The organism is Advenella mandrilli, assembly GCF_016595155.1.
In the GTDB taxonomy this organism is placed as follows: domain Bacteria; phylum Pseudomonadota; class Gammaproteobacteria; order Burkholderiales; family Burkholderiaceae_B; genus Advenella; species Advenella mandrilli.
Genome location: NZ_JAENGP010000013.1, coordinates 56,896 through 112,805, shown reverse-complemented (window position 1 = coordinate 112,805; position 55,910 = coordinate 56,896). Strand labels below are relative to the sequence as shown.

The following is a 55,910-nucleotide window of genomic DNA, read 5'->3' as shown; positions in this document are numbered from 1 at the left end:
TGGCGATCTTGCCTTCATGGACCAGGATGGCTATATCCGCATTAATGGCCGCAGCAAGGACATTGTTATTCGCGGTGCCGAAAACATTCCTGTTGTTGAAATTGAAAACCTGCTTTACCAGCACCCTGCCATCGCCTCGGTTGCCATTGTAGGCTTCCCCGATGAGCGCCTGGGCGAAAGGGCATGTGCCTTTGTAACCCTGAAAGAAGGTGCCCGCTTCTCTTTTGAAGAAATGATTCAATACCTGACTGAGAAAAAAGTGGCTAAACAGTATTTCCCCGAGAAACTGGAGATAAGAAGCGATTTACCCCGCACCCCCAGTGGCAAACTGCAAAAATTCATGCTTCGTGAGGAAGCCAAATCCTTCCAACTCGACTGATCTTTCATGCTGGGACACCCCGGTCATGGGCAAAGCGACAACTATGGACTGATTGATATGAAAGCAGCCCTGAACCGGTCTTTAAATGAAGGGCTCGCCTTTAGGCGAAAAATGCTTTATGCTAGTTTTGCACTGGAAGGTCGCAAGGAAAGCATGAATGCCTTTATTGAAAAACGACCGGCCAATTTCAATAATCGTTAATAAAAAACGGACTATGTCCGTTTTTTACCAATCAGGCATTTTATATACATGGACACGATTGAGCAATTACCCCAAAACACGGCTTTAGCGGCCATTACCAGCCGTAAAAGTATCCGAGGCTTTTTGCCAGATACCATTCCGGCCCAACTATTACACACCCTGCTACAAACCGCCTCACGTGCGCCCAGTGGCAGCAATATCCAGCCCTGGAAAGTACATGTCGTTTCGGGCCAGGCCCGCGATGCATTGTCAGCAGCCCTGCTTGATGCTTTCCATGCCAGCACGCCCAACCAATGCGAATACCAGTATTACCCCAAAGAATGGCGTGAACCCTACCTAGCCCGGCGTCGCGAAAACGGCTGGTCACTATACAATATTCTGGGTATCCAGAAAGGCGATAAAGCTGCCATGCAACGCCAGCATGCCCGCAACTTTGAGTTTTTTGATGCGCCCGTTGTCTTATTTGTTACGCTTGACAGTGACATGGAACAAGGCAGCTGGCTGGATACCGGCATGTTCATACAAAACATCATGATTGCCGCTCGCGCCCTGGGCCTGCACACTTGCCCGCAAGTCGCCCTGGTCAATTACCCGGCCATTGTCAAACAGCATCTGGCTATTTCGGCTGAACAAACCCTGGTCTGTGGCATTTCCCTTGGCTATGAAGATACGTCCAACCCGGCCAATAACCTGGTGACCACCCGGGTGCCACTGGAAGAATTCGTGACTTTTCACGAGTAGTTTCCAGGCAGGAAAACATAAAGGTTCAAGATCCCCCTGGCCTGATCATGGTAGTCTGGCAAAAACTTAAGGTACACTTTGGTTCCTTCTTTCTTCTCTCCTTAATGACCATGCCAACCACCTGGAGACCCTTTGCCTGGGTCGGTGCCGCGCTTTGTGCCGGTACCATGGGTACTGCCCTGGCAAGCCCACTCTATCCGTTTTATCAAGCCCTGTGGGATCTGCAGCCCAGCGAAATCACCTATATTTTCATCGCCTATATGATGGGTGTCCTGGTTACCCTTTTGTTTCTGGGCAAGGTAACCGCCCACTACGGCTTTTTACCCGTTCTAAAAGGGGGGATGGTTTTTTCCATTATTGGCCTGGGTATTTCCGCCCTGGCCATTTCCCCCTTCCTGCTTGGCCTGGGGCGGGTAACCATAGGCATTGCCTCGGGCATGATTAGCACGTCAGCCATACTTGGCATGAGCCAGGTTCTGCCGACCAGCCACAAATCCAGGGCAGGGCAAATTGCCTCTATGGTTAGTGTGGCTGGGTTTGGCTTGGGGCCGTTCATCAGTGGCTGGATTGCCCAGTTTTTACCCTATCCGCTGGTCACCCCCTACCTAACCGTCCTGGTGCCCAGCATTGTTATTCTTTATGGTTTACGATCTGTCAGGCAAGAAATACAAAGCAAACCGGGCCGCCCTTCTTTCCTGCCCAAACTTGAGATGCCGGCAGAGCCTGGCTCCAGGCCACTCTTCCTGATTATTTCCATGACTGCTTTTGCCGCGTTTGGCATATTCAGCCTTTATGGTTCACTGGCCCCCTCTTTTCTTGAAGAAATGATTCCCTGGAGCGGTCCTGCCGTTAGCGGAACAGCGATTGCTTCTGTCCTGTTCATTTCCGGCTGCACCCAATTCGTGCTCAGGTCCCTACCCCTGCACCAGACTTTATATCTGGGGATGCTGTTTCTGTTACTGACCTGTCTGGCATTGGGGCTAACTATAAGTACCCATTCCATCCTGTTATTTGTGGTTTCGGATATCCTGGCAGGACTGGCTCACGGTGCCACCCTGCTGGCTACGTTTGGCATTGTGGGGCAGCTCAGCACCCCTGAAAACCGGGGTCCTCTTTTTTCCACTTATTTATTTATTGGCTATTTGGGAACCATTATGCCCATTGTTTCGGTTGGACTATTGGCCGATGCTTTTGGTCTGCTATCGGCCGTTATTATCTTTTGTATTAGCATGGGCCTGCTGGCTCTGGGACTGATCGCATTTAAATTCAGGCAAGACCGGGCTGTTCCAAAATAAACAAGACTGAAAAATAAAAAACCTGCATTCAAGCCAAGCTGGCGAGCAGGTTTATGCTTTCCCTTTAAGATTCATCAGGCGATCAAAGAATAACCACCCGAAAAACATCACTGGGCATTGCCAACCGCCTCATTACCCGTGCTTTCATGGTTGACATGAACAGATTGGTTACTAACACTGGAGGAGCTGACCAGCTCTGATGTGCCGGTAATTAGGGGAAGATTGGTAATGGTTTGATGTTGGAGAAATAACAGGGTTTTATTACGATCATCGCAAGGACCCACGCAATTTATCCTGGCAGTTCTGTCTTCCAGCTTATCCTTTTCGAAGCTCTGGAATTTCAACTCACCATTATTGGTTTGAGTGTTTTTGAACCCTGTTTCCAGGGGGGCAGAATATTCAAAATTGGCAGCGACAACCGGTGTTGAAAAAAAACCAGTTCCCATGACAGCAAAAGTGGTGATAAAAATAAATGCTTTTTTCATGCTGCACCTCCGGAAGGTAAAAACAGGAAAGCCAATTTATTAACCCCAATGGCCATTTCGTATAGAATACACTTAAACAATTGAAAAATAAACTCTATTTTTGTTACTGGACTAATGAGGCTGCCATGGACATGATCCCCATTTATACAATGAAGTCCGAACCGGAGGCCGCAGTCATTTCTTCATTAATGACTGCCTATGATATTAATTTTATTATTTCAGGGCGTGGATTCAGCTCCATGTATCCTGGCGCGGTATCCACAAGCCTGAATGAACAGATCCTGATGGTTCAGGCTGACCAGGTTGAACTGGCCCAAACCCTGCTTGAACCCTTTTTAAACAATTAACCATACTTTATGGCCCTTACTTTATTGGCCAGGCCTGCCAATAAAGTAAAAGGTCAATCCACTTCGCTTTTGTCAATTTCCTTGGGTATGCCTATCGCCCGCTTAATCAGCCGCCAGGCAATCAGCCCAATACCCAAAAACAAGATGCCCAGAACAATGGCAATTAAAAAATAGCTGAAAATACTCATGTTTTCCCCGATGTCATTGGCTTGCACCCCATTGGCCAAGCAGCTCTTTTATTTGTTCCCTGTTACAGTCATTCCAAAGTGCCGCAGCAAGTAACAGGCGAGCCTTGCGGGGACACAACCACTGCCCCATTAAAACACCGTTTTGCTGCAGGTCTATTTCTGCCCCTTTATAACCATAAACCGCGTTGGTGGTACTGCCCGCAGCGGTTCTGGAACAGACCAGCACCGGTATCCGCCCGGCAGCCGCCACCAGCACATTGCGCATGGGTTCAGAGACATGGCCCGAGCCGAATCCGGCAATCACCACCCCTTGGTATGCGGCATGTTCAAGCGCCAGCAAAATAATATCAGGGTCATCGCTTATCGCATGTTCAAAGAGCAATACTTTCTTGTTGAAACTGGCCGGAATGGGCAGTTGCGGCTTGCGAACCGTTGGCCTGAAATATTGCACCCGGTTTTCAAGCACCACCCCCACTACACCAAATACCGGTGACTCAAAGGCGTTAACCCGGGTTGAATGGACTTTGCGTACATGCCGCGCCTCATGAATGTCATCATTCATGACAACCAGCACCCCCCTGTTGGCGGATGCCTGGCTGCAGGCAACCGCTACCGAAGCCAGCAAATTGGCAGCGCCATCAGCACCGGGCGCTTCTGGCGAGCGCATGGCTCCCATCAATACCAAGGGCTGGGTATGGCGCCAGAAAAGATCCAGAAAAAAGGCGGATTCTTCAAGTGTATCGGTACCCTGGGTAATAATGACACCAGCAGCCCCCTTTTCCACTTCTTTTTCGGCCCATGCCAGGCAATTGAAAAGATGCTCAAAACGGATAGAACCACTGGGCAGTTTTTCCAGGGTCTGCAGGCTAAGTTCTGCCATATTGGCAATACCCGGCACGGTTTGCGCCAGCTCCCGGGCACCCAGTGTGGCAGTGACCCCGCCAGACGGGCTGGCTGTCATGCTGATGGTGCCCCCCAAGGCGCCAATGGCGATCCGTTTCTTGCTCATTATTTTTCCTTGTTGGCCAATGCTTAAATAAGGCTGGCAATCGCCCTGCCAATTTCTGTGGTATTGGCCGACCCGCCCAGGTCACGGGATTTGGGCCCTTGCACCAGAATGGTTTCAATCGCAGCCATAATGGCATCATGGGCCTGTGCGCAGGCGGTATTCTGTTCGCTGAAAAAGTCTAACATCATGGCGCCGGACCAGATCATGGCAATCGGGTTGGCAATGTTCTGCCCGTAGATATCGGGGGCAGAACCGTGTACCGGTTCGAACAGGGACGGGAAGGTACGGTCTGGGTTCAGGTTAGCCGAAGGAGCCAGGCCAATCGTACCGGTACATGCCGGCCCCAGGTCGGACAGGATATCGCCAAACAGGTTAGAGGCCACCACCACATCAAAGCGGTCGGGCTGCAGCACAAAGCGGGCAGAAAGAATGTCGATATGCTGTTTATCCCATTGCACCTGTGGGTATTCTTGCGCCATTAAGGCCACCCGTTCATCCCAGTAAGGCATGCTAATTGAAATGCCATTGGATTTGGTGGCGGCCGTGAGTTTTTTACGTTCGCGCCTGGCCGCCAGTTCAAAGGCATATTTCAGAATGCGGTCTACGCCCTTGCGGGTAAAGACCGATTCCTGCAATACCAGTTCACGGTCGGTGCCTTCAAACATTTTTCCGCCTACCGACGAATATTCGCCTTCGGTGTTTTCACGTACGACCAGGAAATCAATATCGCCGGGCTGCCGGTTGGCCAGCGGGCATGGCACGCCAGGTAACAGCTTGACCGGACGCAAGTTAACGTACTGGTCAAAATCACGCCGGAACTTAAGCAAAGACCCCCACAGGGAAATATGGTCTGGCACGGTATCAGGCCAACCTACGGCACCAAAATAAATGGCATCAAACTGCTGCAGGGTTTCAAACCAGTCATCAGGCATCATTTTGCCGTGACGGGCGTAATAATCACAACTGGCCCATTCAAATTCTTCTATGTGCAAATCCAGCCCAAATTTTTCCTGTGCCGCTTTCAATACGCGCAAGCCCTCGGGCATGACCTCTTTACCAATACCATCTCCGGGAATGGCCGCAATTCTGATTTGTTTTGTCATTTTCATCCAGCAAAAAATAAATATTGTTATTAACTCAAACTATGCTTTGTTAAGGTAATATCTTAACCAGATATGTCCACCTTGCAAGCCGTGAATCCCATTCAGCCAAAAAAATGCAGGGAGAAAAGCTCCCAAAAAAAATCCTCCTGTTGCCGGCGTGTACCATCCGGCTACAGGAGGATCTGGTGAGTTTGCAAAAACGGACTCGTTTAAATTACTAATCGTTTATCGCTTATAACTTCTCGGTTTCGCCCGACGTGGGTTTCCAGGTCAGGAAATGTTTCTCGGTAAGGCTGACCATTAAATCCAGGATCAGCGCAAACACGGTTAACACAATAATGCCGGCCACCACCGTATTGATATCGAAGGTGCCTTCGGCCTGCAAAATAAGGTAACCCACCCCGCTGGCCGAACCCAGGTACTCACCCACCACAGCCCCCACAAAGGCCAGGCCTACCGACGCGTGCAGGCTTGAAAATACCCAACTGGTTGCCGAAGGCAAATAAACATGGCGCAGCAATTGCTTGCGGTTGGCACCCAGCATTTTTGCATTATCAAGCAATGTAGGGCTAACTTCTTTAATGCCCTGGTACACGTTAAAAAACACAATAAAAAACACCAGTGTCACGGCCAGCGCCACTTTTGACCAGATTCCCAGGCCAAACCACATGGCAAAAATAGGCGCCAGAATAACGCGGGGCATAGAGTTGAGTGCCGTCAGGAACGGATCAAGCACCAGGCTGGCGGTTTTAGACAGGCCTAGCCACAAGCCAAACAGCATCCCGAAAACCGTACCAATCACAAAAGCCAGTAGGGTTTCACTTAAGGTAACGCCCAAATGCCGGTAAATATTGCCATCGGCAATAAACCAGTCCCAGATGGTTTGTGCCACCCCAAATGGCCGGCCGAAGAAGAAAGCCACGTTGTCGTTAAGGGAAGCGAAATACCAAATACCCAGTATTGACGCCAGAATAATAAATTGCCACAACCGGAAGTTGCGCGTGTTAGGTTTAATTGAATTCCACATATCAGGACCGTTTCTGTTGATCATACCCTTTCAGGACTTCTTCGCGCAGGACATCCCAGATTGCCTTGTGCAGCTCGGTAAAGCGGGTATGGGAACGAACCTCGGCAACATCACGGGGCCGGGGCAAATCAATCTTGAACTCGCCAATAATATGCGTTCCCGGGCCTGCCGAAAGAATAACCACCCGGTCACTCATGGCTATCGCCTCATCCAGATCATGGGTAATGAACAAAACGGCCTTGCGCTGGCTCATCCAGATTTCCAGCACTTCGTTTTCCATGAGTTGGCGGGTCTGGATATCCAGGGCGGAAAACGGTTCATCCATCAGGATAATATCGGGGTCACGAATCATGGTTTGCGCCAGCATGGCCCGTTTGCGCATACCCCCCGACATTTGATGGGGGTACTTGTTAACGGCATGTGACAAACCCACCCGCTGCAGCCAATCCATGGCCCGGGAACGAGCCTGTTCTTTGGGAATATTGGCAAACTCAAGCCCGGCCATCACGTTCTCAATCGCACTGCGCCAGGGCATAAGTGCCTCGCCCTGGAACATGTACCCCGCCCGATGATTAATGCCTTGCAAGGGTTGGCCAAACACCTTGACCGTACCGGAAGACGGCTCCAGCAAACCGGCCCCTACATTAAGCAGGGTTGATTTGCCGCAACCGGTTGGGCCCACGACAGAGACAAACTCACCCGGTGCGATATGCAAGGTGGCGTCACGTAGCGCGGTATATTTTTCGTTTTTATTATCACGTGACACAAAGGTACACGTGATTTTATCCATTGATAATGCAGGTTCTGACATATTGATTTAAGCGTTTTAGGCTTTTTCAGCAAAATCGTTGGTCCAGCATTTGGACAAATCTATCGCCTCAGCGTTGAAGTTTTTAATGTAACTGGCCAATGCTTTAAGGGCCGTTTCAGGACCTTTCTCGTTCATCAGGCCATTGGGTGACAAACCCTCGAAACTTTTGGTCAAGGCCAGCTTGTACACCTCGGGATTACCTAACAGGTAATTTTCGGGAACCACCTTCATAACTTCATCGACCCCCACCTGCTGGATCCACTTGTCGGCTTTTACAATGGCATTGGCCAACGCCTGGGTCGTATTGGGATTTTCATCAATAAAGCGTTGTGACGCATACAGGCAGCCTGAAGGCATGGGGCCGCCAAAAATATCTTCGGTAACCTGCAGGCTGCGGGTATCGGCAATAATCTGGATATCCCCCGCAAAATCAAGAATACTTAGTACCGGGTCTACGTTACTGATGGCATCAATCTGCCCTGAACGCAAGGCAGTAACGGCACCAGCACCGGCACCGACACCAATAATAGACACATCGGAATCTTTCAAGCCATGTTGTTTCAGGAAAAAGCTAACCAGCATATTGGTGGACGAACCCGGCGCCGTGACACCGATTTTTTTGCCTTTCAGGTCTGCCGGCGACTGGTAATCGGGCATGTTCATTTTGGACACCGCCAGGCCAATCATGGGCGCACGCCCCTGCAGCACAAAAGAACGGTAAAACTGTTTCTTGGCCTGCAGGTTAATGGTGTGTTCGAACGCACCGGAGCAAACATCGGCACTGCCACCCACCACGGCCTGCAAGGCTTTTGAACCGCCGGCAAAGTCGGCGATTTTCACATTCAGGCCTTCGTCCTTGAAGTAGCCATTGATGTCAGCAATGGATAACGGCAGGTAATACACCAGCGCCTGGCCACCTACCGCGATTGAGACATCTGTTTTTTCCAGTTTTTTATCTTGGGCACGCACAAAAGCAGGGGCCATGGCGGCCAAACCGGAAATACCGGCCACTTTCATTAGATCACGACGGGAAATAGCCATTTTCAATCTCCTACATGGATTTTCTTATAAAACAATAGAAAAAATTTACCCATTTCGGGTAAAAATAATATCAATCTATTATAGCAGAGCACTTTCCTGTTCAAGTCGCGGCAATCGCGCCGTGGTTGAATCGGGTCATTACCTGGCTTTTTTATACGTAAATACCCAATTCTCCCAACTGTCAGCGGCCCTGCTTTCAGGCCGACTGGCTTTGCTTTTCTGCTACACCGGACAAGTTCCGGGCAATCGACGCAAAGTCATGCCCGGTGGGCGATTGATGCAGGCGCAGCCCAAACTCGGGAACCACGGCAAAAACATGATCAAAAATATCAGCCTGGATACTTTCATATTCAACCCACGCCACGGTATTGGTAAAGCAGTAAATTTCAATAGGCACACCATCTTCAGTGGGGGCCAACTGCCGGACCATGATGGTCATGTCTTTGCGGATATTGGCATGATTGCGCAAATACGTTTCCAAATAGGCCCTGAAAGTACCTATATTAGTTAACCGCCGGCCATTCAGGGCCGTGCTTAAGTCCCAGTTATGCTCCTGGTTGTGTTTTTCAACCTCCCGGCTTTTATCCAGAATATAGCTGGCCAACAAACGGCTTCTGGCCAGCTTTTTCATTTCTGTCTCACTGATAAAATTAATGCTGGTCACATCAATATTAACGGAACGCTTGATACGGCGCCCTCCCGATTCCGACATTGCCCGCCAGTTCTTGAACGAATCTGAAATAAGCGCATAAGTGGGTACCGTGGTGATCGTGTTGTCCCAGTTCTGGACCTTGACCGTTGTCAAGCCAACATCAATCACCGCGCCATCGGCATTATATTTGGGCATTTCCAGCCAGTCACCCAGCTTGAGCATATGGTTGGCCGACAACTGTATACCTGCCACCAAACCCAGAATGGGGTCTTTGAATACCAACATCAAGACCGCCGTCATGGCACCCAAACCACTAAGCAAAATAACCGGTGAACGGCCAATAAGCAGGGAAACAATGAAAATACCCACCGCAATGGAAGCGACCAGCTTGATGGTCTGGAAAATCCCGTTTAAAGGAAGCTGTGTGGCCACCTGCCTTTTATAACACCAGTCCAGCAGGATATTCAGCGTTGAAAACAAGGCGAGCAGTGCATAAATATATGTCCATATTTGCACGGCAATTAATATGCTATTCAGAAGCCTTCCCTGTAATAGCCATAAATTGGCCTGTATACCGACCAGGATCCCCTGAATAAAAAAGACTACGTGGCTGAGCAGACGAGAATGGCTTAATAGCTGTAAAAACAGATACGGGGATTTTTGCATATGCGCCCGCAAAAATCGTACCACCCCATAATGCAGGATGAAATGAATGATAACGGTTGTAATGAAAATCAAGCCCAGCGCAATCCAGGTGGCCTCGTTTTCCGTCACGTCATATTCCCAGGCTTTAAGCCAATAGGACAAGGGTTCCAGCATGTGTTGTTCCTGTTTGTTTACTTCGGAGATTAAAAAATAACGCCCCGATTAACGGGGCATGAACCTGAATATTATTAAACCATCTATAAGAAACAATATCAAACCTTAAGAACTTGTCCGTCGCTGGCCACCTTGACATTAGCCGGCAGGGAGGCGGGATTGTTAATGAGCCAGTTATCCATTTCATGGCCTATATGAGTCAGCAGCAAGGTACCAATCGCCAGGCCCTCACCCATTTTCAGGGCCGTGTTCAGGTCATTGTGATTGCGTGGAGGCGTATCGCGAGGCGGATGGGAACAGTCTACAATGCAATAATCCAGGGGCCGCTGTTTTAAAAAAGCATACGTATCCGCCCCCAATCCGACCGTATCGGTCAAGTAGGCAATGCGCCTTTCCCCTTCCTCAAACAAATAACCAAAACAGGGTTTTGAATGCACCAACGGCAAGGCGGTTACCTGCAGTTGCGCGCCCAATTGTCGGGTTTCAAATGCCGCAAAAGGCTGCGAAAAATCAAGAATACCCGGATGCTTGTATAAATCGGCAAAGCCGGCTTCATCAAACGGACCATGAACCGGGATACGCATTCCCACACCCCAGCGCAAATGCAACAGGCCTTGTGCGTGGTCGGCATGATAGTGCGTTTGCAAAATACCGCTTAGCGTACCTGGCGCAAAACGCTGGCATAAATCCATATGGCCACTGTCAACCAGCCATTGCCCTGCACCACTTTGTACCAGCACGCTGCATGGCTTGCGCACAAACCGCTCATCCTGGCCAGCCCGCTGGCATGCCGGACACTGACAGTTATAAACAGGTACCTGGGCCGCATCGCCGGTGCCCAGAAATGTCAATTTCATCAAATACTCCAGAGCAAAAACCCGACTTGCATGCCGGGGCAGGACTTCTTAATAGCCGTTATTAAGATAACAACGGACTTTTATCCGATTGCATCCCGGCACTACACCATATTTCCAGTTTATCGCGCAATTGCCCAACCGCCTGCTTCAAATCACCGGAATTGTCCAAAAGAAAGAAACTGAGTTGCTGCAAGGACAGCTTATTTTGCAATACTTGCTCAAAGCAGCTGTTACGTTCTAAACGCAAGGTGATTTCCTGCAAGGATTCCCGCCCCCGGTTGACCAGACGTTGCCTGAGCAGTTCGGGCTTGACGGCAACCAGCACGATAATGACATCGGGATATAACTGGCTTACATGAGTACAATAAGAACGCGAACCGTTAACCAATACCGTTTTTCCTTCCGCCAGATGACGGTCAAGGTCTTTCGGAATACCATAGGCCAGGCCGTTGGCCCGCCAGCTCATGGAAAAACCGCCCTCGGCCTCGATCTGCTCAAATACTTGCATCGAGACCGAATCCGCCACTTCACCCGGTGAGTTTTCAGGTCGGGTAATGACCCGTTTCATGATGATGCAATCGTCTGGCAAACCGTTTTCCAGAGCCTGCAACAGGCTGTCCTTGCCACTACCCGAAGGCCCTACCATGTAAACCAGTTTTCCCGCCATTAGAACACCCTGTTCCCTTCGCGCCAGACCTGACGCACCACAAACTGAGAACCGGCCTGTGCGACATGAACCAGATCCGCCCGCAAACCCAGCCTGATTTCACCGCGATCACTCAAATTGGCGGCGCGTGCCGGCAGCAGGCTAATGGTGGCGACGGCCTTGGGCAAATCGTAACCATTTTCCAATTCGCTCAGCTTTTTAACCGCCTGCAACAGGCTGGCCGGATAATAATCGCTGGACAGAATATCCAGTACGCCATGGCCGGCAAGATCTGCGGCGGCAATATTGCCGGAATGGGAACCGCCCCGTACAATATTGGGCGCCCCCATCAGTACTTTCATGCCCAACTGATGGCTAAGCGTGGCCGCTTCATGCGTGGTGGGAAATTCTGCAATTTGCATGCCAAAACCGGCCGACTCTGTCACATGCTCATGAGTGGCATCATCATGGCTGGCCATGGAAAGGTTTTTTTCCTGGCAAATACCGGCAATCTTGCGACGATACTCAACACTGTATTTTTCGGCATTGATGCGCTGGCGAACAATAAAATTTTCCATCTCGGCATCGCTCAGGTGATATTTGCCCTGATAATACTCACGGTATTTCTCGTATTTGACAAACTGGCGCTGCCCGGGCGTGTGGTCCATTAAAGAAACCAGTTTGACCAGCTCATGGTCAACCAGACTCTCAAAAACCTCAAGGGTTTTTTCATGACTGACCTCACAACGCAAATGCAGTCTATGATCAGCACGCGTATGGCCGCCCTGATTAGCCTTGCCAATGGCATCTACCATGCGTGGCAATTGCATCATACGGTTGCCCTTGGGGTTCACATCTCCAATTGATAGCGCATCAAACACCGTGGTAATGCCTGAGCCGATAATTTGCGCATCATGGGCCAGTACGGCAGAATCTGAAGGCCAGTCTACACCCGGGCGGGGGTTCATGTATTTTTCCAGATTATCGGTATGCAACTCGATAAATCCTGGCATCAAATAGTCACCGTTCAAGTCCTGGGCGGCCGAAAGCTGACTCTTTCCTTCGCTGATCTCGCTAATAAGGCCATCGCGAACCACTACCGTACCGGTAAAGACGTCATCGGCCGTGACAATTTTTGCATTCGTGTAAATCTGTTCATGCGGCATGACTGGACTCCTGGGCATTCATATCGATATAACGGTCGGCCACCACATCACGGGCAGCCTTGTCATGGAAAATACCAATGAGCGCCGAACCCGCCTGTTTGGCTTCTGTGATCAAATCCAGCACCACCTGACGATTAACGTCATCGAGCGAAGCCGTGGGTTCATCCAGCAGTAAAACCGGCCAGTCAACCATGAAGCCACGGGCAATATTGACCCGCTGCTGCTCACCACCGGAAAACGTGCCGGGCGCCAATGACCACAAACGCTCGGGAATATTCAGACGCTGCAGCAAGGCCTTGGCCCGGCTGCTTGCCTTTTCAGTACTCCAGCCCCGCTCCAGCGCTGGTTCCATCACGATATCCAGACACGTTACACGTGGAATCACCCGCAAGAACTGGCTCACGTAACCCATGGTTTCGCGACGTACCGCAATAATTTCACGCGGCTCGGCCCCCACCATGTCAAACATGCCACCCCGATGCAGAATACGGATACTGCCACTGGCAGGTAAATAGTTACCGTACAGCGTACGCATCAGGGTTGATTTACCCGCCCCCGAATGACCGTGCAAGACAACGCATTCCCCTGCCTGTACGCTGAAACTGATGTTTTTCAACACATTCAGGACAACGCCCTGTTGCTGGTGCAGCGTAAAGGTTTTATTTAAATTTTCAACTTCAACAATTGTTTGCATCACACTCACCTTAAGACTGTAAAACAGATGAAACCAGCAACTGGGTATAAGGATGCTGCGGGTCATCCAGGATCTGGTCGGTCAGGCCGCTTTCCACCACTCGTGAACGACGCATCACCATTAAACGGTCGGCCAGCAAACGGGCCACGGCCAGGTCATGGGTCACAATGACCACAGCCAAGTCCAGTTCACGCACCAGGCGGCGCAGCATGTCCAGCAAACGGGCCTGTACCGATACATCCAGCCCGCCGGTGGGTTCATCCATGAAAATCAGACGGGGGCTGGAAACCAGGTTACGGGCTATTTGCAAGCGTTGCTGCATCCCGCCCGAAAAGGTGCGGGGCAAGTCATCAATACGGTTGGCATCAATTTCCACCTGATTCAGCCAGCTCAGCCCCTGCTCTCTTAAGGCACTGTAATTACGTACCCCCTGTGCCATTAAACGTTCGCCAATATTGGCACCGGCTGACACGCCCATACGCAGGCCATCACGCGGATTCTGTTCAACAAAGCCCCACTCAGTACGCAGCAGGGTGCGACGCTCGGCTTCGCTACTGCTGTACAGGTCAACCAGCTCACCCTGCTTATTGCAGTAGGTGATATTGCCATCCTGGGGCTGGCTGCGACCCGACAAAACGCTTAACAGGGTGGATTTACCGGAACCGGATTCACCCACAATGCCCAGCACCTCGCCAGGATACAAATCAAAGGAAACATGCTGGCAACCTTTATCGGGGCCAAACAGCTTGCCCAGTTCCCTTACCTCAAGCAAAGGCTGCCTGCTTGCGCTTTGTGTTGTTTCAATAATTGAAGGTAATGCCGCCATTACTGTTTCTCCTGCTCTGCAACCCGCTGGCCGCAATAATCGGTATCCGAACACACGAACTCTCTGGTGCCCTGGTCATCTACAATGATTTCATCCAGATAAGAATGGTCGCAACCACATATGGCACAACTCTGATCCCATTTTTGCACTTCAAACGGGTGATCTTCAAAATCAAGACTGCTGACCCGGGTATACGGAGGTACCGCATACAGCCGTTTTTCACGACCGGCACCAAACAGCATCAGGGCCGGACTCATGTCCAGTTTGGGGTTATCAAACTTGGGAATCGGTGACGGGTCCATCACATAACGCTCATCCACCATCACCGGATAGGCATAGGCCGTGGCAATATGGCCGAACTTGGCAATGTCTTCATACAATTTCACATGCATCACACCGTAATCATTCAGGGCATGCATGGTCTTGGTTTCCGTTTCCGAAGGCTCGATAAAACGCAAGGGCTCGGGAATAGGTACCTGATACACCATGATCTGGTCTTTTTTCAGTTCGGCCTCGGGAATCCGGTGACGGGTCTGGATAATCGTGGCGTCTCCGGTTCTTTCGGTTGTTTGCACTCCGGCGGTGGTGGAAAAAAAGCGCCGGATGGACACCGCGTTGGTGGTGTCGTCTGCTCCCTGGTCAATGACCTTGAGCACATCTTCTTCACCCAGTACGGCAGCGGTTACCTGTATGCCACCGGTACCCCAGCCATACGGCAAAGGCATTTCACGGCCGCCAAAAGGCACCTGATAACCCGGGATAGCCACAGCCTTAAGCAGGCCACGGCGAATCATGCGTTTGGTTTGTTCGTCAAGATAGGCAAAGTTATACCCTTCTGCCTGGGCCGGACGGTTCTGGTGTTCCAGGCTGCTTATCATGCCTGCTTCTCCTGTATAGAATATTCTTCACTTATTGACTGCTCTTGTGCATGCATTTTGCGGATCAGTTCCAGCTCTGACTGGAAGTCAACATAGTGCGGAAGCTTCAAGTGTGAAACAAATCCGGCCGCCTCTACGTTGTCACAATGCATTAATACAAACTCTTCCTGCTGGGCCGGTGAGGTAATTTCCTCGCCCAGTGCCTCAGCGCACAGGGCACGATCCACCAGCGCCATACTCATGGCCTTGCGTTCGTTGTACCCAAAGGCCAGCCCATAACCACGGGTAAACTGGGCCGGCTCGGTTTTGGAGCCAATGAACTGGGTTACCATTTCACACTCGGTCACTTCAATATCACCCAGCGGCACGGCAAAATCCAGTTCTTCCGGCTCGATCCAGACCTCGGTAAAACCAATCCGGATTTCACCGGCAAAGGGGTGGTTACGGCCATAGCCACGCTGGGTTGAATAAGCCAGTGCCATCATGAAGCCTTCATCACCACGGGCCAATGCCTGCAAGCGCTGCGTCCGGTTAGTGGGAAAATCCAGCGGCTCACGGGTAATATCCGGCACGTCCGCCTGGCTGTTCTTTTCAACCCGCATCAGGCCTTCTTTTTCCAGCAGCTCAAGTACTCGGGGACAAGGCTCGGCCTGCAAAGGTTCCTGTGACGGTTCGGGTAAGGCCTGCCCCTCTGCCAGCAAGGTGAAATCCAGCAAGCGGTGGGTATAGTCAAACGTGGGGCCCAGCAATTGTCCGCCCGGCAAGTCCTTGTAAGTGGCAGAGATACGGCGCTCCATTTGCATCTCACTGGTTTGCAATGGCACTGACTCGGTAAAGCGGGGCAAGGTCGTACGATAGGCACGCAGCAGGAAAATCGCTTCCAGCAAGTCACCCGCCGATTGTTTAATGGCCAGTGCCGCCAGCTCTTCATCATACAAAGAGCCCTCGGTCATGACCCGCGCCACCGCCAGACTCATTTGTTCACGAATCTGCGCCACTTCAAGCTCGGGAATGTCGGTAGAACCACGACGTTTTTTTGCCAGCAGGTAATGGGCGTGATCAATGGCTTTTTCGCCACCTTTTACAGCAACATACATGGTTAATTCTCCACCTGAAAGTTGACTTGCGTACTGCGTGACAAGGCCATGATCTGCTCACCGGCAATAAAAAACATATCAATACCGCAAGGAAATGCAGTCACTGCCTGACGGATTTGCCAGAAAGCCTTATCCACCGGCAAACAAAGCTGTCTTTGCGTTTCAATACCAGGCCCCTGCCAGAGGGTTGGCAAGCCACCCTCAAAAGAATCCAGTTGAATAAGGGCCGTGCAGGACAGTTCGGGGTCGCGGTCGGTTCCCGCATTAAGGCTCGCAATAACCCCCGTTTCAGCGGCCAGCATCAGGGCAAAGTCGGCATCCTGGGGCTGTTCTACCACCGGGCAGGCACAATGAAAAGCCAGGTTGGCCCTGATGGCAGGTGTATCCAGTGCCGGGCTCAGCCATACCGCCGTATCGCTATCAAGCAGGGTCAAGGCTAGGGCATAACTGGCCGGTGCCAGCGTATCCAGCGTTTCAACCAGACGGAGTTCATAAGGCAGGCCGGGTTCGGCCATGGCCTTCAGGGCCAGCCGGAAACTTTGCTGGGAACCGCTAACCGGATTGTCAAAAGCCGGTTTCAAATAGTGTGAGTTCATTGTTTTAATCTCCGCGAACCATCGTAAAGAAACTGACTTTAGAAGCGGCTACATCTGCTTCTCTTTGCAAACGTTGCTGTTGCTGCTGTTGTTGTAGCGGCTGGATTAAGGTTGCCATCCAGTGCGCCTGCTCATTGCCCTGCAAATGGGCATCGGCCAGGGCAGCCAGCTCGGCATGCTGTTTATTGCGCCCGGCAATGTAGCTGTACCCGGTACTGCCATCATCCAAACGAACCACACAACGGGTAACGGTCATTTCACCGACATTGAAAGCCTGTCCGGTGCCACCGCTGCGCCCCCTTACCATGACCATGCCGGTTTCGGGGGCACGGATTTTGCGGTAGGCGCTACGGGTCAATGCTGTTTCAAAAGACATTAATGCATCACCGGCCTTTGCCAGTACTTGCATCCATTGCTGGCGCAACGTTTTATTTGCTTGAGCTGTCATGCTCGTTGACTCCATTAATAAAAACCTGATATTGAAAATGATCGGCACGACTGACGCTGAAGGACAATTCCATTGGCCTGTCATGTTGATCCTGGGATAAGGTCTGAATGGTCAATACCGGTTGCTGCTGGGACATCAGCAAGCGGCTGGCTTCATCTACCGTGGGCATGCGGGCACCGATCAGGCTGAATTTACGGGAGAGTTCACACCCCCGCTCTTTCAGATAAGACCGCATGGAGCCCTTGGCATAATCCTTTAATAAAAAATCATAGCGTGTTGAAAAGTGATGGCTGATCAGGCTGACCGGCTGTTCTTCGATAAACCGGAGGGTTTTGTACTCAAGCACATCTTCACCCTCGCGCAGCTCAAGATGTTTGATTTCATCCGCGCTGGGGCTGCGCTGGTAAACCTTAAGCAAACGGGCTTTAGCGCTATAACCCATGGCACTGAGCGCATCGCTATGCGCACTGTTGGCCTGGACCGGATAAGGGATGGGACGGTTCAGCACTTGGGTTCCCTTTCCCTTGATACGTAAAACACAGCCTTCCTGCACCAGCACATCCAGCGCCCGGCGTACCGTATGCCGATTCACGGCAAAACGTCTGGCCAAAGGCAGTTCACCGGGCAGGAAATCACCTGCCTGATAAATGGACAGCTCCGCCCTGAGCGTGGCTGCCAATGTCAAATAAACCGGACCTTCCTGTCTATACAAGTTCATGTTTGAAAACGGGCAGTTTCTACCTGCCCCTTATCCCTTAAAGCTTAAATAAAGAAACGGCGTAATCGCTGGGAAATCATGTCGATCACGCTAACCGCGACAATAATGATCAGCAGGATGGCTGCACTTTGGCCAAACTGAAAACCACGAATTGCCTCCCACAGCAAGACCCCGATACCACCGGCACCCACCATCCCGACCACCGTGGCCGAACGTACGTTTGACTCAAAGCGGTACAGCACATAGGAAATCCATAAGGGCATAACCTGCGGAATCACACCAAAGATCACTTCTTGCAAGGCACTGGCACCGGTGGCCCGCACGCCTTCAACAGGACCGGGATCAATCGATTCAACCGCTTCGGCAAACAGCTTGGCCAGCACTCCGGTGGTGCCCAAAAACAGCGCCAGGGTTCCGGCAAAAGGCCCCAGACCAACCGCCACCACAAACAGCATGGCAAAAACCATTTCATTAATAGAGCGCAAGGCATCCATCAGGCGGCGTACCGGCTGATTAATCCACCACGGCACGATATTGGCCGATGAAAGAATACCCAGCGGAATACCGGCAATCACCGCCAGCACCGTACCCCATACGGCAATCTGGATCGTGATGATCATTTCATGCAAATATAAGCGCCAGTCGGCAAAGTCTGGCGGAAAAAAATCGGCCGCAAACTCCATCATGTTTCCGGCGTCTTTCCACAGCTGGACCGGATTCATTTCCGCCCCTTTCCAGGACCAGGCCAGAATCGCCAATACCAGGCCCCATCCCAACAGGCTAAGCAGGGAATTACGCTGCGGCTTTTGTAAATTTACTTGTGAAGTAAGTGTTGTCATATCTTTTCTGTATTTATGGTGCATGGCACCAGGCCACGCACCTTTTCAAATCCTGCTACGGCAATCAGGACTGTTTCGCATCCATTGCTTTCAGGCTGGCAGCCAGTTTTTCCAGGTCTTCGTCCAGTTTTTTCAACTGGGTCTGTTTGTCCGCGTCTGACAGTTTCTCGTCAGCAGCCACCTGGTTACGCTGTTTGAACAGTTCCAGCTGACGGATAGGCAGCAACTGGTCATTGCTGGAAGGTTTGAACTTGGCCCAGCTCAAGGCATGCAAGACAGCCAGCTCTTCGGGTTTGTCACCATAGGTGTCAAAGAACTCGGTAAATTTTGTCTTGACCTCTTCAGGCAGGTTTTTACGCCATACGATCGGATCGGAAGCGATTAATGGAGAGCGCCAGATTTCCTTGATTTGTGCCGCTTTTTCAGGGTTTGATGCGTGCAGGCGATCCAGGCTTTCGGTATTGTTGGTAGCCACATCAACCTGTTTATTGGCCACTGACAGGGCATTGACCTCGTGGTTGGCATTCACGGTGCGCTTGAAAATCTTGCTGGGGTCAACGTTGTTCTGGGCAAAAACGTAATAGCTGGGTACCAGAAAACCGGAGGTAGAGTTAGGGTCACCATTACCAAAATTCAGGCTTTTGGCATTCTTGAGCATGTCTTCCACATTATTGATCGGGCTGTCTTTATGCGCGATCAGCAGGCTCCAGTAACCGGGCTTGCCATCTTTATCAACGGTTTGGTAAATCACCTCGCCATTGGCGCGGTCAACCGCTTCCATGGCCGATTTATTGCCATACCATGCAATATCAACTTTATCGAAACGCATGCCCTGGATAATGCCGGCATAATCAGGCGCAAAGAAAGCCTTGATTTCATAACCGGTTTTTTTGGACATATCAGCCAGGAACGGATCCCACAACTGCCTTAAGTTTTGTGAAGACTCGGTGGAAATAATACCAAAATTGATTTCCTTTTTATCTTGGGCATAGGCCGCACCGGCTGTCAGGGCTGCCGCCAAAAGGGAAATTCCTACACGCTGGGAAATAGATTTAATCATCGTTTATCTCTGGTCTCAGGTTATAAATACAAATGAATGAATAGTGCAATACAACTATTTCAGGACTGGCTGCTCTCAAGCGTTTTCATACGCAATGAGATTTTTTCCAGCTCGGCATCCAAAGGAGCGACTTGCTCTTCTTTCTGCCCGGAACTTAACTTTTCATTACCCATGATCGCCGTACGCTGCTTGAACAGGTCCAATTGACGGATGGGCAATAACTGGTCATTGTTGGAAGGTTTGAATTTGGACAGGTCCATGCCATGTAATACCTCCAATTCGGCCGCCTCATCACCATAGGCATCAAAGAAGGCCTTAATGGCGGTTTTGGTTTCATCGGAGATATCTGTGCGCCATACAATCGGATTGTCGGGAATCAGGGGGGATTGCCAGATCACTTTCAGCTTTTCCGCCTTATCGGGATGGCTGTTTTTCAGGCGCTCCAGACCAGAGGTATTAAAGGTGGCAACATCAAGCTGCTTATTGGCCACAGACAGGGCATTGACTTCGTGATTGCCATTCATTGAACGCTTGAAAATCTTGTTGGGTTCAACATTGTTCTTGCCAAACACGTAATAACCCGGTACCAGATAACCCGACGTAGAGTTCGGGTCACCGTTCCCGAAGTTCAGGTTCGCCGCCTGTGCCAGCATGTCTTCAACGCTGTTAACAGGGCTGTCTTTATGGGCAACCAGCAAACTCCAGTACCCGGGCTGGCCATCTTTACTAACCAGCTGGTAGATCACCTCAGCCTTGGCACGGTCCACGGCTTCCATGGCCGAGTTATTGCCAAACAGGGCCAGGTCAACTTTATTGAAGCGCATGCCCTGGATAATGCCGGCATAGTCGGGGGCAAAGAAGCTTTTTACCTGATAGCCGGTTTTACGTGACATATCTTCCAGCAAAGGTTCCCATTTGCTTTTCAGGTTTTGGGAAGACTCGGTTGAAATAATGCCGAAATTCAGTTCTTTAACATCTTGTGCATGGGCGGCACCCGCCACCAGACAGGCAACTACAGGCAGGGTTTTTAAGGTTTTATAGAGATTTTTCATTAACATTTATTTAGTTTGAATTTAAATTATGCAACTTTGCGTTGCACTTCCTTGATGGAAGCCTCGGGCTGTTTTTCCCGGTTTTCCTGATGATCGGAGAACAATAGGTTGGTACCCAGCTCGGCACCGTATAAATCATTCAGGAAGCTATTGGTCAGGCCGTTAATAGGGCCATCAAAATATTTCTTGCCTTCTTTCAGGGCAACCGCATGCTTGCAATACTTCACCGCATAATCCACCTGATGCAGCGTGACAATGACGGTTTTGCCGTCTTTTTGATTGATATCGGCCAGGGCATCCATCACGTTACGGGCAGACTCCGGATCCAGTGATGCAATAGGTTCATCGGCCAGAATAATTTCAGCCTGCTGGCACAGCGTACGGGCAATCGCCACACGCTGCTGCTGCCCGCCTGAAAGGGTTGAGGCGCGTCGATAAGCATGCTCTAGCAGGCCTACCCGCTCAAGTGCCTGTAAAGCGCGTTCTTTTTCTTCATGATTGAACAGGCCCAATGTGCCACGCAAACGGGACATGCGACCCAGACAGCCCAGCAATACGTTCTGTAAAACGCTTAAGCGCCCCACCAGATTGAACTACTGGAAAATATAGCCAATCTCGGAGCGGACACGACGCACGTCACGGCTCAGGTGGCCATTGGCCTGCACGGTCTTGCCAAGTGCGTGAATGGTGCTGCCACTTTGACGATCGGCACTGACAAGACCGGCCAGATGACGTAATAAGGTTGATTTCCCGGAACCGGAAGCACCAATCAGTGCCACCATGGCCCCTTTGGGGACATCCAGTTCCATATTGAATAAAACCTGTTTTGAACCAAAGGTTTTATTCAGATTCTGTACTTGAATTGATGTAGCCATTTTGCTGCCTTTTTAACAAAGGAATTTTTATGAGATGGCTGCATCTTAAAGACTGGATGTGACAGGACGGTTAATAAATTATGACAATTCTGCAATATTGCCGGCTTTTTTATCGCCAAAAAATAGACAAGTTAAAACTGAAAATATCCCTATCTATCTATTTATTAAAAAAGGGAATTACTGCTCTCGCAGCAATTCCCTTGAACAATTTAACTAGACAAGTTGCTAAAAAATTAATTAACCAAAAAGCAGGTATACGTAATTTTTGCAACTTTTATACCCTGGTGATTGAAGCCAGGCTAGCCTCGCATAGTCACGAACTCTTCAGCAGCAGTAGGGTGAATGCCAATCGTGCTGTCAAACCCGGCCTTGGTCACCCCGGCTTTAACAGCCACGGCAAAGCCCTGAATGATTTCACCGGCATCATCACCCACCATATGCATGCCAACCACCTTGTCGGTCGCCACTTCCACAATCAATTTCATGAATACACGGGCAGTGCTGCCACTTAATGTGTGTTTGAGTGGGCGGAATTCAGAACGGAACACCCGGATATCACCAAATTTTTCTTTGGCATCTTCTTCTGAATAACCCACCGTCCCGATATTGGGATGGGTAAACACGGCGGTGGGTATATATTCATAGCTCATTTTCTTTTGTGCATCACCAAACAAATCATCAACCAGCACCATGGCCTCACCCAGGGCCACCGGTGTCAGCTGGATACGGTCGGTGACGTCACCCAGCGCATAAATGGATGGAATTGAAGTTTGATAACGCGCATTAACCTTGATCGCGCCTTTTTTACCGGTTTCGCCGCTTAGCGCTTCAAAACCCAACCCATTAATATTGGGTACACGGCCCGTTGCATATAAAATCTGGTCTGCCACCAATACTGAGCCATCCTCCAGGGTTGCTTTCAGGCCTTCGGCGGTTTTTTCAATTGAAGCAATATTGGCATTGACCCTTACATCAACACCGGACTTGCGCATTTCATCGGCCACAAAGTCACGGACTTCACGGTCAAAGCCACGCAAGATTTGTTCGGAGCGATAAAGCTGAATCACGCGCGCACCCAGCCCATTGAAAATAGAGGCAAATTCGCAGGCAATATAGCCCCCACCCACCACCAGCAAACGTTGTGGAAATTCGGGCAGATCAAAGATGTCGTTAGACGTGATGACATATTCTTTACCCGGCACATCGGGAACGGTTGGCTTGCCACCGGTCGCGATCAGGATATGCCTGGCGGTATAAGTCTGGCCATTATCCAGCTTGACAGTGTGCGGGGCTTGCAGGGTTGCCCAGCCACGGATAAGCTCCACACCGGCACCCTTGAACAGGTTTTCATAAACGCCGTTAAGACGGCTGATTTCTGTTGCCCTTTGCCGTTTCAGGGTTTCCCAGTTAAGTACCGGTTTTTCACCTTCCCAACCATACCCGTGGGACTCTTCAAAGGCTTCCGCATAATGGGCGGCATAGCTGTACAGTTTTTTGGGAATGCATCCCAGGTTCACGCAGGTGCCCCCCAAAGGAGCCCCTTCGGCAGCGGCAACCCGTGCACCTGTTTGAGCCGCCATACGCGCAGCCCGGACGCCACCACTGCCGGCACCAATTACAAACAAATCAAAATCAAATTTATTCTGTTCACTCATTATTTGTTTCCCACGTTAATCATCCGGTTCATTATACGTGCTTTGCCATGATTTCATGATTAAAGGAAAATACCCGCTCTGCTCGCCCGGCAAAACCAACAGGCTGCATGCTTTCATTGATTGAAAAATTGATTTATTACATTAAAATAATGCACTAATTAGTTGTTTTAAAACAATATATTTTAAATTAAATGCTTAATTAACAAGCCCAAACCTTTAAAAACCCCCTATTGCCTGCGATACTGTTAGCACACTTTCTTGCCAAAGGTGCCGTCATGTCTATCCGTTTTTTTCTTTCCGCGCTTATTTGTGCCCTGTTGCTGGCCGGTTGTTCCAGCAGTCCAAAACTTGCAGGCTCATCCAAATACGCCCGTGTTGATCCCGCCAAGCGGCAACCCGTGCTGAACAACGCCCTGTCTTATCTTGGTACCCCCTATCGTTATGGAGGCAACCACCCCGAAGAAGGTTTTGATTGCAGCGGTTTTGTCAACTATGTGTTCAATAAAACCACCCATGTCAAACTGCCCCGTACAACTTCAAGCATTGCCGGCGTTTCAAGGTCGATCTCCAAATCGTCCCTAAAAAAAGGCGATCTGGTTTTCTTCAATACCTCGGGTCCCTATACCCATATGGGCATTTATATTGGCAATAACCAATTCGTACACGCTCCATCAAGCCGAAATAATGGCAAGGTCAGGGTTGATTCTTTAAGTAATCGCTACTTTGCCCAACGTTTTACCGATGCCCGCTCACTGTTTGTCCAATAGAAAAAGCCCACCTTGCAGCGGGCTTTTTCCATGAAAGCAGATATTACTGTTTGAATTCAGGCTCGTGCAACCAGGCGGCATGCTTGGGCGCTTTTTTGGTTTGGGCCCATTCTTCCAGCATTTCCCATTTCACTTCATCCAGTTTACGGTCCATTTCCGGCGTGGACGTTTTGGCAGCCAGCTCTAAACGATGGCCGTTAGGATCACGGAAATAAATGGATTTAAAAATCACGTGATCGGTAACGCCCAGCACCTCGATGCCATTGGCTTGCAATCTTTCCTTGGTTTCTTCCAGCTCTTGTACGCTGCCAACCTGGAAAGCAATATGCTGAACCCAATCAGGGGTATTGGTATCACGACCCATTGGCGGAGAATTAGGCACCTCAAAAAAGGCCAGGACATTTCCGTTACCGGCATCCATAAAAATATGCATATAAGGATCGGGAGCCTTGGTTGAAGGGACCTTGTCTTCTGCAATCGCCAATACAAAATCCATACCCAGGTTTTCCTTGTACCAAAGTACGGTTTCTTTTGCATCTTTGCAACGATAAGCAACGTGATGAATTTTTTGAATAGCCATGATATTTGCCTCTGTAAATTTTTTACGTGTATTTAAAAGTCGGTTTAATTAGTAACCACAGTTACTATTAAACTATTATTCTTTTTTAATGTCAACAATAATTAATAAAAATCAATCATTTATTAAAAATTTTTTATTTTTTGAGTATCATTCAATTCATCATCTTTGTTACTATTATTTATTAACTCAATTTCCCAACATGAACCTGAATCTGGACGACTTCCTTCCCTACCAAATCAGTGCCTTGGCCGAACTAGTCAGCCAGGGCATTGCCCCTGTTTATCAGGCGCGCCATCGTTTAATGCGGGATGACTGGCGTGTACTGTTTGCCCTCAACCAGGGCAAACACATGCGGGCCACCGATATCGCCCTTCATGCCAGCCTTGATAAAATGCAGGTTAGCCGCGCCATTGCACGGTTAGAAGAAAAAAACCTGGTGGCCAGAACCGTCGATGAACACGACAAGCGCAACCTGATCATTTCAGTCACCCCAAAAGGACGTGCGGTCTATCAGGAAATTGCACCCGGCATGGAGGCCCGCAACCAATTCCTGCTAGACGGCTTGCAACAGGACGAACAGGAACAGCTGAAAAACATCCTGCAATCCATTCAACAACGGGCCAAACAGCTGATCCGGCAAGGCTAGCCACACAAACTATTCCGGATTTTAAGTTATCATTACTGGCCTGACGAATAACATGAATTAACTGGACGGACTGAACTTGATTAACAATACACTGACCATTGCCGGGATGGACCCTTCCGGCGGCGCGGGCATACTTGCCGATGTCAAAGCCATGAGTGCACTGGGCACCTATGCCTGTGCGGTTGTGGCTGCCCTTACCGCACAAAACACGCAGGGCGTTACCGGTGTACAGGCCATCACCCCCGAATTTGTCGCCCTGCAACTGGACACCCTTTTTCAGGATGTACGCATTGACGCCGTCAAGATAGGCATGCTGGGCCATGAGAAAGTCACCCTGGCGGTGGCCGAAAAACTGGCCCAATTCAAGCCTGAGTACATTGTGCTAGACCCTGTCATGGTCGCCAAAAGCGGAGATGTACTGCTGGAAAAAAATGCCATTCATGCCTTAAAAGAGGCACTTATCCCGCTTTCCACCATGATTACCCCCAATCTGCCCGAAGCGGGTGTCCTGCTTGATGCCCGCCCGGCCGAGACGCTGAAGGAAATGTACCTCATCGCCGAAAAACTGCGCAAACTGATGTCTGACCGCGACAACAAATGGGTCCTGCTCAAAGGTGGACACCTTCCTGGCAACGACACGATCGACTTGCTGTATAACGGTGACAAAATGATAGAGCTGCCCGGACAGCGCATTGCCACCAAAAACACACATGGTACCGGCTGTACCCTGTCAGCGGCCATTTGCGCTCTGTTGCCTCAACATAAAAACATCCCCGAAGCCACAAAACAGGCTAAAAAATACCTGCTTGCCGCCATTGCCAAGGCAGACCTCCTGACAGTTGGCAGCGGCCATGGCCCCGTGCAACATTTTCATGCATGGTGGTAAGGATTACGACAAAACCCTAATGATCTTAGTACAATAGGTTTAAATTTCATTTGAATGATTACAAGTAGCCAATATGAATGCCCCAACATCTTTAATTGAACAAAGCCGCTTTAACATGGTGGAACAGCAAATCCGCCCGGCCAATGTTTTTGACAGCGCGGTGCTTGAAACCATGCTTTCATTGCCACGCGAGAATTTCGTTCCCGAGCGCTACAAGAGTCTGGCCTTTTCCGACATTGAAATTCCTTTGGAAGTCAATGGAATTGATACCCACGAAACCATGCTGTCACCCAAACTGGAAGCCCGCCTGGCACAAGAGCTTCAATTAAAGCCCACTGATGCAACACTGGAAATCGGCACGGGCTCAGGTTTTCAGGCTGCCCTGCTCAGCCGCTTGTGCTCCCAGGTTCTCAGTATCGAAATCGACACGCATATTGCCGCCTTCGCCAAAGAAAACCTGCAGCGTGAAAAAATCGGCAATGTCACGGTTGAAATAGGCGATGGGCGCACTGGTTGGGGCTCTGCCGAGTTCAATGCGATTCTGGTTACCGGCTCCTTGCCTAATATCCCCGATTCTTTAAAATACCAGCTTGCCATCGGCGGCCGTCTGATTGCCGTAGTTGGTCAGGCACCTGTCATGACCGCAGTACGTATTACCCGTACCACGGCCGCATCCTTCGAAACCGAATCCCTGTTTGAAACCTGGATCAAACCACTTAGTGGCACGACGGTTTCACACTTCAAATTCTAGTTATCCGCTTCAGGCACCTGCCCCTGCTTCCCTGATTTTTTTAACCAGGGAAGTGGTGGAACGCTCAAACTCGAAGGGAATGGCAATTGCCTTGCCACCCCAGCTTTTTACCCTTGCCGTTTCTGGCAGTTTTTCCATTTCATAATCGCCCCCCTTGACAATAATGTCGGGTTTAAGCTGTTCTATCAGTGCTAACGGGGTGTCTTCAGAAAAACAGGTAACGGCCGTTACGCAGCCCAATGCCGCCAGCAAAGCCGCACGGTCCTCTTGCCTGTTCAGGGGACGGTCGGGTGCCTTGCCCAGGCGACGCACCGATTCATCGGTATTGACAGCCACAATCAGTGTGGCACCTAATTGTGCAGCCTGATCAAGGTAACTGACATGCCCACGATGCAAAATATCAAAGACCCCATTGGTAAACACCAGGGGGCGCTTGAACTCTCCCTTTTCCAGCGCCAGCAGACACTGCTCACGGCTGAGGATTTTTTTTTCAAAACGAATCACCATTACTGCCTCATTTCATTATTGATTGAACAGGCCCGCATTGACCGCCAGCCACAAGAAAAGAAACGCATTCAGGGCCAGCACAATACCCACAACCGTTAATACCCGCTTGGTTTTTGCCTGCGTCTGGTTAAGTTTTTCCAGCTCTTTCCTGATCTTCGGATGGCTATGGTCCCGGGCCAGGCTGGCATGCACCAGACGGGGCAATTCGGGAATAATATGCGACCATTGGGGAGCTTCATGCTTGATACGCTCAATGAGCCCTTTGGGTCCAATACGGTTCCACATCCATTTTTCAAGGAAAGGCTTGGCAGTTTTCCATAAATCCAGTTCGGGATCCAGTTCACGACCCATTCCCTCGACATTAAGCAGGGTTTTTTGCAGCAGGACAAGCTGTGGCTGAATTTCGACATTAAAGCGACGCGAGGTCTGGAACAGTCTCATTAGCACCTGCCCCAATGAAATTTCCGCAAGGGGACGATCAAAATACGGTTCACATACCGCCCGGACCGCTGCCTCAAGCTCTTCCTCGCGTGTGGTTGACGGCACCCAGCCCGATTCAATATGAAGCTGTGCCACCCGGCGATAATCCCGCTGGAAAAAAGCCAGGAAATTTTGTGCCAGATAATTCTTGTCAAATTCTGACAGGGAACCCACAATCCCGAAGTCCAGGGCAATGTATTTACCCAGGGTCTCGGACTGATCAGACACCATGATATTGCCAGGATGCATGTCGGCATGGAAAAAACCGTCCTCAAACACCTGGGTGAAGAAAATTTCCACCCCCATGCGAGCCAGTTTTTTAATATCCACCCCCACCTTTCGCAAGCGCTCAACCTGACTAACTGGAATGCCATCCATCCACTCCATGGTAAAAACCGTTTTGGACGTTAGCTCCCAGATGACCTCGGGCACCATAATAAGCTGGCTACGCTCGGGATCGACAGAGAAATTACGTCTTAACTGGCTGCAATTAGCCGCTTCAACCTGCAAGTCCAGTTCATCATGCAGATATTTGTCAAATTCCGCCACTACTTCCTTGGGTTTCATGCGACGCCCGTCTGCCAGCAGCTTTTGTATGAGGCCAGCAAAAACCCGCATGATAGCCAGGTCTTTTTCAATGACATCGAGCATGCCCGGCCGCAGCACCTTGACTGCCACCTGCCGCCCATCATGCAAGACGGCCCGGTGAACCTGGGCAACCGAAGCCGATGCCACCGGCACTGGATTAAATTGGGCAAACAGTTGATCGGGAGATTTTCCAAACGCCTTGGTAATACTTGCGATGGCCAGTTCCGATGGGAAAGGTGGCACCCTGTCTTGCAGGGCAGACAACTCATCGGCAATATCGTGGGGAACCAAGTCGCGCCGGGTAGACAGGACTTGCCCGAATTTAACGAATATCGGGCCCAATGACTCTAGCGCCAGGCGCAAACGCTCGCCACGCGGTTTTTTATACTTGCGCCCAAGACGCACAACTTTAAGCAAATTGGTCGCAATCGGGTGTTTGATACCGCTTAACACCAGCTCATCCAGGCCATACCGGATTGAAATTAAAATAATCCTGATTAAACGAAAAAAAGTCACAATCATGACATACCCCGGTCACTTCGTTTGCTTTGCAGTGCCCGGAGTCTGTTTTGTAGCTCATCCAACTGTTTGTTTTTTTGCTTCACCTGTACCTGAAAACGTTCAAAAGCGGGACGTGACAGTACCACATGTGCTTCCTGGGAAAGATATTCACTTACATTTTCGGTTCCCCGACGAACCAGCTCCTGACCGCTTTCCCGGACAAAGCCAAAACCTTGCATCAGCCGTTTTGCCAGAATGGGACCCACCATGCGCGTCAGGTCATGTTCAATATCCCAACGCAAATCACGGGCCAGGTCAGACACCAGTTGTGCCAGGCCGGCATCACCTTCAAGGTGTAGCAAGGAAGACAAAAGCTGCGGATTATCACGATTACGGATGGCGTCTGGCAATTCACTGAATTTATCTTCAGGCAAAGAAAGACTGACGTTGGGAACAATTGCGGCATCAGCCACACTTAATGAGCCATCATAGTGCAGGGTATACAAAAATGAAAAACGGGCGATATTAATCCGTACGGTTTTACCCGCATGAGCGGCAACCTTATCCTTGGCCCACGGCTCTCGGTTAAGTAAAGCATTAAGCAGATTTACGGAAACCTGATTAGGATGAAGAAAAGAGGGGAACATGTGGTGTGTCCGGCAGAAAAAACAGTTTGGCAAACAAACTTCAAGTTTACCTTTTTTTTGTCATGGTCTTGCCATAAACCTGGCCCGAACCGGCAATACAGGCAGGCAAGTCAGCAACAGGCCTAGGCAGAAACAATAACGGCGCCTGGATAAAAAGGCGCCGTTATTGTTTTGGGATACCTGCTGATTAATTAAAAGCAGGCATGGTAATCAGATATCAAGAAGCATTTTCAACTGGGATTTGCTGAATACCCGCCAACAGCCAACCACCCTGTTCGGGTTTGTACAGGTTCCATACTTCTTCGAAACGGAATGCGGCTGTGTTGGCCTCTTCACGCAACATGCCAGAGAAACGCACACTGGCCAGATGACCATCATTCACCTGTTCAATACCCAGCATTTCTGCATTAAGCAACACCACTTCAGTCTCACTTTGACCGGCACGAGCCGTAATTTGAGGCGTCAGCTCGGCAATCAGGTCATCAGTCAGGTATTGTTTAAGCGCAGGAATATCGCCTTTATCCCAAATACCCTGGATAGCCTTGAATTGTTGCTTGGCACTCTGCAAGAAAGCAGGGGTGTCAAAATCGGCCGGTACAAACCAGGTTTTATCAACATTGGGGTTTTCGGCAGCCACCACTTCAGGGGCGGCCGTTGAAACTGACGCCGGTGTAAAGGCTTGCGCTGAAGCCGGAGCCGGGTCAGCAGCAGGCATGGCCGGTTTTTGGCCGAACATGGGTTGCTGCTGGTTTTGGCGATACGTATTATTGCCACCAACACCTTGCATGGCTGGCTTTGCAGCGCCGCCACGCAAACGGCGGACAATAAACATGATGGCAAAAATAACAATACCAATCAGGACTGCGCTGGACAGGAACTCAAGAAATGCGCCCCCCAACCCCATGCTGGATAACAAGGCGGCAATACCCAAACCAGCGGCTATGCCCGCAATCGGACCCAGGAAACGGGAAAAACCGCTTTTTTGCGCCGCTGCACCCGTTGCTGCCGCTGAACTGCCAGCCGCTGCAGAGCGTTGTGTCGTATTGGCTGCTGCTGGGGGTGGCGTTACCGCACGTTTTTGGGTAACATTACTGGACTGGCGGCCAAAGCTGCTACCGCCACCCATACGACGCGCTTCGGCATCAAAAGAAACCGTGAGCATGGTAGAGGTTGATACCACCACCAATGCCGCGGCTAAAAATTTAGACCATTTCTTAGTCATTAAAACCAGCTCCTTGTATATAACCAAGCCTGCTTTCGCAAGCGAATGGACTAATCTTACAAAAAGCTGAACGTTTTAACAAGTAAAAACCGCTAAAAAGTCAAGGCTGTTGTTTCAAAATACTACGACCAAACATGCTTTGCCTTATTGTTGACCCAGACACGGCTGGTTTCAACCCAGTTTGATCCCCTCGTGCACAGCGGCAATGCCTGCAGTCAGGTTGAAATACTGCACCCGCTCAAAGCCAACTTCACGCATTATGTCAGCCAATGTTTCCTGGTCGGGATGCATGCGAATGGATTCGGCCAGATAACGATAACTATCTTCATCGCTGGCAATTTTTTTACCCAGCCAGGGCAATATATTAAATGAGTACCAATCATAAGCAGGCTCCAGTGGTTTGTAAACCCTGGAAAACTCAAGAACCAGCAGTTTTCCGCCCGGCTTGAGCACCCTGAACATTTCGGCCAACGCCAGATCTTTGTGGGTCATATTGCGCAAACCAAAGGCCACGGTAACGCAATCAAAATAATTATCGGGAAACGGTAAGTATTCGGCATCACAAACTGCGGTCGGCAAAACCACGCCTTTGTCGATAAGGCGGTCCCGGCCCACACTTAACATGGAGCTGTTGATATCGGTATGCCAGACTTCTCCGGTATCGCCCACTTTTTTACCAAATGCCAGGGCAAGGTCTCCGGTGCCACCTGCGATATCCAGCACCTTCATGCCAGGGCGAACATTGGCACGGCCAATGGTGAATACTTTCCAGACCCGGTGCAACCCCGCCGACATAAAATCATTCATGACATCGTAACGGGCAGCCACAGAATGAAAGACTTCCGCCACCTTGCCGGCCTTTTCAGATTCACTAACGGTTTTAAAGCCGAAATGAGTGGTAGAGTTTTCGCTGCTTTCTTGGTTCGTATCAGGTTTCATACAATAATCTTATTTAAACGGAGAGTTGTCACAAACATGACATAATTAAGCAATACCATAGGTGCTATACATAAATACTGCATTTTAACATTGGTACCATTTTAAATTTTACTTCATTATGGCAAGCACGATCCTAGTAGTAGAAGATGAACCCGCAATTCAGGAACTCATTTCCGTCAATTTATCCTTTGCGGGGCATAAAGTTTTACGCGCCCTTGACGCTGAACAGGCAAAAATCCTGATTAATGCCGAGCTCCCGGACCTGATCCTGCTGGACTGGATGCTTCCTGGCGCGTCGGGTTTAAGTATGGCCCGAAGCCTGCGAGCCGATGATCGAACCAAAGACATTCCCATCATTATGCTCACGGCCAAAAGTGCCGAGGAAGATAAAGTTGAAGGTCTTGAAAGCGGTGCCGATGACTATATTACCAAACCCTTCTCACCAAAAGAGCTCATGGCACGCATCAAGGCGGTTTTACGTCGCCGGGCACCACAATTAACCGATGATGAAATTGAAATTGCCGGCCTGAAGCTGGATCCGGTTTCTCACCGTATTACCGGCAATGGCAACAACTTGCCCCTGGGCCCCACCGAATTCCGCCTGTTGCATTTTTTCATGACGCACCCGGAACGCGTCTTTACCCGTAGTCAATTGCTTGACCAGGTGTGGGGCGATCACGTTTTTCTTGAAGAAAGAACCGTTGATGTCCATATTCGCCGTTTGCGCAAGGCCCTTGAGCCTTCCGGACATCATGGCCTGATTGAGACCGTACGTGGCAGCGGCTATCGGTTTACCACCCGTCTCCCGCAATAAATACCGCAGAATGCGATAAAATCCTTTTGGCAGACCACAAGGCGGCCTGTTCTTTACCCTTCATTTACGTTATTTTGGGCAGTCAGGCCCGATGGTTGATTATCATGAGATGGATAAAACCTTTGCTATGGCTTTGTTTCGCAATATTGTTCTGCATTGGCATTCAATACCTGGCACAGGGTTATTGGGGAATCATTTCTCTTGGGCTTATTTTTGCCGCTTACTATTACCTTGAAGACAAGCACTTTCGACTTACCGTCAAATGGGCTAAAGACGCCGAAAATCCGCCCTCTCCCGATCTTGGGAAATATGACGATATTGTCACCCCACTTTACAAGTTACTGCGTTTTCGTGGCAATGAGCTAAAAGCACTCAGACACCTGTCCCACAGCGTTTTATCCGCCGCCCAGGCCTTGCCAGCCGCCGCTATCACACTTGACCGCGATTTCCATATCGAATGGTGTAACGGCCTGGCGGAAAAAATGCTGGGCCTGAGCTATGAGCAGGACAAGGGCTATAATATTTTCAACCTGCTCCGCTTACCGGAGTTTTTTGACTATGCGCAAAACCGCGACTGGAGCCAATCGTTTGTCACCCACATGGAATCTGACGGCCAGTTCCGTTGCCTTAAATTTGACCTGAACCAGTATTCAGAGGAAGGTATCCTGATGCTGTGCCAGGATATCACGCAGCTGGAAAAGCTACGCACCACACAACAGGATTTTGTGGCCAATGTTTCACATGAAATCCGCACGCCGCTTACCGTACTGATCGGCTTTCTGGAAACACTGCAAGACTTGCCCCCTGAAGCGGTTTCTCCTGAGCAGCGCAAACAATATGAAACGCTCATGCATGAGCAGGCCCAGCGCATGCTGGCCATTGTTGCCGACTTGCTTACCCTGTCCACCCTGGAATCCACCCAGGCAAGCGGCGGGCAAAAGCTGGTGCTTGCCCAGTTAATTGAATCTGCCGGTCAACAAGCCCATTCATTGTCCAAAGGCAAACACAAATTCATTTTTGATATTGACGAAGAGCTGGCCATTCATGCCCAGCAAACTGAAATATCCTCGGCCATCAGCAACCTGATGACCAATGCCATCCGTTATACGCCCGCTGACGGCACCATTACGGTAAGCTGGCGCAAAGATGACAAGGGCCATGCCGTTTTCAGTGTCAAAGATACCGGACTGGGCATTGCCAAACAGGATATTCCCCGCCTCACCGAACGTTTCTACCGGGTTGACAAAAGCCGTTCACGGGCTTCGGGCGGTACCGGGCTAGGCCTTGCCATTACCAAACACATCGTAATACGGCATAATGCTAAACTGGTCATAGACAGCGAAATCAACCAGGGAAGCACCTTCAGCATCATCTTCCCCCCCGATAGCATTATTAATGAGTCCGACACCCGTTCATCAAAAAAACTGGCAATTCACGCCTGAAGGCGATACCTGCATCATCATTCGCTTCAGGCATGAAGGCATTAGCACCCAGGTAAGTCAACTTTGCCTGCAGGCTGCCCAAAACATTGCCAATGCCCGGTTACCCGGGATTAACGACATTGTTCCCGCCTTCAACTGCGTGGGCATTCATTACCAGCCTTCCTGCTGGGGCAAGGCGCCTTTTTACAAACTTTGCCAGGCCCTGGATTCATTGCTGCTCCAGCCAGCCACCCCATCTACGTCGGGACCGGAACAGGCGGTTGAAATCCCGGTTTGTTATGACCCTGAATATGGTATTGATCTTGATTTACTAGCCAAAAAACTCCAGTGCACTATTGAACAGCTGATTACCATGCATACCTCCCGGGCCATGCGGGTTTTCATGCTGGGTTTTGCCCCTGGTATGCCCTATATGGGCTTGTTGGATCAAAAGCTGGATGTGCCCCGCCTGGCCACCCCACGCCTGGCCATCGCAGCCGGTTCAGTAGCCATCGCCAACCGGCAAACGGTCATTTATCCCCAGGCGTCTCCGGGCGGCTGGCACATTATTGGCAAAACACCCATTACACTGTTCAATCCGGATCGCCCACCCCACTCATTACTGACCCCCGGCGACACGGTTCGTTTCAAGTCCATCAGCAAGGAAACATTTACTTATTTAAAGAACAATCGCCATGAGCATCCAGGTTATTAACCCGGGCCTGCTGTCCACTTTTCAGGATGAAGGCAGGCAACGGTTTCAATCAATTGGCGTACCCGTTGGCGGTGCCATGAACCCAAGCAGCCTGCGACTGGCCAATTTACTGGTGGGCAACTCGCCTTCAGAGGCGGTTCTGGAAATCACCCTGACCGGTCCCAGCTTATTATTTGAAGAAGATGCCTGCATCGCTTTAAGCGGCGCGCCCGTACACGCCTTTGCCAACAACACACCCATACCGCTAAACCGCCCTTTTCTGCTACATGCCGGCCAAACCCTGCATTTCAGGCAGGGCCAGTTTCCACCCATGGCTCGTGCCTGCCTGGCCGTCCATGGCGGATTTAAGCTATCAGAACGAATGGGCAGTTGCAGCACCGACCTTAAAAACCGGCTGGGTGGCTATCTGGGGCGGGCACTGCAAAAGCAGGACTGCATTCAAATCAACAAACCACTGGCCCCCCAACACCGGCAAACCCTACAGGATTTTTTCAAGCAGCTTGAAATTTATCTTCCTGCCAATTTGGGTTTGCAGAAAAAAATCGGTATCAGGGTCATCAAGGGCTATCACTGGGATCATTTCACCCGGCAAGCCCATGAACGGTTTCTTGATACACCCTTCAGGATCACCCCTCAATCCGAACGCATGGGATATCGTTTGCAAGGGGCCGCACTGGCCTTATGCACGCCCTTGCAAATTTTATCTGAACCCACGGTATTCGGTTCTATTCAGGTCCCCCCAGATGGCAACCCCATTATCCTGATGGCTGACCGGCAAACCACAGGGGGTTATCCCAAAATGGCCAATGTTATTTCAGCCGACCTGCCGGTACTGGCACAATTGCTGCCCGGCGAGCACCTCTCATTTTCCCTGGTGGAACTGGAGTCAGCCCAGGCATTAATGCTTGATCGGGAAGAAAAATTCATGACTTTGCAAAATCAGCTGGCAATCATTGCACAGCGATTGTCACAATGTTACCTTTAACCATCCATCTGCGCCTGAAGCAAGTTTATGATGGAGAACTTCACACAATTAGTCAAATTGCCAAAGAAAGGAGCCATCACAGTGAAAAAACTGGATTTCAATTGCGATATGGGTGAAAGTTATGGCGGCTGGACCATGGGCAACGATGAAGCGGTTATGCCCCACGTCACTTCAGTCAATATTGCCTGTGGGTTTCATGGTGGCGATGCCCACATCATGCGCAAGACGGTAGCCAGCGCCCTTAAGCATCATGTACATATTGGCGCACACCCAGGCCTGAACGACCTGCCCGGCTTTGGACGCCGGGCTTTTCCCGTTTCTCCCGACCAGGCCTATGACCTGGTGGTGGTACAAATTGGTGCACTGGCGGCGGTAGCCAAAACCCAGGGCACCCGCCTGCATCACGTCAAGACCCATGGTGCCCTTTACAACATGGCCGCCAATAACGACGCCCTTTCACAAGCGATTGTACAAGCCGTGCTGGATGTTGATGACACCCTGGTTTTATATGCCCTGGCCAACAGCCGGCAAGCATTCATTGCACAGGAAATGGGCCTGCAGGTTGCCCACGAGGTATTTGCCGATCGCAGCTACCAGGATGATGGCACGCTTACCCCCCGTGGCACGCCCGGCGCCATTATTACCGACCCCCGGCAAGCCATACAGCAGTTAATTACCATGCTGGAAAAAGGCCATGTTATTGCGCTTTCCGGCAAACCAGTACCCATACGCGCAGATACCCTATGCATTCACGGGGACCAGCCCAGTGCCGCCACTTTTGCCCAACACATTCACCAGGCATTAAAAAGGCAAGGGTTGTTATAACCCTTGCCTGTGATCAAGCCAGAAGCTTTAGAAGCCCCTACACCAGAACACGCTCAATGCCACCTGTGTTGGCGTTGTTGACATAATCGGCCATCCAGTTTTCACCCAGCATGTGACGAGCCATTTCCACCACGATGTAATCGGCATCAATGGCGATATCGCCCTGATAGCGTGCCAGCCCCTGCAAGCAGGAGGGGCAGGACGTTAACAGCTTGACCTCTCCGGCAAAGCCATCGGCCCGCATGGCGGCCGAGTTCTTGCGCAACTCTTCTTCTTTGCGATAACGGATCTGGGTGGAAATATCGGGGCGGCTGACCGCCAGTGTGCCAGACTCTCCGCAACAGCGATCGGCCTTGATGGTGGTGTCGCCCACCAAGGACTTCACCGTTTTCATCGGGTCCTGCAGCTTTAAGGGGGTATGGCAAGGATCATGATACATATACCGTTTGCCAGTGGCCCCATCCAGTTTCAGGCCTTTTTCAAGCAGATACTCATGGATATCAATCAGGCGGCACCCCGGGAATATCTTTTCAAATTCGTAGCCTTCAAGCTGGTCATAACAAGTACCACAGCTAACAACAACGGTTTTGATATCCAGATAGTTCAGAGTGGTGGCCATCCGGTGGAACAGAACCCGGTTATCGGTAATGATTTGTTCGGCCTTGTCCAGTTGGCCATTACCGCGTTGCGGATAGCCACAGCACAAATAGCCGGGTGGCAGTACGGTTTGTACCCCGGCATGCCACAGCATGGCCTGGGTTGCCAGCCCCACCTGCGAAAACAGGCGCTCGGAACCACAGCCGGGGAAATAAAATACTGCTTCGGTATCGGCACTGGTTTTATGCGGATCACGAATAATCGGCACAAAATTCTTGTCTTCGATATCCAGCAGTTTACGAGCACTTTGCTTGGGCAAGCCACCTGGCATTTTCTTGTTCACGAAATGAATGATCTCTTCGCGCAAAGAGGCTCGTCCAACCGTGGCAGGTGGATGGGCGGTTTGCTTTTTGGCGACCGAATTCAGGACTTCATTACCCAAACGCTGTGCTTTGTAACCAATATCCATGACCTTGCGGGTCACATTAATGGTGGTCGGGTCTGTGGCATTCAGAAAAAACATCGCGGCTGTTTTGCCAGGACGCACCGATTGCTTGCCCATGCGATTAAGGACAGCCCGCATGTTCATGCTGACATCACCAAAATCAATATCCACCGGACAGGGGTTATAACACTTGTGGCATAAAGTACAGTGTTCAGCTACGTCTTCAAACTCAGACCAATGCTTTAAGCTAATACCGCGACGGGTCTGTTCTTCGTACAGGAAGGCCTCGACCAGCAGGGAAGTGGCCAGAATCTTGTTGCGGGGCGAGTACAGCAAATTGGCCCTTGGCACATGCGTGGCACAGACCGGCTTGCATTTGCCACAACGCAGGCAATCTTTAATAGAGCTTGAAATAGCGCCAATATCACTTTGCTTCATGATAAGGGATTCATGACCCAACAGATTGAAACTGGGCGTCCAGGCATTGCGCAGGTCAGCGCCCGCAAACAGCTTACCCGCATTGAAACGCCCTTCAGGGTCAATTTCCTGCTTGTATTGGCGAAACGGGGCCAGTTCGGCTTCAGTCAGGAATTCCAGCTTGGTCAGGCCAATGCCATGCTCACCGGAAATCACACCATTCAGGTCGCGGGCAATTTGCATAATACGCGCAACGGTTTCATTGGCTTCCTGCAGCATTTCATAGTTGTCCGAGTTAACCGGAATATTGGTATGCACATTACCGTCACCGGCATGCATATGTAGCGCAACAAACACCCGGCCTTTCAGGACGCGATCATGAATCGCCTGCATCTCGGTAAGGACCGCAGCCCTGTCGGCACCTGAGAAAATCACTTCCATTTTGGCCAGGATTTCTTTTTTCCAGGAAATGCGGATCGTGCGGTCTTGCAATACATCAAAAATCCGGCAGTCAGGCTGATCCTGCAAACGCTGCTTCAGGACTCCCATCAACTCATCCATGCCCAGCAGGGACAGTTTATCAAGGCTGCCCGCCAGGGAGTCATTCATATTGTTCAGCAACCAGGACCAACGGGAAGCCGTCAAGCCCAGCACATCACGGGCCTCTTCAATGCGGCTGCCAATCACTTCTGCACGGGTCAATTCCTCATCAAGAAAATCCTCCGGCTTGTACACCGGCAATTCTGTTTCAAGAAAAGCCTCAAGCGCTTCAACCAGCTTGAGTTTGTTGCGGGTGGATAATTCTATATTGATGCGTTCAATTTTTTCGGTGTATTCACCCATGCGATCAAGGGGAATCACAACGTCTTCGTTAATTTTAAACGCATTGGTATGACGTGCGATCGCGGCTGTGCGGGAACGGTCAGCCCAGAATTTCTTGCGTGCTTCGGCACTGACGGCCACGAAACCCTCTCCGCTGCGGCCATTGGCCAGGCGCACCACCTGGCTGGTGGCTGCGGCAACCGCATTTTCGTCATCACCCACAATGTCGCCAATCAGGACCATCTTGGGAAAGGCATCACGCTTGCTTTTGGTGGCATAACCCACGGCCCGCAAATAACGCTCGTCCAGGTGTTCAAGGCCCGCAAGAATGGCGCCGGTTTGACGGCCTTCGGTATCCAGGTAGTCCTTGATTTCAACAATTGAGGGCACCGCCTCGCGGGCCTGCCCGAAAAACTCAAGACAGACCGTGCGGGTATGCTTGGGCATGCGATGCAACACCCAGCGTGCCGAGGTGATCAGGCCATCACAGCCCTCTTTCTGGACACCAGGCAAACCGGCCAGAAATTTGTCGGTAACGTCTTTACCCAGACCCACCTTACGGAAAGCACTGCCTTCGATATCGATAATTTTTGTCCGCAGTTCTTTTTTACCCGGTGCATAACGGCCATCAAACCATTTCACTTCAAAACGGACTTGCGCGGCATCATGGATTTTGCCCATATTGTGTTCAAGACGGGTCACTTCAAGCCAATGGCCATCAGGGTCAACCATGCGCCACCAGGCCAGGTTGTCCAGGGCGGTTCCCCACAATACCGCTTTTTTGCCACCGGCATTCACGGCCACGTTGCCGCCAATACAGGAGGCCTCGGCAGAGGTTGGATCTACCGCAAATACAAAGCCGGCCGCTTCCGCCGCCTCGGCCACCCGTTTGGTAACCACACCGGCACCCGACAGAATCGTGGCGACAGGTTCTTGCAACCCGGGCAAGACCGTGGATTCTACGGCCGACAGGGCGTCGAGTTTTTCGGTGTTGATGACAGCCGACCGCCATGACAGGGGAATAGCACCACCGGTATAACCCGTACCACCCCCTCGTGGGATGATGGTTAGTTTCAGTTCGAAACAGGCACGCACCAGGGCGGCCATTTCCAGTTCGGAATCGGGGGTCAGGACAACAAAGGGATATTCTACGCGCCAGTCGGTGGCATCGGTAACATGGGAAACCCGTGACAAACCGTCAAACTTGATATTGTCCTTGTGGGTGATACGCCCCATTTCCTGCATCACTTCGGCACGCAGGGTTTCGGTATACTCAAACTCGGCTTCAAATTCGATGACCGCCTTGTGGGCACGTCTGAGAAGCTCCTGTACCTTGCTATCACTTTCTTTGTTTAAAGGTTCCCGGCGACGGTTTATTTCGTTCAGGCGGTGGTTAAGCGCTTCTATCAGCAGGCCACGCCGTTTGGGATTGGATAACAGGTCATCCTGGAGGTAAGGGTTGCGTCTAACGACCCAGACATCACCCAAGACTTCGTACAGCATGCGGGCAGAGCGACCCGTTTTACGAACGCCCCTGAGATCGGACAACAGGTCCCAGGCATCACCGCCCAACAAACGGGCAACCACTTCCTTGTCTGAAAAGGAGGTGTAATTATAAGGAATCTCACGCAAACGCCGGACAGGGCCGGTTTGCTCTGCTTCTGACAAAATTTGGGTATTAATAGGTGCGTTCATACTAATAAATGGCTGGATGAATTTGAAATTTATCTGAGGATAACGCCTATTTTACGCGGAGAACCCGTCATTGATGACCGTAATCCGGCTTTATCCTAAAACAGACGTAATAAAACTGCCGTCATGATGAGATATCGGGCAAATTTGCCAATGGCCATATAAAAAATACAGGGCAACAGGCGCAGTTTCATCCAGCCCGCCACACTGCATAACGGGTCACCCACAATGGGCAACCAGGAAAACAACAAGGCCCAGGGACCCATTTTTCTTACATACACCGCCAGTTTCCTGAAATGGGTGCCACCCAGTTTCTGTTGCTTGCGACGCCTTTGCTGAGCTCTGGCTGCCGCATTCTGTCCATCGGCATGCTGGTGAGTTTTTTTCCAGTGATCCACCCCTTTTTTGGCCCAATACCCCATATAGTAGGACACCACACCACCAATCGTATTACCAACCGTTGCAACCAGGATAGCAGCCCAGAACATATCGGGCGACAACTTGAGATAAGCGAATACCGCGGGTTCAGAGCCCAGGGGCAACAAGGTGGCCGACACCAGGGCAATAATAAAAATAGCCGGCAATCCCACTGCAGGCAAAGCCAATGTAAGCAGCAGCCATTGCACGGCTCCCATCATTTCATTTTCCATACTACCTGTTACCTGTGTAAAAATTTTAGGAACCTGTCTCAAAACAAGTCTGGGCAAACCTGAAGGTGCTATGTTAATCTGTAAGATATTGTTTGATTCTTATCTCCCCCAACATGTCCACAGATTATTTAAAACGAATTTTGACATCAAAAGTGTATGATGTCGCCACCGAGACCCCACTGGAACCTGCAAAACTGCTTTCTGCCCGTATCCAGAATACAATTTTGCTTAAACGTGAGGATACTCAATCCGTTTTCAGCTTCAAGATCCGGGGAGCCTACAACAAAATGGCCAATTTGTCTGCCGATGCGCGCGCTCATGGCGTGATTTGTGCATCGGCCGGCAACCACGCCCAAGGCGTTGCTCTTTCTGCCAAAAAACTGGGTTGTCGCGCGGTCATTGCCATGCCCACCTCTACCCCTAAAGTCAAGATTGAAGCGGTTAAGCGCTTAGGTGGAGAAGTCGTGTTACACGGTGACAGCTTTTCGGATGCGTATGAACACGCACTCATCCTTCAAAAAGAACAAAATCTCACTTTCGTTCATCCATTTGATGACCCGTTTGTGATTGCAGGCCAAGGCACCATTGCCATGGAAATCCTGCACCAGCAACCCAACTCACTGGATGCCATCTTTGTGGGCATTGGCGGTGGCGGCCTGATTGCCGGTATTGCCGCCTATATCAAGCAGTTACGCCCCGAAATAAAAATTATCGGTGTCCAAACCGAAGATTCCGACGCCATGATTCGTAGCGTCCGGGCCGGCCGACGCGTTTCCCTGGCCGATGTTGGGCTATTTTCCGATGGTACAGCGGTTAAACAGGTTGGTATCGAAACATTCCGGCTGGTCAAGGAATATGTTGATGATTTCATCACCGTTGATACCGATGCCATTTGCGCCGCCCTTAAAGATGTTTTCCAGGACACCCGCAGCGTACTTGAACCGGCTGGCGCACTGGCCCTGGCTGGCGCCAAACGTTATATTGCCGAAAACAAATGGAAAAACAAAACCGTTGCCGTTATTACCTCCGGTGCCAACATGAACTTCGACCGCCTGCGTTTCGTCGCTGATCGTGCCGATGTTGGTGAAGCCAAAGAAGCCATTTTTGCCGTCACCATGCCCGAGGCCAAGGGCAGTTTCAAGCAATTATGCACCGCGCTGGGCGCTCGCAACGTGACCGAATTCAATTACCGGATCTCAGACTCCAAGAAGGCCCACGTATTTGTTGGCATTCAGATCAATTCGCTGGAAGAAGCTGAAAAAGTGGCTGACCGCCTACGCCGCAAAAAATTTGATGTCCTGGACCTGACCGCTGATGATCTGGCCAAGTCACACCTGCGCTACATGGTGGGCGGACATTCGTCCCTGGCGGAAAATGAAGTGCTATACCGCTTTGAGTTCCCCGAGCGCCCGGGTGCCTTAATGACATTTCTTAACACCATGAGTCCGGAATGGAATATCAGCCTGTTCCATTACCGTAATCTAGGGGCCGATTATGGCCGTGTACTGGTCGGTATCCAGGTGCCACCGGCAGACAAAAAAGCCTTCCGGGAATTCCTCTCTACCATTGGTTACCCATTCATCAAGGAAACCGACAACCCTGCCTACAAACTGTTTTTATAAGCAGTGTCGGCAAGCAAAAAAACGGAGCACTTGAAGTTGCTCCGTTTTTTGTTCTTTTTTCAGAATTTACAAACCGTAAAAACCGACAGACCACTTTCCCGTATCTGCCGGGAGCCGCCCAAATCAGGCAAATCGATAATGGCAGCGGCCTCGACCACGTTAGCCCCCAGACGCTGCAACAAACGACTGGCCGCCACCATGGTACCACCGGTGGCAATCAGGTCATCCACCAGCAATACCCGCTGGCCAGGCAATACGGCATCAGTGTGCATCTCGACACTGGCATTGCCATATTCCAGCTTGTATTCTTCGGCAACGGTATTAAAGGGTAATTTGCCACTTTTACGCACGGGTACAAAGCCCAGGTTCAGTTCGTAAGCCAGCACGCTACCAATAATGAATCCACGGGCATCCACCCCGGCCACCAGATCCATGCGTTGGCGCATGTAACGGTAAACAAAAATATCAATCAAGGCACGAAAGCTTCGCGGATCCTGAAGCACGGGCGTAATATCCCGAAATGTAACGCCTTCCTTGGGCCAGTCAGGCACACTTCGTATCGCATTACGAACAAGTTCATGGGGATCGGTCATCATGGCCTCTTAAGGTAAATGGATGAAAATAACGAAAAAAGAGCAAACACAGCTATTGCGCCAGACCTTAGCTTGCCGCTGAAATCGTCACTGTCGAGGAAACACGTTTGGCTTTTTCCAGTGCCTGTTGAACGTCTTGCCCCGATGCCAGGGCCACGCCCATGCGTCGTTTCACAAAGGACTCGGGTTTGCCAAACAAGCGGATATCGGTTCCTTCTTCGGCCAGTGCCTGCGCCACATTGGCAATTTTTACGGCCTTGGCCTGAACGCCACCGTAAATCACACTACTCGCCCCCGGTTGACGCAAGCGCGTATTAACGGGCAAGCCCAGCAAGGCACGGGCATGCAATTCAAACTCGCTTTGTTCCTGGCTGATCATGGTCACCATGCCGGTATCATGAGGCCGCGGACTGACTTCAGAAAACCAGACCTGATCACCGGCCACAAACAGTTCCACGCCAAACACGCCCAAACCACCCAGGCTATCAGTCACGGTTTTGGCAATTTCCCGGGCTTTTTCCAGGGCCAGCGGATTCATGGGGTGTGGCTGCCAGCTTTCAATATAATCACCATCAAGCTGATGATGGCCAATCGGCTCACAAAAAGCGGTCTGGATTTGGCCGCTGTGGGGATCACGGTAACGAACCGTTAACAGGGTTATCTCATAATCAAAATTAATGAACCCTTCAACAATTACCCTACCCTTGCCCGTGCGACCTCCTTCCTGGGCATACAGCCAGGCTTTTTCCAGATCATCGGCAGATTTCAGGACTGACTGCCCCTTGCCGGACGAAGACATGACTGGCTTGATCACACAGGGGTAGGCAATGCCATTATTGATGGCTTGCCCAAGTGCTTCAAGGGAGTCGACAAACTGATAGGGAGATACGGGCAGTCCAAGGGTTTCAGCGGCCAGCCTGCGGATACCTTCACGGTTCATGGTCAGCTGGGCTGCCCGCGCGGTGGGTATCACCCTTGCCACACCGGCATCTTCCAGTTCAACCAGCAGATCGGTGGCAATCGCCTCAATTTCGGGAACAATCACATCTGGCTTTTCTGCCAGGGTAATACGCCTTAACGCTTCTTTGTCAGTCATGGACACCACATGCGAGCGATGGGCTACCTGTTGCGCCGGCGCGTTTTCATAGCGGTCAACCGCGATCACTTCCACACCAAACCGTTGCAAGGCAATGGTCACTTCCTTGCCCAGTTCTCCGGAACCCAATAACATGACCTTGGGGGCAGCGCCTGACAAGGGTGTCCCCAACAGGGGACCTGACGAGTCTTCCATAATCTACTACACTTTTCCAAAAAATTGATATATAAGTCGCTGATTTTCACCACATTATAGGGCCATGCCCGCATGGAATACGGTTTTTTCAGTGAAATTGGCAAATCCATGTTTTAGTATTCCCGATATGATTAAAATCACGAGATGATACAGAAAATTGAATACTCTTCCGAAAAGGCCCTACATTCAGGACGCCGGACCATTCAGGCCGAAGCACAGGCCCTCATGGATCTGCACGATCGTCTTGACGAGAACTTCAGCAAAGCGATTGCCCTGCTCCTTGATTGCCAGGGGCGGGTGGTTGTGATGGGGTTGGGTAAATCCGGGCACATTGGTCGCAAGATTTCTGCCACGCTGGCCTCTACCGGGTCACCCAGTTTTTTTGTTCACTCCGGAGAAGCCGTCCATGGCGACCTGGGCATGGTCACTGGCAAGGATATTGTGATTGCCATTTCCTATTCCGGCAACTCCAACGAATTGTCAACCGTCCTGCCTGTCATACGCAGGTTAGGCACCAAGGTGATCGCCATTTGTGGCCATCCTCATTCTGACCTGGCCAAACTATGTGATGTGTTTCTGGATGCCAGCATCAAAAAAGAGGCTTGCCCCCTGAATCTCGCCCCCACCACCAGCACGACGGTTGCACTGGCCCTGGGAGACGCCCTGGCAGTTACCTGCCTGGAGGTCCGCGATTTTGGCGAATCCGATTTTGCCCGCTCCCACCCGGGGGGTGCCCTGGGACGCCGCTTGCTTACCTATGTCAGGGATGTCATGCGCCAGGGGGATGATCTGCCTCTGGTTCACCCAGACATCCCCTTGCCCCAGGCCCTGAAAGAAATGTCACTCAAACGCATGGGCATGACTGCGGTCATCAATGACAAACATGAGCCCGTCGGCATATTCACCGATGGCGACCTGCGTCGTCTCATTGTCCGCCATGGCGATATCCGCCATTTCACCATGCATGAGGTCATGTCCTCCCATCCAAAATGCATTACGCCCGATGAACTTGCCGTTGATGCGGCATCATTGATGGAAAAAAACAAACTCAGCCATATGCTGGTTGTTAACAAACAAGGTACCCTGGTGGGTGCCATGCACATGCACGACCTGATGGTTGCAAAGGTTATCTGAAGACTTATGAAATCCACTTTATCTATTCCCCATCCTGCCGAATCCCTGGTGCTTTCCAAAGTGCCCGCCCATATTCGGGACATTGCGGCCACCATCAAACTGGTCGCCTTCGATGTTGACGGCGTGCTGACCGATGGCAGCCTGTGGTACGGAGAAAGCGGCGAAGTATTCAAACGCTTTCATGCTCTTGATGGCCATGGCCTGAAAATGCTGCAACAAAGCGGGGTGATTGTTGCCCTGGTTACCGGCCGCGAAGGCCCGGTTGTACCCCGTCGCGCGGCAGAACTGGGTATTGGTGAGCTGTACCAGAATATCCGGGACAAAAGCCAGATGTTAGATGAACTGGCCGACCGTCATGGCATTGGACTGGAGCAAATGGCCTTTATGGGGGATGACATTATAGATTTGCCGGCCATGCATAAATCCGGCTTGTCCATCAGTGTCCCCAACGCCCCCTCGTATATTACCCAGGCAGCCCAGTGGGTCACTTCATTACCTGGAGGATCCGGCGCCGTCCGAGAGTGCTGCGATATGATCCTGGCCTCACAGGGTGCGTTAAGCCAGTATTTCCACTCAACCCGCCTGACCGGACCCGTTATTCAATAAACATGAAAGAACGCCTGCCAGCCTTTATTGCCCTGTTCATGCTGCTCTGCCTGGTAATGATGACCTGGTGGGCGGCCGATTATGCACAGCGATCCATCCCACTGGATCAGCCTGCCCGCATCTCGCATGAACCCGATGCCTGGTCAGACCATTTCATCATGCTCAGCTCAGACCCAGATGGTGTTCCCAAAAACCGTCTCGAAGGGGACTCCATGCAACATTTCCCCCATAATGACTCGTATGAAATTGTCAACGCCATTTCCACCGGACAGCGCCCGGGTTCCGCCATTACAACCGGGCGGGCAGACCTGGCCACCATGTTCAATAACGATAAAACCATCCTGATGCGGGGCAATGCCCATTTGCACCGTTTTCCCTCTGAAGATACGTCAGCGCTGGACATCACCAGCAGTGAGCTGATTATCTACCCCGAGAAAGATATTATTGAGACCGACAAGCCTGCGACCGTCATACAGGGAAATTCCCGCATGAACGGCAAGGGAATGACCTACAATAACCAAACCCGCGAACTGAAGGTTTATGCCAATACAGATGTTACTATCTCGAATAAAGACTTGCCTTCCGAATCGTCAAATACCGACCAAGCCCCTGAAGAGAATACCCGGCCATGAAAGCGTCATTGATAAAACTGATCTTCCCCTTGCTGATTTTAAATGCGCCAGTACTGGCACAAACCACCACGCCTGCCGCCAACGCACAAGCCGAACCGGAAACCCTGGTCCTGTCCGACACCCTGAGTTACGATGACAAAACCAAAACCAGCATTTTCAATGGCAATGTCATTCTTACCAGAGGCCAAATGAGGCTGACTTCAGATACCCTGAAAATCCAGGAGGATGCCCAGGGCTTTCAGCATGGTACGGCCACCGTCAACAGTGGCAAAGTACGTATCTTCGAAGAGCGTCCGGAAACCTATGAAACCATCCGCTCGGAAGGTGACCGTGCCGAATATAACGGCAAGGATGACACGGTCAAAATGATCGGTCATGCCATTGTCAACCGTTACATATGCGGCAAATTACTTGACACGGTCAGGGGTGAGGTGGTTATTTATAACAATAAGAACAACACCTATGCCGCACAGGGTGGCCCGCAAGCCACCGAGCCCGGCAGGGTTCGTTCTGTTGTGAAGCCTCAATCGGCCGCCGATGAGGCAACCGAGGCCTGCCGAAAGCAATACAATAACAAACCCATGCCCAGCACACTTAACTAAATTATTTTTTCTGCATGAACACGTCCGCCAGCTCCAGTCTGAATACCCTTTCTCCCGGCTCCAAAGGCCTGCTCCAGGCAACTGGCCTGCGTAAAACCTACAATGGCAGAACCGTCGTCCACGATGTTTCCCTGTCGGTATCAAGTGGAGAGGTGGTGGGTTTACTGGGTCCAAACGGCGCAGGCAAAACCACCAGTTTCTACATGATTGTCGGCCTGGTACCCGCCGACTTCGGACGTATCGAAATTGACGGAAAAAACATTACCGGCCTGCCTATCCATCAACGGGCCAGGATCGGGCTGTCTTATTTACCCCAGGATGCGTCGGTTTTCCGTCGGCTTACGGTAGAGGAAAACATCAAGGCCGTACTTGAGTTGCAATATGACCAGAAAACCGGTAAACCACTAAACCGGACACAGGTTAAAGAACAGCTGGAAAACCTGCTGCTTGAATTGCAAATTACCCATATCCGTGATAATGCCGCCCTTTCCCTCTCGGGAGGTGAGCGCCGTCGGGTGGAAATTGCCCGGGCCCTGGCCACCCATCCGCGCTTTATTTTGCTTGATGAGCCTTTTGCCGGTGTGGATCCCATCGCGGTCATTGAAATCCAGCGCATCATCCGCTTTCTGAAAAACCGCAATATCGGCGTCCTGATTACCGATCACAACGTACGTGAAACGCTGGGCATCTGTGATCGTGCCTATATTATCAGCGAAGGCAAGGTACTTACCGATGGCGCTCCCGCAACCATTATCCAAGATCCGGAAGTCCGCAAGGTTTATCTGGGCGAGCACTTCAAAATGTAAATGGGAAATGTTTGATTTAAGGCACTTGCTTTAAAAAAAATAATCTATAAACTAGAGTTATGACTAACTTAAAAGCGAGATGAGTCTTCTAAAAATTCAAACACCTTAAGTTTTTCTGCGCATGCACAATGCGGTTTAAATTACTCAATGGAGCAATTATATGAATATAAGTATCAGCGGCCGTCATTTAGAAATTACCCCTGCCATCAAGGAATATGTCGAAAGTAAAATTGGGCGTGTCCTCAAGCATTTTGACCAAGTTATTGATGCCCAGGTAATCTTGTCTCTTGAGCCTCTTAAACATATCGCTGAAATTACCATGCGTGTTCCTGGCAAAGATATTCATTGCTCAGCCGAAGAAGAAAACCTTTATGCAGCCATTGATCTTCTGAGCGATAAAGCGGACAGGCTTGTCATCAAGCACAAATCCAAACTGCAAGATCATTCGAATGACTCAACAAAACGCATGACTATCGCATAAATTCAATGCAATATCAATATCTTGCAGCCACCCAGCCACCAGGCTGGGTTTTTAGTGCACAAAACATATTAAAGAAATTGCTACTTTCTGCAAGAAAATCATATAATCCGATGTATGAATCAATTAACGCAAATTTTAACTCCCGAAAACACGCTTCTTGATGTAAGCGCAACCAGTAAAAAGCGGGCATTTGAACAAGCCGCCCTGTTGTTTGAAAACAATCAGGGTATTGCACGCTCGGTTGTCTTCGACAGCCTGTTTTCAAGAGAAAGATTGGGGTCTACCGCACTTGGGCACGGTGTTGCCGTCCCGCACGGACGCATTTCAAAACTGAAGCAGGCAACTGCTGCATTCATGCGCCTGGCAAACCCCATTCCTTTCGATTCCCCCGACGGGCAGAATGTACAATTGCTGATTATTCTGCTGGTGCCTGAAAGCGCCACCCAGCAACACCTGGAAATTCTGGCGGAAGTCGCCCGTGTCCTGTCCAACGATAGCATTCGCCATCAGCTGCTCTCCGAGAATGATCCTGCCAAAATTTACGACCTTCTCACTCAATCCACCTGAATATGGCCATGTTAAGTATCCAAGAACTTGTCGATGAGAACATTGAAGCACTGGGCCTGACCTGGATTGCGGGCATGGATGCCGGTAACCGGCAATTACCCGAGTCCAACACCGCCGCCGCCGATCTGCTTGGTCACCTTAATGTTGTCCATCCTTCTCGAATACAGGTTTTTGGCAAGGAAGAACTAGTTTTCTATAAAAAACTCAAAGATACCGCTCGGGAAAAAGTCCTGATTGAACTGGCCGAAGGCGGCGTTCCCGCTGTCATTATTGCCGAGGGTCTTGACACGCCCATTGAGCTGACTTCCTTTTGTTCGCGCAATCAGATCCCCTTACTGTCCAGCCAGCATGATGCCGCCCATCTTATCGATGTCCTGCGCATTTATCTTGGCAAGCGCTTTGCGCCTACCACCACCATTCACGGGGTTTTCATGGATGTCCTGGGAATGGGCGTCCTGATTACCGGAGAATCCGGCCTGGGCAAAAGCGAACTGGCCCTTGAACTCATTTCCCGTGGTCATGGCCTGGTCGCAGATGATGCGGTCGAGTTCTCTCGCACCAATCCAACCATGATAGAAGGGCAATGCCCCGATCTGCTACGCAACTTGCTTGAAGTCAGGGGGCTGGGTCTGCTGGATATCCGTACCATTTTTGGTGAAACAGCGGTACGGCGTAAAATGCGGCTCAAACTGATCGTGCACCTGGTGCGTGCCAACAGTGAAAAATTTGAACGCCTGCCCATCCAGGACCAAACCCAGGAACTACTGGGCCTGCCCATTCGCCGGGTCATGCTGCAAGTGGCCGCAGGCCGAAACCTGGCAGTCCTGGTCGAGGCAGCTGCCCGCAATACCATTCTCAAGCTAAGGGGCATAGATACCCTGGGTGAGTTCATGGAAAGGCAGGCACAAGCCATTATGGCAAACAGCAATCTAGAGTAACAAAACACCGGCAAATGTTAACAATTCATACATTTTTCAATCCTTATTGTTAATGTAATAAATATTGTTTATCCTGTATGAAGTTCAACTAATTGATTTCATACAAAAAACATGTTTCATGTCGTAATTATTACCGGTATTTCCGGCTCGGGTAAATCAGTGGCCATCCGCCAGCTTGAAGACCAGGGCTATACCTGCATTGACAACCTTCCCGTTAAATTCCTGCATGACTTTATTGCCAGCGCACGCGAAGACGGTTTTGAAAAAGTAGCTGTTGCCATTGACGTACGGTCTCCCGGAGAACTGGCCAACTTGCCCGATGTCATTAGCGCGATACGCACCATGGGCACGCCTCTGCAGGTTATTTTTCTTGAAGCCGATGACCGGACATTAAAACAACGCTATTCCGAATCCCGTCGCCGGCATCCTCTGTCCTATCGGCTGCAGGTCAAGAACGGTTTTACCCCTTCACTGGGTGAATGCATTTCCCATGAACGCGAACTGCTGGCCCCCCTGCGGGAGCACGAACATGTCATTGACACGACCGACCTGACCCCGATCCAATTAAGGGCCTGGATCAAGGATTTGGTGATTCCTGATAACAACAATGTGTTACTAACTTTTGAATCTTTTGCATTTAAAAAGGGAGTTCCTAGTGACGCGGACCTGGTTTTTGATGTAAGATTCTTGCCTAATCCTCATTACGACAAGGACTTACGTCCCCTTACCGGTCGCGATGAGCCCGTAGCAACATGGCTATCGCAATTTGATAGCGTGTCTGAAATCATTAACGATATCACTGCATACATCCAGAAATGGTTGCCGTCTTACATGCAGGATACGCGTAGCTACCTTACCGTCGCCATAGGTTGTACTGGCGGACAGCATCGATCTGTATACGTAGCAGAAGAACTGGCCAAGCGCTTTAGTTCACATCGACCCATACGCGTTCGACATCGTTCACAAGTACCAAAGAACCTTACATGAAGACTCTAAAGCATCAACCCCTTTTCCTGGCCTTATGTGTGACATTTTTATCATATAGCACCCATGCCAGTACCAGTGAAAAAGAACATCCGACAGATGTCATTGAAGCCAAAGAAATTACGCAACCTGCCCCTGTCAAAGAACTAAAAGCCGGCAGTTTCAGAATTACGGCCAATGGCATTTTTCCGGAAAGCAGCTATGACAGGGCTTATGGTGAAAACCTGCGCAGCCTGGATACTGCAGAAACTGATGCAGTCACAGAAAGCCAGCCAGAGGAAACCACGCCAGCACCTGGCCCCCGCTTCAAGGCCCAGCCGTCACACCGCAGCCATGCCCGTGCCTATACCGTCAAAGGCAAACGTTATGTACCATTTGCCAATAATATTACCGATTTTTCCGAGGTTGGCAATGCCTCATGGTACGGCCCCGGCTTTCATGGCAAACGCACGGCCAATGGCGAAAAATTCAACCAGAACTTAATGACCGCCGCTCATAAAGAATTACCCTTGAACAGTGTGGTCAAGGTTACCCGGGTCTCTACCGGTAAAAGCATTATGGTCAGGATCAATGATCGCGGCCCTTTCCATGGCAATCGCATTATTGACCTGTCTTTTGGTGCAGCAAAAAAACTGGGTATCGTGAATAAAGGCAGCGATAAAGTCAAGGTTGAGCTTATCAAGAACAACGCCAAAGGCAGAAAAGCCGGCAAAACCATGCTTTAAGCATCTTTCAATTCAAGGGCGCGTGAATACACAACATCACGCGCCAGTCCGGTTAACTGGGTGGCAATTTTTACGCTATCTTTCACCGAAACCGTTTCAAGCAATACCTTCAAGAGTTCGGTTGCCTTCAGCATCCGTTCATCGTCATCCGTCTTAGGTGCCGCATCAAGGATCAGCACGAACTCACCCAACTGACGATGGGCGTCTTGTGCAAACCAGTCTTCAAGTTCGCCAATCGGCAGGCAGACTATCTGCTCGAAGCGCTTGGTTAATTCGCGAGCTACGGTTAACTGGCGCTCGGCACCGCACACCAGTAGCAAATCACGACAAAAAGCCAGAATACGGTGCGGTGATTCAAACATAACCACCGGCGCATCCAGCGCCGCCCATTTACGCAGCCATTGCTGCCTGGCCGCCGATTTCTGCGGAACAAATCCGGCAAAAGCGAACGTGGGATTTTCATCACTGCTGACCCCACTGCCCATCAGCGCGGCAATGACCGCAGATGCCCCCGGAATGGGTCTGACCAACAAACCTTGCTGTCTGACTTCACGAACGATACGCCCGCCCGGATCACTGACGGCCGGCGCACCGGCATCCGATACCAGAGCCACACGCTTGCCTTCTTGCAGGAGGCGAATAATTTCCTGTGCCGCCCGGGCTTCATTATGGCGATGCGCAGCCATCAGGGGCGTATTGATTCCCCATGCATTAAGCAGGACACGGGATAAACGGGTATCTTCAGCGGCAATCACATCAGCATGATTCAGGGCAAAAACCGCCCGGGGACTGATGTCGGCCAGATTGCCAATGGGGGTTGCCACCACATACAGGCAAGCTTGCGGCCAGCTTTGCTGTTCCAGATCTGCCATTACCTTTTTCCATACTGCATAAAAAGGTCCCTCTTCTATCGCCATAGTGCTCTCTTTCTGTAAAAATAACTGCCATGTAATCCCAGCCGACATTATCGCTGATCACTTCCTATGACAGCAAAAAAAAACACTTCCCATAAAAAATGACCCATTCACATGACAATACCATTTTTGAACTTGCTCTGGCTGCCCAGCAAAAGCGGGCAAAAGCCCGTCCACAAGGCAAACTAGCCACCCGCAAACCTTTTTACGAGCATAAATTGTCGGCCAGACAAACCACGGGCCTGCAAGCAGAGCAACAAGCCATTGAATATCTTGAAAAACAGGGTCTGAAAATGCTGGAACAAAACCTGGCTTGCCGGTTTGGAGAAATTGATGCCGTCATGATGGATGGCCAGGTGCTGGTATTTATAGAGATCAGGTTACGCAATAGCAAGGGGTTCGGGGGTGCTGCCGCCAGCATTACCCCCGCCAAACAAAGACGGTTACGAGCCAGTGCCGCGTTCTATCTCCCGTTGCTCAGCCACAGATACTTCGGGGGCACCCCCCCCTTATGCCGGTTTGATGCTGTTTGCATGGATCATGAACAGATAGAATGGATCAGGCATGCATTTTGAACCACAACGCGCTCAACCTGATAAAATCACAGAACACCGCAGCCAAACAGCTGCATTGCCACTGACGTTTTAATGCATTAATCACAGGTATTTTTGAGCACTCGTGCGATAATCAGGATCATGGATATTTCTACCAGAATCAATTTACACTTTCAAGACGCCATCCAGACCATGGAAAACAGCGCGTCCACACTCCTATCACCGATTGCGCAAAGTATTGATATATTAGTCCAGGCAATCAGCAACAATGCCAAGGTACTGGCATGCGGCAACGGCGGCTCCGCCGCTGATGCCCAGCACTTTATTGCCGAATTGGTCGGACGGTTCGAGCGCGACCGCATTCCGTTTGCCGGCATCTCCCTGAATACAGACACCTCTATCCTGACTGCTGTGGGCAATGATTATGGCTTTGATGTCATTTTCGAGCGCCAGGTACAGGCACTGGGGCAACCCGGTGATGTTCTGGTTGCCATGTCCACCAGCGGCAACTCAAGCAATGTCATTAAGGCGATCCAGGCCGCACACGAACGGAACATGGCAGTCATCGCCTTAACCGGTAAAAATGGCGGCGCCATTGCCAACATGCTTACCGATTTCGATGTTCATCTTTGTGTCCCCCACGATCGCACCATGCGCATACAGGAAGTACATGGCTTGTTGCTACACGTGCTGTGTGATGGTATTGATGCATTCTTATTAGGAGATATTTCATGAAATTAAAGCGTGCAGCACGCATTATTCGCCCTACCGCTTTACTTGCTCTTGTCCTGGGATCCAGCACCCTGCTATCCGCATGCGTCCCCTTGCTGGTAGGCGGTGCGGCAACCACCACAGCCGTGGTTGCTACCGACCGTCGTACTTCAGGCATGCAATTGACCGACAAAAACATTGGTATACGTACCGAAAGTCGTATTGGTGAAGCACTCAAAGACACGGTTCGCATCAATGCCATGGCCTACAACCAGCGGGTACTGTTAACCGGCGAAGCCACCACCATCGCCGCTAAAGAACAGGCCGCAGCTATTGCCAAAGGTGTTCCCGATGTTAAAACCGTGCTCAATGAAGTGGTGGTTGCGCCACCAGCCGCCTTCAGCACCCGTGCCAATGACAGCTGGATAACCTCCAAGGTCAGAACGGAACTTCTCACCACCAAAAATGTCCCATCAAGTACCATTGATATCACTACCAGCCGGGGTGTTGTCTACCTGATGGGTCAGGTTTCTCCCATTGAAGGAGACCGTGCTGCCTCCGCGGCGGCGGGTGTCAGCGGTGTTAACAGGGTTGTCAAGGTGTTTGACCTGGTTTCAGGGTCAGGTACCGCCAGCAATTCATCTGTTACCTCATCAAGCGGCAGCATGACAGTCCCTGGCACAGAAGTTAATCCTTCCTCGACTCAAACCTATCCATTGAACTGATGAAAAAATTTATTATTTCCCTTGTTATTGCCATGGCTGGCGTAGGCGTCTGGTTTACCCTAAGCTCAACCGAAGCCGCCCCCAATGTTACTTTTACCAGTCTCGAGGGCAAGCAGTTCCAGACCAGTGACCTGCAAGGCAAGGTCGTATTGGTTAAGTTCTGGGCAACCAATTGTGTTACCTGCATTCAGCAAATGCCCGACACCATTGCCTATTACAAGCAATACAAAGACCAGGGCTACGACACCATCGCCGTTGCCATGGCCTACGACCCCGAGCCTTTCGTTAAAAACTACGCCCGTGACAACAATCTGCCGTTTACGGTTACACTTGACAAAGATGGCAGCGTAGCCAAAGCCTTTGACGATATTAAATTTACGCCCGTCGCATTCCTGCTAGACCGGCAAGGCAATATTGTTAAACGCTTTATTGGCAACTATGATAAAGCCATCTTTGAAAAAACCTTGCAGGATACGCTTGCCAAAGCCTGATTCCGTTTAACTTTTTTTAATTTGTGACCAAAAAAATGACCGACATTTTGCCACAGGATATCAATGTTGTTCCGCCTGCCGTAAAAGCGGATATTATTTCCGAATCGCTGCCTTATATTCGCCGTTTTCATG

62 protein-coding genes and 3 pseudogenes (2 of these 65 only partly in view) are annotated in these 55,910 nt (G+C 50.6%); 30 read left to right on the top strand and 35 right to left on the bottom strand.

Annotation, left to right across the window (positions count from 1 at the left end):
* The 4 genes in view from JHL22_RS12045 to JHL22_RS12030 are tightly spaced (at most 48 nt apart) and all read left to right on the top strand, a layout consistent with a single transcriptional unit that may run on beyond the window.
* Positions 1–379, top strand: the 3' portion of a protein-coding gene (locus tag JHL22_RS12045; RefSeq protein WP_200237785.1) for an AMP-binding protein. The gene continues 1,256 nt to the left of window position 1, outside the view; only the last 379 of its 1,635 coding nucleotides appear in the window; its start codon lies beyond the left edge, outside the window; the stop codon is at positions 377–379.
* Positions 380–385: 6 nt separating this feature from the next.
* Positions 386–580 carry a hypothetical protein gene (locus JHL22_RS12040; RefSeq protein ID WP_200237781.1) on the top strand — a complete coding sequence of 65 codons (195 nt, stop codon included), beginning with the start codon at positions 386–388 and terminating at the stop codon, positions 578–580.
* A gap of 48 nt (positions 581–628) precedes the next feature.
* Positions 629–1,321 (top strand): nitroreductase, encoded by a 693-nt coding sequence (locus JHL22_RS12035; protein ID WP_200237778.1) that lies wholly within the window; start codon positions 629–631, stop codon positions 1,319–1,321.
* Positions 1,322–1,368: 47 nt separating this feature from the next.
* Complete coding sequence (locus JHL22_RS12030) at positions 1,369–2,616, top strand: MFS transporter (RefSeq protein WP_200237775.1); 1,248 nt, start codon at positions 1,369–1,371, stop codon at positions 2,614–2,616.
* 107 nt (positions 2,617–2,723) lie between these two features.
* On the opposite strand, the gene JHL22_RS12025 is transcribed toward JHL22_RS12030, so the two are convergent.
* Entirely contained in the window at positions 2,724–3,101 is a 378-nt protein-coding gene (locus JHL22_RS12025; RefSeq protein ID WP_200237773.1) for a hypothetical protein, read from the bottom strand.
* A 125-nt stretch (positions 3,102–3,226) separates the two neighbouring features.
* Between JHL22_RS12025 and JHL22_RS12020 the strand changes: the two genes are divergently transcribed.
* Positions 3,227–3,448 carry a putative signal transducing protein gene (locus JHL22_RS12020; protein ID WP_200237770.1) on the top strand — a complete coding sequence of 74 codons (222 nt, stop codon included), beginning with the start codon at positions 3,227–3,229 and terminating at the stop codon, positions 3,446–3,448.
* Positions 3,449–3,501: 53 nt separating this feature from the next.
* Here the strand turns inward: JHL22_RS12020 and JHL22_RS16105 are convergent, their stop codons facing one another.
* From JHL22_RS16105 to gor, 22 genes and pseudogenes are all read right to left on the bottom strand, one after another.
* Positions 3,502–3,636: a hypothetical protein gene (locus JHL22_RS16105; protein ID WP_268918925.1), complete on the bottom strand. Its 135-nt coding sequence runs from the start codon at positions 3,634–3,636 to the stop codon at positions 3,502–3,504.
* A gap of 13 nt (positions 3,637–3,649) precedes the next feature.
* Positions 3,650–4,645, bottom strand: a complete 996-nt coding sequence (locus tag JHL22_RS12015; protein WP_200237767.1) for an asparaginase — start codon at positions 4,643–4,645, stop codon at positions 3,650–3,652.
* Between the two features lie 23 nt (positions 4,646–4,668).
* Positions 4,669–5,748: a tartrate dehydrogenase gene (locus JHL22_RS12010; protein ID WP_200237764.1), complete on the bottom strand. Its 1,080-nt coding sequence runs from the start codon at positions 5,746–5,748 to the stop codon at positions 4,669–4,671.
* 232 nt (positions 5,749–5,980) lie between these two features.
* Positions 5,981–6,775: an ABC transporter permease gene (locus JHL22_RS12005; RefSeq protein ID WP_200237860.1), complete on the bottom strand. Its 795-nt coding sequence runs from the start codon at positions 6,773–6,775 to the stop codon at positions 5,981–5,983.
* A gap of 1 nt (position 6,776) precedes the next feature.
* The gene (locus JHL22_RS12000; protein ID WP_200237762.1) at positions 6,777–7,586 is read right to left on the bottom strand and encodes an ABC transporter ATP-binding protein; all 810 of its coding nucleotides are present in this window, start codon (positions 7,584–7,586) and stop codon (positions 6,777–6,779) included.
* Positions 7,587–7,601: 15 nt separating this feature from the next.
* On the bottom strand, positions 7,602–8,627 hold the full coding sequence (locus JHL22_RS11995) for an ABC transporter substrate-binding protein (protein WP_200237759.1): 1,026 nt from the start codon (positions 8,625–8,627) through the stop codon (positions 7,602–7,604).
* 196 nt (positions 8,628–8,823) lie between these two features.
* The gene (locus JHL22_RS11990; RefSeq protein WP_200237756.1) at positions 8,824–10,098 is read right to left on the bottom strand and encodes a mechanosensitive ion channel family protein; all 1,275 of its coding nucleotides are present in this window, start codon (positions 10,096–10,098) and stop codon (positions 8,824–8,826) included.
* A 98-nt stretch (positions 10,099–10,196) separates the two neighbouring features.
* The gene (gene phnP / locus JHL22_RS11985) at positions 10,197–10,955 is read right to left on the bottom strand and encodes a phosphonate metabolism protein PhnP (RefSeq protein WP_200237753.1); all 759 of its coding nucleotides are present in this window, start codon (positions 10,953–10,955) and stop codon (positions 10,197–10,199) included.
* Positions 10,956–11,016: 61 nt separating this feature from the next.
* A complete protein-coding gene (phnN, locus tag JHL22_RS11980; RefSeq protein ID WP_200237749.1) occupies positions 11,017–11,622 on the bottom strand; it encodes a phosphonate metabolism protein/1,5-bisphosphokinase (PRPP-forming) PhnN in 606 nt (201 codons plus the stop codon).
* A complete protein-coding gene (locus JHL22_RS11975; RefSeq protein WP_200237746.1) occupies positions 11,622–12,767 on the bottom strand; it encodes an alpha-D-ribose 1-methylphosphonate 5-triphosphate diphosphatase in 1,146 nt (381 codons plus the stop codon). Before JHL22_RS11975 ends, phnN begins: the two co-directional genes overlap by 1 nt.
* Positions 12,757–13,461 carry a phosphonate C-P lyase system protein PhnL gene (gene phnL, locus JHL22_RS11970; protein WP_234041261.1) on the bottom strand — a complete coding sequence of 235 codons (705 nt, stop codon included), beginning with the start codon at positions 13,459–13,461 and terminating at the stop codon, positions 12,757–12,759. Before phnL ends, JHL22_RS11975 begins: the two co-directional genes overlap by 11 nt.
* 10 nt (positions 13,462–13,471) lie before the next feature.
* Positions 13,472–14,287: a phosphonate C-P lyase system protein PhnK gene (phnK, locus tag JHL22_RS11965; RefSeq protein ID WP_200237743.1), complete on the bottom strand. Its 816-nt coding sequence runs from the start codon at positions 14,285–14,287 to the stop codon at positions 13,472–13,474.
* On the bottom strand, positions 14,287–15,165 hold the full coding sequence (locus JHL22_RS11960) for an alpha-D-ribose 1-methylphosphonate 5-phosphate C-P-lyase PhnJ (RefSeq protein ID WP_200237740.1): 879 nt from the start codon (positions 15,163–15,165) through the stop codon (positions 14,287–14,289). Before JHL22_RS11960 ends, phnK begins: the two co-directional genes overlap by 1 nt.
* A complete protein-coding gene (locus tag JHL22_RS11955) occupies positions 15,162–16,262 on the bottom strand; it encodes a carbon-phosphorus lyase complex subunit (RefSeq protein WP_200237737.1) in 1,101 nt (366 codons plus the stop codon). The genes JHL22_RS11960 and JHL22_RS11955 overlap by 4 nt, the downstream gene beginning before the upstream one ends.
* 2 nt (positions 16,263–16,264) lie before the next feature.
* Positions 16,265–16,858 (bottom strand): phosphonate C-P lyase system protein PhnH, encoded by a 594-nt coding sequence (gene phnH / locus JHL22_RS11950; protein WP_200237733.1) that lies wholly within the window; start codon positions 16,856–16,858, stop codon positions 16,265–16,267.
* A 4-nt stretch (positions 16,859–16,862) separates the two neighbouring features.
* On the bottom strand, positions 16,863–17,306 hold the full coding sequence (phnG, locus tag JHL22_RS11945) for a phosphonate C-P lyase system protein PhnG (RefSeq protein WP_234041260.1): 444 nt from the start codon (positions 17,304–17,306) through the stop codon (positions 16,863–16,865).
* The gene (gene phnF / locus JHL22_RS11940) at positions 17,287–18,024 is read right to left on the bottom strand and encodes a phosphonate metabolism transcriptional regulator PhnF (RefSeq protein WP_200237727.1); all 738 of its coding nucleotides are present in this window, start codon (positions 18,022–18,024) and stop codon (positions 17,287–17,289) included. The genes phnG and phnF overlap by 20 nt, the downstream gene beginning before the upstream one ends.
* Positions 18,025–18,068: 44 nt before the next feature.
* On the bottom strand, positions 18,069–18,863 hold the full coding sequence (gene phnE / locus JHL22_RS11935; RefSeq protein ID WP_200237724.1) for a phosphonate ABC transporter, permease protein PhnE: 795 nt from the start codon (positions 18,861–18,863) through the stop codon (positions 18,069–18,071).
* 64 nt (positions 18,864–18,927) lie between these two features.
* Positions 18,928–19,923: a phosphonate ABC transporter substrate-binding protein gene (gene phnD, locus JHL22_RS11930; RefSeq protein ID WP_200237721.1), complete on the bottom strand. Its 996-nt coding sequence runs from the start codon at positions 19,921–19,923 to the stop codon at positions 18,928–18,930.
* Between the two features lie 59 nt (positions 19,924–19,982).
* Positions 19,983–20,975, bottom strand: coding sequence for a phosphonate ABC transporter substrate-binding protein (gene phnD / locus JHL22_RS11925; protein WP_200237718.1), 993 nt, complete (start codon positions 20,973–20,975; stop codon positions 19,983–19,985).
* A 26-nt stretch (positions 20,976–21,001) separates the two neighbouring features.
* A pseudogene (gene phnC, locus JHL22_RS11920) lies at positions 21,002–21,784 on the bottom strand (phosphonate ABC transporter ATP-binding protein).
* 365 nt (positions 21,785–22,149) lie between these two features.
* A complete protein-coding gene (gene gor, locus JHL22_RS11915) occupies positions 22,150–23,505 on the bottom strand; it encodes a glutathione-disulfide reductase (protein WP_200237715.1) in 1,356 nt (451 codons plus the stop codon).
* A gap of 275 nt (positions 23,506–23,780) precedes the next feature.
* Here gor and JHL22_RS11910 point away from each other — a divergent pair, with 275 nt between their 5' ends.
* The gene (locus tag JHL22_RS11910) at positions 23,781–24,272 is read left to right on the top strand and encodes a C40 family peptidase (protein ID WP_200237713.1); all 492 of its coding nucleotides are present in this window, start codon (positions 23,781–23,783) and stop codon (positions 24,270–24,272) included.
* Between the two features lie 43 nt (positions 24,273–24,315).
* On the opposite strand, the gene JHL22_RS11905 is transcribed toward JHL22_RS11910, so the two are convergent.
* Positions 24,316–24,852, bottom strand: a complete 537-nt coding sequence (locus JHL22_RS11905; RefSeq protein WP_200237710.1) for a VOC family protein — start codon at positions 24,850–24,852, stop codon at positions 24,316–24,318.
* A 199-nt stretch (positions 24,853–25,051) separates the two neighbouring features.
* On the opposite strand from JHL22_RS11905, the gene JHL22_RS11900 reads away from it, so the two are divergent.
* From JHL22_RS11900 to JHL22_RS11890, 3 genes are all read left to right on the top strand, one after another.
* Positions 25,052–25,498, top strand: coding sequence for a MarR family winged helix-turn-helix transcriptional regulator (locus tag JHL22_RS11900; protein WP_200237706.1), 447 nt, complete (start codon positions 25,052–25,054; stop codon positions 25,496–25,498).
* A 76-nt stretch (positions 25,499–25,574) separates the two neighbouring features.
* Positions 25,575–26,384: a bifunctional hydroxymethylpyrimidine kinase/phosphomethylpyrimidine kinase gene (gene thiD, locus JHL22_RS11895; RefSeq protein WP_329610667.1), complete on the top strand. Its 810-nt coding sequence runs from the start codon at positions 25,575–25,577 to the stop codon at positions 26,382–26,384.
* 73 nt (positions 26,385–26,457) lie between these two features.
* Entirely contained in the window at positions 26,458–27,135 is a 678-nt protein-coding gene (locus JHL22_RS11890) for a protein-L-isoaspartate O-methyltransferase family protein (RefSeq protein ID WP_200237704.1), read from the top strand.
* A 9-nt stretch (positions 27,136–27,144) separates the two neighbouring features.
* Here JHL22_RS11890 and rfaE2 read toward each other — a convergent pair whose 3' ends face one another.
* The 5 genes from rfaE2 to ubiE form a co-directional block, all read right to left on the bottom strand.
* Positions 27,145–27,642, bottom strand: coding sequence for a D-glycero-beta-D-manno-heptose 1-phosphate adenylyltransferase (gene rfaE2 / locus JHL22_RS11885; protein ID WP_200237702.1), 498 nt, complete (start codon positions 27,640–27,642; stop codon positions 27,145–27,147).
* A gap of 15 nt (positions 27,643–27,657) precedes the next feature.
* A complete protein-coding gene (ubiB, locus tag JHL22_RS11880) occupies positions 27,658–29,232 on the bottom strand; it encodes a ubiquinone biosynthesis regulatory protein kinase UbiB (RefSeq protein ID WP_200237700.1) in 1,575 nt (524 codons plus the stop codon).
* On the bottom strand, positions 29,229–29,858 hold the full coding sequence (locus tag JHL22_RS11875) for a ubiquinone biosynthesis accessory factor UbiJ (RefSeq protein ID WP_200237698.1): 630 nt from the start codon (positions 29,856–29,858) through the stop codon (positions 29,229–29,231). The genes ubiB and JHL22_RS11875 overlap by 4 nt, the downstream gene beginning before the upstream one ends.
* Positions 29,859–30,075: 217 nt before the next feature.
* Positions 30,076–31,080: a Tim44 domain-containing protein gene (locus tag JHL22_RS11870; RefSeq protein ID WP_200237695.1), complete on the bottom strand. Its 1,005-nt coding sequence runs from the start codon at positions 31,078–31,080 to the stop codon at positions 30,076–30,078.
* A 171-nt stretch (positions 31,081–31,251) separates the two neighbouring features.
* A complete protein-coding gene (ubiE, locus tag JHL22_RS11865; RefSeq protein WP_200237693.1) occupies positions 31,252–32,019 on the bottom strand; it encodes a bifunctional demethylmenaquinone methyltransferase/2-methoxy-6-polyprenyl-1,4-benzoquinol methylase UbiE in 768 nt (255 codons plus the stop codon).
* A gap of 118 nt (positions 32,020–32,137) precedes the next feature.
* On the opposite strand from ubiE, the gene phoB reads away from it, so the two are divergent.
* From phoB to JHL22_RS11840, 5 genes are all read left to right on the top strand, one after another.
* Positions 32,138–32,833, top strand: coding sequence for a phosphate regulon transcriptional regulator PhoB (gene phoB, locus JHL22_RS11860; protein ID WP_200237690.1), 696 nt, complete (start codon positions 32,138–32,140; stop codon positions 32,831–32,833).
* A gap of 104 nt (positions 32,834–32,937) precedes the next feature.
* Positions 32,938–34,275, top strand: a complete 1,338-nt coding sequence (gene phoR / locus JHL22_RS11855; protein WP_200237688.1) for a phosphate regulon sensor histidine kinase PhoR — start codon at positions 32,938–32,940, stop codon at positions 34,273–34,275.
* A complete protein-coding gene (pxpB, locus tag JHL22_RS11850; RefSeq protein ID WP_200237685.1) occupies positions 34,229–34,969 on the top strand; it encodes a 5-oxoprolinase subunit PxpB in 741 nt (246 codons plus the stop codon). The genes phoR and pxpB overlap by 47 nt, the downstream gene beginning before the upstream one ends.
* Positions 34,950–35,954 (top strand): 5-oxoprolinase subunit C family protein, encoded by a 1,005-nt coding sequence (locus tag JHL22_RS11845; protein ID WP_200237683.1) that lies wholly within the window; start codon positions 34,950–34,952, stop codon positions 35,952–35,954. Before pxpB ends, JHL22_RS11845 begins: the two co-directional genes overlap by 20 nt.
* Positions 35,955–35,984: 30 nt before the next feature.
* Positions 35,985–36,779, top strand: coding sequence for a LamB/YcsF family protein (locus JHL22_RS11840; protein WP_234041266.1), 795 nt, complete (start codon positions 35,985–35,987; stop codon positions 36,777–36,779).
* A 37-nt stretch (positions 36,780–36,816) separates the two neighbouring features.
* Here the strand turns inward: JHL22_RS11840 and JHL22_RS16215 are convergent.
* From JHL22_RS16215 to JHL22_RS11830, 3 genes and pseudogenes are all read right to left on the bottom strand, one after another.
* Positions 36,817–38,625, bottom strand: a pseudogene (locus tag JHL22_RS16215) (DUF3400 domain-containing protein); the annotation flags it as partial.
* 221 nt (positions 38,626–38,846) lie between these two features.
* Positions 38,847–40,755, bottom strand: a pseudogene (locus tag JHL22_RS16210) (DUF3683 domain-containing protein); the annotation flags it as partial.
* Between the two features lie 95 nt (positions 40,756–40,850).
* Positions 40,851–41,402 (bottom strand): YqaA family protein, encoded by a 552-nt coding sequence (locus JHL22_RS11830; RefSeq protein ID WP_200237676.1) that lies wholly within the window; start codon positions 41,400–41,402, stop codon positions 40,851–40,853.
* Positions 41,403–41,515: 113 nt separating this feature from the next.
* Between JHL22_RS11830 and ilvA the strand changes: the two genes are divergently transcribed.
* The gene (gene ilvA, locus JHL22_RS11825) at positions 41,516–43,024 is read left to right on the top strand and encodes a threonine ammonia-lyase, biosynthetic (protein ID WP_200237851.1); all 1,509 of its coding nucleotides are present in this window, start codon (positions 41,516–41,518) and stop codon (positions 43,022–43,024) included.
* A gap of 59 nt (positions 43,025–43,083) precedes the next feature.
* Here ilvA and JHL22_RS11820 read toward each other — a convergent pair whose 3' ends face one another.
* Entirely contained in the window at positions 43,084–43,620 is a 537-nt protein-coding gene (locus JHL22_RS11820; RefSeq protein ID WP_200237673.1) for an adenine phosphoribosyltransferase, read from the bottom strand.
* Between the two features lie 64 nt (positions 43,621–43,684).
* Positions 43,685–44,908 (bottom strand): formate-dependent phosphoribosylglycinamide formyltransferase, encoded by a 1,224-nt coding sequence (gene purT / locus JHL22_RS11815; protein WP_200237671.1) that lies wholly within the window; start codon positions 44,906–44,908, stop codon positions 43,685–43,687.
* Between the two features lie 144 nt (positions 44,909–45,052).
* Between purT and JHL22_RS11810 the strand changes: the two genes are divergently transcribed.
* The 10 genes from JHL22_RS11810 to JHL22_RS11765 all read left to right on the top strand — a co-directional run bounded on the left by JHL22_RS11810 (position 45,053) and on the right by JHL22_RS11765 (position 52,383).
* On the top strand, positions 45,053–46,042 hold the full coding sequence (locus JHL22_RS11810; protein WP_200237668.1) for a KpsF/GutQ family sugar-phosphate isomerase: 990 nt from the start codon (positions 45,053–45,055) through the stop codon (positions 46,040–46,042).
* 6 nt (positions 46,043–46,048) lie between these two features.
* Positions 46,049–46,648, top strand: coding sequence for a KdsC family phosphatase (locus JHL22_RS11805; RefSeq protein WP_200237666.1), 600 nt, complete (start codon positions 46,049–46,051; stop codon positions 46,646–46,648).
* Between the two features lie 2 nt (positions 46,649–46,650).
* Positions 46,651–47,280 (top strand): LPS export ABC transporter periplasmic protein LptC, encoded by a 630-nt coding sequence (gene lptC, locus JHL22_RS11800; protein WP_200237664.1) that lies wholly within the window; start codon positions 46,651–46,653, stop codon positions 47,278–47,280.
* The gene (gene lptA / locus JHL22_RS11795) at positions 47,277–47,882 is read left to right on the top strand and encodes a lipopolysaccharide transport periplasmic protein LptA (RefSeq protein ID WP_200237661.1); all 606 of its coding nucleotides are present in this window, start codon (positions 47,277–47,279) and stop codon (positions 47,880–47,882) included. Before lptC ends, lptA begins: the two co-directional genes overlap by 4 nt.
* A 14-nt stretch (positions 47,883–47,896) precedes the next feature.
* Positions 47,897–48,688, top strand: coding sequence for an LPS export ABC transporter ATP-binding protein (gene lptB / locus JHL22_RS11790; protein WP_200237657.1), 792 nt, complete (start codon positions 47,897–47,899; stop codon positions 48,686–48,688).
* A 160-nt stretch (positions 48,689–48,848) separates the two neighbouring features.
* Positions 48,849–49,169, top strand: coding sequence for a ribosome hibernation-promoting factor, HPF/YfiA family (gene hpf / locus JHL22_RS11785; protein WP_200237654.1), 321 nt, complete (start codon positions 48,849–48,851; stop codon positions 49,167–49,169).
* Between the two features lie 114 nt (positions 49,170–49,283).
* The gene (gene ptsN, locus JHL22_RS11780; protein ID WP_200237650.1) at positions 49,284–49,736 is read left to right on the top strand and encodes a PTS IIA-like nitrogen regulatory protein PtsN; all 453 of its coding nucleotides are present in this window, start codon (positions 49,284–49,286) and stop codon (positions 49,734–49,736) included.
* 8 nt (positions 49,737–49,744) lie between these two features.
* Positions 49,745–50,674: an HPr(Ser) kinase/phosphatase gene (gene hprK, locus JHL22_RS11775; protein WP_200237648.1), complete on the top strand. Its 930-nt coding sequence runs from the start codon at positions 49,745–49,747 to the stop codon at positions 50,672–50,674.
* Positions 50,675–50,785: 111 nt separating this feature from the next.
* Positions 50,786–51,661 (top strand): RNase adapter RapZ, encoded by an 876-nt coding sequence (gene rapZ / locus JHL22_RS11770; protein WP_200237645.1) that lies wholly within the window; start codon positions 50,786–50,788, stop codon positions 51,659–51,661.
* Positions 51,658–52,383 (top strand): septal ring lytic transglycosylase RlpA family protein, encoded by a 726-nt coding sequence (locus tag JHL22_RS11765; RefSeq protein WP_200237642.1) that lies wholly within the window; start codon positions 51,658–51,660, stop codon positions 52,381–52,383. Before rapZ ends, JHL22_RS11765 begins: the two co-directional genes overlap by 4 nt.
* Here the strand turns inward: JHL22_RS11765 and rsmI are convergent.
* On the bottom strand, positions 52,380–53,300 hold the full coding sequence (gene rsmI / locus JHL22_RS11760) for a 16S rRNA (cytidine(1402)-2'-O)-methyltransferase (protein ID WP_200237638.1): 921 nt from the start codon (positions 53,298–53,300) through the stop codon (positions 52,380–52,382). The two genes, JHL22_RS11765 and rsmI, sit on opposite strands and share 4 nt — an antisense overlap.
* Before the next feature lie 98 nt (positions 53,301–53,398).
* Between rsmI and JHL22_RS11755 the strand changes: the two genes are divergently transcribed.
* The 5 genes from JHL22_RS11755 to argB all read left to right on the top strand — a co-directional run.
* Positions 53,399–53,872, top strand: a complete 474-nt coding sequence (locus JHL22_RS11755) for a YraN family protein (protein ID WP_200237635.1) — start codon at positions 53,399–53,401, stop codon at positions 53,870–53,872.
* 120 nt (positions 53,873–53,992) lie between these two features.
* Positions 53,993–54,586, top strand: a complete 594-nt coding sequence (locus tag JHL22_RS11750) for a phosphoheptose isomerase (RefSeq protein WP_200237632.1) — start codon at positions 53,993–53,995, stop codon at positions 54,584–54,586.
* A complete protein-coding gene (locus JHL22_RS11745; RefSeq protein ID WP_200237630.1) occupies positions 54,583–55,287 on the top strand; it encodes a BON domain-containing protein in 705 nt (234 codons plus the stop codon). Before JHL22_RS11750 ends, JHL22_RS11745 begins: the two co-directional genes overlap by 4 nt.
* Positions 55,287–55,778, top strand: a complete 492-nt coding sequence (locus tag JHL22_RS11740; protein ID WP_200237627.1) for a peroxiredoxin family protein — start codon at positions 55,287–55,289, stop codon at positions 55,776–55,778. Before JHL22_RS11745 ends, JHL22_RS11740 begins: the two co-directional genes overlap by 1 nt.
* A 35-nt stretch (positions 55,779–55,813) precedes the next feature.
* Positions 55,814–55,910: the 5' end (the start) of an acetylglutamate kinase gene (argB, locus tag JHL22_RS11735; protein ID WP_200237623.1), read on the top strand. The gene runs 809 nt beyond the window's last position; the window shows 97 of its 906 coding nt (coding positions 1–97); its start codon is at positions 55,814–55,816; its stop codon lies off the right edge, out of view.

Bases quoted from the DNA above. Each gene is read 5' to 3' on its own strand.
- JHL22_RS12040 (WP_200237781.1), top strand. From the start codon at position 386: ATGCTGGGACACCCCGGTCATGGGCAAAGCGACAACTATGGACTGATT.
- JHL22_RS12035 (WP_200237778.1), top strand. From the start codon at position 629: ATGGACACGATTGAGCAATTACCCCAAAACACGGCTTTAGCGGCCATT.
- JHL22_RS12030 (WP_200237775.1), top strand. From the start codon at position 1,369: ATGGTAGTCTGGCAAAAACTTAAGGTACACTTTGGTTCCTTCTTTCTT.
- JHL22_RS12025 (WP_200237773.1), bottom strand. From the start codon at position 3,101: ATGAAAAAAGCATTTATTTTTATCACCACTTTTGCTGTCATGGGAACT.
- JHL22_RS12020 (WP_200237770.1), top strand. From the start codon at position 3,227: ATGGACATGATCCCCATTTATACAATGAAGTCCGAACCGGAGGCCGCA.
- JHL22_RS16105 (WP_268918925.1), bottom strand. From the start codon at position 3,636: ATGAGTATTTTCAGCTATTTTTTAATTGCCATTGTTCTGGGCATCTTG.
- JHL22_RS12015 (WP_200237767.1), bottom strand. From the start codon at position 4,645: ATGAGCAAGAAACGGATCGCCATTGGCGCCTTGGGGGGCACCATCAGC.
- JHL22_RS12010 (WP_200237764.1), bottom strand. From the start codon at position 5,748: ATGACAAAACAAATCAGAATTGCGGCCATTCCCGGAGATGGTATTGGT.
- JHL22_RS12005 (WP_200237860.1), bottom strand. From the start codon at position 6,775: ATGTGGAATTCAATTAAACCTAACACGCGCAACTTCCGGTTGTGGCAA.
- JHL22_RS12000 (WP_200237762.1), bottom strand. From the start codon at position 7,586: ATGTCAGAACCTGCATTATCAATGGATAAAATCACGTGTACCTTTGTG.
- JHL22_RS11995 (WP_200237759.1), bottom strand. From the start codon at position 8,627: ATGGCTATTTCCCGTCGTGATCTAATGAAAGTGGCCGGTATTTCCGGT.
- JHL22_RS11990 (WP_200237756.1), bottom strand. From the start codon at position 10,098: ATGCTGGAACCCTTGTCCTATTGGCTTAAAGCCTGGGAATATGACGTG.
- phnP (WP_200237753.1), bottom strand. From the start codon at position 10,955: ATGAAATTGACATTTCTGGGCACCGGCGATGCGGCCCAGGTACCTGTT.
- phnN (WP_200237749.1), bottom strand. From the start codon at position 11,622: ATGGCGGGAAAACTGGTTTACATGGTAGGGCCTTCGGGTAGTGGCAAG.
- JHL22_RS11975 (WP_200237746.1), bottom strand. From the start codon at position 12,767: ATGCCGCATGAACAGATTTACACGAATGCAAAAATTGTCACGGCCGAT.
- phnL (WP_234041261.1), bottom strand. From the start codon at position 13,461: ATGCAAACAATTGTTGAAGTTGAAAATTTAAATAAAACCTTTACGCTG.
- phnK (WP_200237743.1), bottom strand. From the start codon at position 14,287: ATGGCGGCATTACCTTCAATTATTGAAACAACACAAAGCGCAAGCAGG.
- JHL22_RS11960 (WP_200237740.1), bottom strand. From the start codon at position 15,165: ATGATAAGCAGCCTGGAACACCAGAACCGTCCGGCCCAGGCAGAAGGG.
- JHL22_RS11955 (WP_200237737.1), bottom strand. From the start codon at position 16,262: ATGTATGTTGCTGTAAAAGGTGGCGAAAAAGCCATTGATCACGCCCAT.
- phnH (WP_200237733.1), bottom strand. From the start codon at position 16,858: ATGAACTCACACTATTTGAAACCGGCTTTTGACAATCCGGTTAGCGGT.
- phnG (WP_234041260.1), bottom strand. From the start codon at position 17,306: ATGACAGCTCAAGCAAATAAAACGTTGCGCCAGCAATGGATGCAAGTA.
- phnF (WP_200237727.1), bottom strand. From the start codon at position 18,024: ATGAACTTGTATAGACAGGAAGGTCCGGTTTATTTGACATTGGCAGCC.
- phnE (WP_200237724.1), bottom strand. From the start codon at position 18,863: ATGACAACACTTACTTCACAAGTAAATTTACAAAAGCCGCAGCGTAAT.
- phnD (WP_200237721.1), bottom strand. From the start codon at position 19,923: ATGATTAAATCTATTTCCCAGCGTGTAGGAATTTCCCTTTTGGCGGCA.
- phnD (WP_200237718.1), bottom strand. From the start codon at position 20,975: ATGAAAAATCTCTATAAAACCTTAAAAACCCTGCCTGTAGTTGCCTGT.
- gor (WP_200237715.1), bottom strand. From the start codon at position 23,505: ATGAGTGAACAGAATAAATTTGATTTTGATTTGTTTGTAATTGGTGCC.
- JHL22_RS11910 (WP_200237713.1), top strand. From the start codon at position 23,781: ATGTCTATCCGTTTTTTTCTTTCCGCGCTTATTTGTGCCCTGTTGCTG.
- JHL22_RS11905 (WP_200237710.1), bottom strand. From the start codon at position 24,852: ATGGCTATTCAAAAAATTCATCACGTTGCTTATCGTTGCAAAGATGCA.
- JHL22_RS11900 (WP_200237706.1), top strand. From the start codon at position 25,052: ATGAACCTGAATCTGGACGACTTCCTTCCCTACCAAATCAGTGCCTTG.
- JHL22_RS11890 (WP_200237704.1), top strand. From the start codon at position 26,458: ATGAATGCCCCAACATCTTTAATTGAACAAAGCCGCTTTAACATGGTG.
- rfaE2 (WP_200237702.1), bottom strand. From the start codon at position 27,642: ATGGTGATTCGTTTTGAAAAAAAAATCCTCAGCCGTGAGCAGTGTCTG.
- ubiB (WP_200237700.1), bottom strand. From the start codon at position 29,232: ATGATTGTGACTTTTTTTCGTTTAATCAGGATTATTTTAATTTCAATC.
- JHL22_RS11875 (WP_200237698.1), bottom strand. From the start codon at position 29,858: ATGTTCCCCTCTTTTCTTCATCCTAATCAGGTTTCCGTAAATCTGCTT.
- JHL22_RS11870 (WP_200237695.1), bottom strand. From the start codon at position 31,080: ATGACTAAGAAATGGTCTAAATTTTTAGCCGCGGCATTGGTGGTGGTA.
- ubiE (WP_200237693.1), bottom strand. From the start codon at position 32,019: ATGAAACCTGATACGAACCAAGAAAGCAGCGAAAACTCTACCACTCAT.
- phoB (WP_200237690.1), top strand. From the start codon at position 32,138: ATGGCAAGCACGATCCTAGTAGTAGAAGATGAACCCGCAATTCAGGAA.
- phoR (WP_200237688.1), top strand. From the start codon at position 32,938: ATGAGATGGATAAAACCTTTGCTATGGCTTTGTTTCGCAATATTGTTC.
- pxpB (WP_200237685.1), top strand. From the start codon at position 34,229: ATGAGTCCGACACCCGTTCATCAAAAAAACTGGCAATTCACGCCTGAA.
- JHL22_RS11845 (WP_200237683.1), top strand. From the start codon at position 34,950: ATGAGCATCCAGGTTATTAACCCGGGCCTGCTGTCCACTTTTCAGGAT.
- JHL22_RS11840 (WP_234041266.1), top strand. From the start codon at position 35,985: ATGGAGAACTTCACACAATTAGTCAAATTGCCAAAGAAAGGAGCCATC.
- JHL22_RS11830 (WP_200237676.1), bottom strand. From the start codon at position 41,402: ATGGAAAATGAAATGATGGGAGCCGTGCAATGGCTGCTGCTTACATTG.
- ilvA (WP_200237851.1), top strand. From the start codon at position 41,516: ATGTCCACAGATTATTTAAAACGAATTTTGACATCAAAAGTGTATGAT.
- JHL22_RS11820 (WP_200237673.1), bottom strand. From the start codon at position 43,620: ATGATGACCGATCCCCATGAACTTGTTCGTAATGCGATACGAAGTGTG.
- purT (WP_200237671.1), bottom strand. From the start codon at position 44,908: ATGGAAGACTCGTCAGGTCCCCTGTTGGGGACACCCTTGTCAGGCGCT.
- JHL22_RS11810 (WP_200237668.1), top strand. From the start codon at position 45,053: ATGATACAGAAAATTGAATACTCTTCCGAAAAGGCCCTACATTCAGGA.
- JHL22_RS11805 (WP_200237666.1), top strand. From the start codon at position 46,049: ATGAAATCCACTTTATCTATTCCCCATCCTGCCGAATCCCTGGTGCTT.
- lptC (WP_200237664.1), top strand. From the start codon at position 46,651: ATGAAAGAACGCCTGCCAGCCTTTATTGCCCTGTTCATGCTGCTCTGC.
- lptA (WP_200237661.1), top strand. From the start codon at position 47,277: ATGAAAGCGTCATTGATAAAACTGATCTTCCCCTTGCTGATTTTAAAT.
- lptB (WP_200237657.1), top strand. From the start codon at position 47,897: ATGAACACGTCCGCCAGCTCCAGTCTGAATACCCTTTCTCCCGGCTCC.
- hpf (WP_200237654.1), top strand. From the start codon at position 48,849: ATGAATATAAGTATCAGCGGCCGTCATTTAGAAATTACCCCTGCCATC.
- ptsN (WP_200237650.1), top strand. From the start codon at position 49,284: ATGAATCAATTAACGCAAATTTTAACTCCCGAAAACACGCTTCTTGAT.
- hprK (WP_200237648.1), top strand. From the start codon at position 49,745: ATGTTAAGTATCCAAGAACTTGTCGATGAGAACATTGAAGCACTGGGC.
- rapZ (WP_200237645.1), top strand. From the start codon at position 50,786: ATGTTTCATGTCGTAATTATTACCGGTATTTCCGGCTCGGGTAAATCA.
- JHL22_RS11765 (WP_200237642.1), top strand. From the start codon at position 51,658: ATGAAGACTCTAAAGCATCAACCCCTTTTCCTGGCCTTATGTGTGACA.
- rsmI (WP_200237638.1), bottom strand. From the start codon at position 53,300: ATGGCGATAGAAGAGGGACCTTTTTATGCAGTATGGAAAAAGGTAATG.
- JHL22_RS11755 (WP_200237635.1), top strand. From the start codon at position 53,399: ATGACCCATTCACATGACAATACCATTTTTGAACTTGCTCTGGCTGCC.
- JHL22_RS11750 (WP_200237632.1), top strand. From the start codon at position 53,993: ATGGATATTTCTACCAGAATCAATTTACACTTTCAAGACGCCATCCAG.
- JHL22_RS11745 (WP_200237630.1), top strand. From the start codon at position 54,583: ATGAAATTAAAGCGTGCAGCACGCATTATTCGCCCTACCGCTTTACTT.
- JHL22_RS11740 (WP_200237627.1), top strand. From the start codon at position 55,287: ATGAAAAAATTTATTATTTCCCTTGTTATTGCCATGGCTGGCGTAGGC.